This is a genomic window from Pseudaminobacter soli (ex Li et al. 2025) (assembly GCF_003012705.1).
Lineage (GTDB): Bacteria > Pseudomonadota > Alphaproteobacteria > Rhizobiales > Rhizobiaceae > Pseudaminobacter > Pseudaminobacter soli.
Genome location: NZ_PXYL01000012.1, coordinates 56,067 through 111,144, shown reverse-complemented (window position 1 = coordinate 111,144; position 55,078 = coordinate 56,067). Strand labels below are relative to the sequence as shown.

Below are 55,078 nucleotides of genomic sequence, written 5' to 3'. Positions count from 1 at the left end.
AACGGCCGAGCTGACCCGGCCGTTTTGCGTTCGAGCGAGGCGTGCCCGCTTATTCGTGGCCGGTCTGCTTCAACTCGTCCAGCGTGGGCATCGAGACGATGTGGTAGCCGGAATCCACATAGTGGATCTCGCCGGTCACGCCCGAGGACAGGTCCGAAAGCAGGTAAAGCGCCGAGCCGCCGACTTCGTCGAGGGTCACGGTACGGCGCAGCGGCGAATTGCGCTGCTGGTAGGAGAACATGAAGCGCGCATCGGAGATGCCCGCGCCAGCCAGCGTGCGTACCGGGCCGGCCGAGATCGCGTTGACGCGGATGCCGCGCGGGCCGTAGTCGTCGGCCAGATAGCGGACGCTGGCTTCCAGGCCCGCCTTGGCAACGCCCATGACGTTGTAGTTCGGCATGACGCGGGTGGACCCCGCATAGGTCAGCGTCAGCATCGAGCCGCCATCCTTCATCAGGCCTGCCGCGTTGCGCGCGACTTCCGTGAAGGAGTAGCAGGAGATCACCATCGTGCGGATGAAGTTTTCGCGTGTGGTGTTGGCGTAGAGGCCCTTAAGCTCGTTCTTGTCCGAGAAGCCGATGGCGTGGACGACGAAGTCCAGACCGCCCCATTCGTTGCCCAGCGTCTCGAACACCGAGGTGACAGACGCGCTGTCTTCCACGTCGCAGGGCAGGATCAGCGAAGCGTTGACCTGGTCGGCAAGCGGCTTGACGCGACGGCCGAAAGCCTCGCCCTGATAGGTGAAGGCCATTTCGGCCCCGTGCGCGTGAAGCTGCTTGGCAATGCCCCAGGCAATAGAATGGTCGTTGGCGACGCCCATGACGAGGCCGCGCTTGCCTTTCATCAAACCTTCCATTGGAAGTATATCCTCAGCCGTTGTAGCGCTGGAACACCAGCGTGGCGTTGGTGCCGCCGAACCCGAAGGAGTTCGAGAGAACCGTGTCGATCTTGGCGTTGTCGATGCGCTTGCGCACTATCGGCATGCCTTCGAATTCGGGGTCGAGCTCCTCGATGTGAGCGCTCTCGCCGATGAAGCCGCCCTGCATCATCAGGATCGAATAGATCGATTCCTGCACGCCGGCAGCGCCCAGCGAATGGCCGGTCAGCGACTTGGTCGAGGTGATGTTCGGCATCTTGTCGCCGAACACTTCGCGGATCGCACCCATCTCCTTCGAATCGCCGACGGGCGTCGAGGTGCCGTGCGTGTTGATGTAGTCGACCGGCTGCGAGACGGTCGAAAGCGCCTGCTTCATGCAGCGGATGGCGCCTTCGCCCGAGGGCGCGACCATGTCGTAGCCGTCCGAGGTCGCGCCATAGCCGACCACTTCGGCGTAGATCTTGGCGCCGCGCGCCTTGGCATGCTCCAGCTCTTCCAGAACCAGCACACCCGCGCCGCCGGCGATGACGAAACCGTCGCGGTTGACGTCATAGGCGCGCGAGGCGACCGGAGCACGATCGTTGTACTTGGAGGACATCGCGCCCATGGCGTCGAAGAGGTCCGACATCGTCCAGTCGAGATCCTCGTGGCCGCCGGCAAAGACCATGTCCTGCTTGCCCCACTGGATCAGCTCATAGGCGTTGCCGATGCAGTGCGCCGAGGTCGAGCAGGCCGACGAGATCGAGTAGTTGACGCCGTGGATCTTGAACCAGGTGGCGAGCGTGGCCGAAGCGGTGGACGACATCGCCTTCGGCACCGCGAACGGTCCGATGCGCTTGGGGCTGTTGTTCTTCAGCGTCGTCTCGGCCGCCTCGACGATGGTGCGGGTCGACGGACCGCCCGAACCCATCACGATGCCGGTGCGCTCATTGGTGATGTCGCCCTGCTCGAGGCCGGCATCGGCGATAGCCTGGTCCATCGCGACATGGTTCCAGGCGCCGCCCTTGGAGAGGAACCGCATGGCGCGGCGGTCGACAAGCTCGGTCGGGTCCAGCGTGGGCGCGCCCCACACCTGGCAGCGGAAGCCGTGCTCGGCAAAGGATTCCGAGAAGCTGATGCCCGATTTGGCGTCCCGCAGCGATGCGGTAACCTCATCGGCATTGTTTCCGATGGACGATACGATACCGAGGCCCGTGACAACGACACGTCTCATGTGTGCTCCTTCGTGCTGCGTGGCCTGAATCAGGCCGCTGCTGCTTCCTTGAACAGGCCGACGCGCAGGTCAGTGGCCTTGTAGATGGTTTCGCCGTCGGCCTTTAGCCAGCCGTCGCCGATGCCGAGCACCAGGCGTCCGCGCATCACGCGCTTGAAGTCGACGCCGTACTCGACCTTCTTGTTGGCAGGGGTGACCATGCCGGTGAACTTGACTTCGCCGGTCGACAGCGCGCGGCCCTTGCCGGGCTCGCCGAGCCAGCCGAGGAAGAAGCCGGAAAGCTGCCACAGAGCATCGAGGCCGAGGCAACCGGGCATGACCGGATCGTTGATGAAATGGCAGGGGAAGAACCAGAGGTCGCGGCTGATCTCGAGCTCGGCGCGCACGAAGCCCTTGCCGAACTCGCCACCGGTCTCGCTGATCTCTGTGATCCGGTTGAACATCAGCATCGGCGGGTAGGGAAGTTGCGCATTGCCGGGGCCGAACAGTTCGCCGCGGGCGCAGGCAAGCAATTCCTCATACTCGTAGCTGGATTTCGAAACCGCCATGAATTCCTTCCCCGTCTGGCTTCCGGGCGCCATCCGCGCCGCTTCGTTCAGTAACACAGTCTGTTTCCGCACGGAAACCGCACTTTGCGATTAGCCTGCCGGTCTGCCTGGGTCAATGTGCGCCTATTGATCGCATCCCTTTGACGGAATATATGTCAGGGGAAACTTGGTTTTTGACCAATTTTGCTCTGGGTGCGAAAACCTTCCGATATAGAAACGGAACCGGCGGACTGATGGAATTGACCGTCCCCAATGAGATGGCAATTGAGAGGCGCGTGCGCGAGGCGGGCTTGCGCCCGACGCGTCAACGCGTCGCGCTCGCAAGTCTGCTGTTCGCGAAGGGCGACCGTCATCTCTCGGCGGAAGAGCTGCACGAGGAAGCGGTGTCGGCCGGTGTGCCGGTATCGCTGGCCACCGTCTACAATTCGCTCCACCAGTTCACCGAGGCGGGGCTGCTGCGCATTCTCGCGGTGGAAGGGTCGAAGACCTATTTCGACACCAACACCTCCGATCACCATCACTTCTTCATCGAAGGCGAGAACAAGGTGTTCGACATCGACCCCGGTTCGGTCAAGGTTCTCAACCTGCCGGAGCCGCCGGAAGGCCTCGAGATCGCCAATGTCGATATCGTGGTGAGGCTGCGTCCCAAGCGGGTGCCCTGAACGGCCCATGCGGCCAGTCGATCTCATCGTCAGGCTTGAATGGTTGGCCGTCTTCCTCGGGGCGATCGTCTTTTACGTGTTTGCCGGTGGCGGATGGCTGTTGTTCGTTCTGCTGATTCTGGCGCCCGATCTTTCGATGCTCGGCTATCTTGCAGGCCCGCGCGTAGGCGCGTTCACCTACAACATGCTCCATGTCATGTTCTGGCCGCTGCTGCTTCTGGCTGGCGGCGCTTATACCGGCCACGCGCTCGCCTTGCAGGTCGCGGCGATCTGGCTTGCCCATATCGCCATCGACCGTAGCCTCGGCTACGGGCTCAAATACGCGACCGGTTTTCAGGATACGACGCTGGGCCGCATCGGGCGGAGAGCCTGAGGCTTACAGCGCCGCGCGCCCGATCGGGCGGGCAAAGGACGCTGTAACACTTTGAATCTACGCATAATCCTTTCCAAAAATCGATTCCGATTTTGGGGCTATGCGTTAGTCCTTCACCAGTTCGCCCGGATAGGCGCCCCACAGCATCGTCTGCTTGATCCAGCCGGTCACGCCGTCGAAGGTCATCTCGCACCAGTCGCCGTTGCAAGCCTTGATCTTGCCGACGACGCCGGGGTCGAGAATCGCGACGGTGCGCGCTTCCGCGTCCGGTTTGGCTAGGAGATTGAGCTTGGCGTCCTTGCCGCGCTGCCATGGGGCCGCGATTGCGGTGCGCTTGCCCGACAGCAGCGTCTGGTTGACCCAGCCTTCCGCGCCATCGGCGTCGCGCACCCGGCGCCAGTTGTCATATTCCTGGATGATCTCCATCGGCAGGCCGGGCTTGAGATAGAGCCAGTCGACCGGGTAGTTCAGGCCCGGTCCGATGCGGGAGTTCACCTTGCCGGATTTGAGGCTGACGAATCGCGGAAGCGGCAGGCCGCTCGGGCCCAGCGTGACTTCCTGGTTGGGAGCGGGCGCGCCGATCGTGACCGAGGCGCTTGCCGACAAGAATGCGAGGCCAGTCACCGCAGCGACTGCCGCAATGCGAAGCGACACGAAACCAGACACCTTCATTTCCTTGTATATGAAGCGTGACCGCGGCCCGCGGTGCACGCCCCCTTTTTCTTTGTCTTCGGCAGCACCGCTTGTTACACAGGCAGTTGCGCCAAGGCAGGTTTCCAGTTTCGCGCGTCTTGGTTAAAGAGGTCTCAACGGGATCCGGATTCGAGGACACAATGGCCGGCAAAAAGAAGCCTCTCGTGGTGATTACGCGCAAGCTTCCCGATCAGGTCGAGACCCGCATGCGGGAACTGTTCGACGCGCGTCTCAATCTCGAGGACAGGCCGATGAGCCAGCCGGAGCTGGTGGCCGCAGTGAAGGAAGCGGACGTGCTGGTGCCGACCGTGACCGACCGAATCGACGCCGCGCTGATCGAGCAGGCCGGTGACAATCTCAAGCTGATCGCCAATTTCGGCAACGGCGTCGACAAGATTGACGTCGCAGCGGCCGCCAAGCGTGGAATCACCGTCACCAACACGCCGAACGTCCTCACCGAAGACACCGCCGACATGACCATGGCGCTGATGCTGGCGGTGCCGCGCCGCCTGGCCGAAGGCGCCACCCTGCTGGAAAGCGGCGGCAAATGGGCCGGCTGGTCGCCGACATGGATGCTCGGTCGCCGCATCTGGGGTAAGCGCCTCGGCATCGTCGGCATGGGGCGCATCGGCACCGCGGTGGCGCGCCGCGCCAAGGCGTTCGGCCTGTCTATCCACTATCACAACCGCAACCGCGTGCTGCGCAGCGTCGAGGACGAGCTGGAAGCGACCTATTGGGAAAGCCTCGACCAGATGCTGGCCCGCATGGACATCATCTCGGTCAATTGCCCGTCGACGCCGGCGACCTTCCATCTGCTTTCGGCGCGCCGGCTCGCGCTGATGCAGCCCTCGGCCTATCTGGTCAACACGGCGCGCGGCGACATCATCGACGAGGATGCGCTGGTCAAGCTGCTCCAGGAAGGCAAGATCGCCGGCGCCGGGCTTGACGTCTTCGAGCATGAGCCGGCCGTCAATCCCAAGCTGGTCAAGCTCGCCGCCAAGGGCAAGGTTGTCATCCTGCCGCATATGGGCTCGGCCACCATCGAAGGCCGCATCGATATGGGCGAGAAGGTCATCATCAACATCCGCACCTTCATTGACGGGCATCGTCCGCCGGATCGCGTGCTGCCGCTTCGCTTCTGAGCGACTATTAAGCCGGCTAAATCAAAGTTTTGTGCCGACAAGCGGGCGCCAGACTGGCGCCCCGCCGAATAGGCTTTGCCTGATTCCGCACGGCATTGGGGCGCGCCGCGATCACGGCGCGTTGCTCATGGCCTGTGCCCAGAGCACCAAGATGTGAGCGATCGTTGTTCGACGCATCGTTCACCAAAACGACCCTACTGTGCTGAATCTCGTTCACATATCTACGATGCATCGGAACGACACGGCAGACGCCCTACGGTTCCGAAATGAGATTTTAGGAGAGTTGAAATGAACAAGACCTTTGTTGCCCTTGCCGCCGTCCTGCTTGCCTCGAGCACGGCTTATGCAAACAACCGCTATGGCGATGCGGCCCCGGTCGTTAACCAGGTAAACAGCGGCGTCATTGCCACGACTGCCCCCGATACCTCCGCCCGCTACGGCGATGCTGCCAAGGCTTCGGTCGTTGTGAACGCGCCGTCGAACGATTTTACCTCGAGCGCCGCTATCGGCACGCCCGTCAATCGTCTCGGCGCGAGCTCGCGTATTCTCTACGGCAGCAACTGAAGGTAACAGGACATCGTAAGGTGAGCCTTATGGGCGGCAGGCTTCGGCCTGGCCGCTCTTGGCTTTTGTGGCAGTTGCCACCGACATTTGCCGGCTCACTTTGCGTTCAGCCGAGCACCCTCCGCATCGTGATCGAGGTCGGGCGGTCGAAGCCCTCATGGACGGTGCGCGCCGTTTCGACAAAGCCCATTCTGCCGAACGCCTTTTGGTTGTCGATCAGCTCGATGCGTGTTTGCAGTTCGAGAATCGGCTTGCCACTCTCACGAGCAAACTGTTCGACGGCGCCGAGCAGGCGTTTGCCAACGCCGGCTCCTTGCGCTGTCGGTGCTACCGCGAGCTTGCCGACATAAAAGTGGTCGTGGCTCTCGGCGACGAAAACGCAGCCCACCAACGCCTTGCCGACAGTGGCCAGAAAGACGGTCTCCGTGCCTGCCTTGGCAGCAAGATTCTCCGGCGTCAGCCGATGAGCGGAGGAGGGTGGGTCGATGACGCCGTCCATATAGGCGAAGGCGTCGAGGATCAGCCCCAAAAGTTCGTTCCAGCGATTGAACTCCGCCGGCAGCCTGGCGACGCCAACCTGGTCCGGCGCGACCGTCAAGCTCGCCTCCGATAGCGCACCGTATCAAAGCGGGCCGCCAGCGCGTCGTAAAGCAGCAGGCGCCCCACCAGCGGCTCACCGATGCCAGTGATCAGCTTGATTGCCTCCATCGCCTGCAGAGTGCCGATCACACCGGTCAGCGCGCCGACGATGCCAGCTTCCGCGCAGGAGGGCACCAGGCCGGCCGGCGGTGCCTCGGGGAAGAGGTCGCGATAGCTTGGGTTCTGCACGCCGTCGGCGCTGATCTCGAACGGTTTCAGCACGGTGATGGAGCCGTCAAAACGGCCGACGGCGGCATGCACCAGCGGCCGCTTCACTGCCTCGCAGGCGTCGGCTACGGCGTAGCGGGTGGCAAAATTGTCGGAGCCGTCGACCACGAGGTCATATTGCGTCACCAGCGCTTCGGCGTTCTCGGCGGTCAGCCGGAAATCGTGCAGTTCGACGCTGACATGAGGATTGATCCGCAGCAGCGCGGCCTTCGCGCTCTCGAGCTTTGAGATGCCCACCGCATCGGTGTCATGAATCACCTGGCGCTGCAGGTTGGACAGCGAAACAGTGTCGTCGTCGACGATGCCCAATGTGCCGACGCCTGCCGCTGCCAGATATTGCAGCACGGGCGCGCCGAGCCCGCCGGCTCCGATGACCAGCACCCGCGCGCGCTTCAGCTTCTGCTGGCCTGCACCGCCGATTTCCGGCAGCACGATGTGACGCGCATAGCGCTCCAGTTCTTCAGGCGTGAGCGGGGAGGGGGGCTGGTTGATATTCATGGGCCGATCATATCGGCGCGGCCCGGTCTTGTCAGGCGTCTTCGGTGGGGCGAACCGATCCATGATCGACGGTAAGGAACAATGCCTTGCCGTGCAGGCTGGAAAACAGCACCGGCTCGGTGCCGGTCATGAAGGCCTGGCAGCCGAGCTCATCCAGGATGGCAAAAAGGGCGGCGCGGCGGCCGGCGTCGAGATGAGCCGCGATCTCGTCGAGCAGCAGGATCGGCACCGTGCCCGACATCTCGCCGCAGAGCCGCGCATGCGAAACGATGATGCCTACCAGCAGCGCCTTCTGCTCGCCGGTGGAGCACAGTTCGGCCGGCATGGCCTTCGGCCGATGGGTCACGATGAGGTCGCTGCGATGCGGCCCGTCCAATGTGCGGCCGGCGGCGCGGTCGCGATCCCGGCCTTCGGCCAGCGCACGGCGGAAGGATTCCTCGATCTCCACGGCAGGCCGCTGGCTGATCTGGCTTTCGAGCGTGCCGGAAAGCGCGATATCGGCCTGTGGGAAGGGGCCGGAGGCCGGCAGCTTCTCGATCATCGCCGCAAGCAGCCGCACCATTTCGACTCGCGCGGCGGCAATCGCCACGCCGGTCTCGGCCATCTGCGTCTCGATCGCCTCGAACCATTGGCGGTCGCGCGATTCTTCGGCGAGCAGGCGATTGCGGCCGCGCATTGCCTTTTCATAGTCGAGCGCGCGCTGGCCATGGCTGGGGTCGATCGCCAGTACGAGTCGGTCGAGGAAGCGGCGGCGGTCCCCCGCCGACCCGGTGAAAAGCGTGTCCATCGCCGGCGTCAGCCAGAGCACGCGCAGCCATTCCAGCATGTCGTCGGCGGACTTAGCGTTGGCGCCGTTGATGCGCACCCGCCGTCCCGATTCGCCCGGCACATCCGTGCCCGAGGTTCCGGTCCCGATCTCGGCATCGCCGAACTCGCCTTCGACTAGGGCATGGACGGTGAAGCCGCCGACGCTGTCTTCACGTGCGACGTCGCCATAGGGCGCGCGCCTCAGGCCGCGCCCCGGCGTCAGGAAGGAAATGGCCTCCAGGAGATTGGTCTTGCCGGCGCCGTTTTCGCCGGTGAAGACGACGGCGCCGGGCTTCAGATCCAGCGAAAGCGCCGAATAATTGCGGAAATTCGTAAGCGTAAGCCTACTGATGTAAGTCGACGTCACGTCCGCCTACCGCCCATCGACCTGTTCGAAATGCCGTCAGCCTAGACGCGCATCGGCATGAGCACATAAAGCGCGTGCTCATCGGCCGTGTCGTGGATCAGCGTAGGCGAGCCGGCATCCGCCAGCATGAACTTGGCCTCGCTGCCGGAAAGCTGGGCGGCGACATCGAGCAGGTATTTTGCGTTGAAGCCGATCTCGATCGGGTCGGACGAATAGTCGGCCGCGATCTCTTCGGTGGCGCTGCCCGAATCGGGGTTGTTGACGGCAAGCGTCACCTGGCCGTCGGAGATCGACAGCTTCACCGCGCGGCCGCGCTCGGACGAGATCGTCGAGACGCGATCGACGGCGCGCGCAAAGCTCTCGCGGTCGATGATCAGCTGCTTGTCGTTTCCGGTCGGAATGACGCGCTGATAATCCGGGAAGGTGCCGTCGATCAGCTTGGAGGTGAGCACCACGCTGCCGATGGTGAAGCGGATCTTGGTGTCCGACAGTTCGGTGGTGACTGGAACGTCGGGATCGTCGACCAGCTTCTGCAGCTCGCTCACGGTCTTGCGCGGAATGATGATGCCCGGCATGCCCTCGGAGCCAGCCGGCGCATCCATTTCGGCGCGGGCGAGGCGATGGCCGTCGGTCGCGACAGAGCGCAGCTTCAGCTTGCCGCCCACTTCCAGCGTGTGCAGGAAGATGCCGTTGAGATAGTAGCGCGTCTCCTCGGTGGAGATGGCGAACTGGGTCTTTTCGATCAGCGTCTTCACGGCGGCGGACTCGAGCCGGAAGTTGTGCGTGAACTGGCCGGCCGAGAGTTCCGGGAAGTCCGACTGCGGCAGGCACTGCAGGCGGAAGCTCGAGCGCCCGGAAATCACCGACATGGCGTTGCCGTCCTCGTCGGTCTTCAGCATCACTTCGGCGCCGTCCGGCAACTTGCGCACGATGTCGTAGAGCAGATGCGCGGGCACCGTCGTGGCGCCGGCCTGTTCCACATTCGCGGCAGTCGCTTCATTCACCTCAAGGTCGAGGTCGGTGGCTTTCATTTCGAGGCTTGCGCCGTCGGCATGCAAAAGCACGTTCGACAGGATCGGGATCGTGTTGCGCCGCTCCACCACGCGATGAACGTGGTTCAGGGACTTCAGAAGGTTTGAGCGTTCCAGGATAACACGCATGACGAAACAAGCTCGCTTGACAGAAGTAGCGGGGTACCGGGCTCGGCCCCCGCACAAGGTCCAACCATCGTTGGAATTAAGCCAAACTGACAGGAAAAGGCGGGAAAAGGCAAGCCCGCGGTGCCTTTCAAGGGCAAACCCGCGGGCATTTTGGGGATAACCTCGCCGCGACCGCCGGTCGCGTGCCCCGCTATCTCCGTCAGGCCGCTCAGGCCTGGTCGGTGATCAGCCGGCGCAGCAATTCCAGTTCCTGTGCCAGCGTGTTGTCGGCGCCGGAGAGGTCTTCGATCTTGCGCACGGCATGCAGCACCGTGGTGTGGTCGCGGCCGCCGAAACGGCGCCCGATCTCGGGCAGCGAGCGCGGGGTCATCACCTTGGCGAGATACATGGCGATCTGCCGCGGCTTGACGATGGTGCGCGTGCGCCGGTTGGACAGGAGCTCGGTCTTCGACACGTTGTAGTGTCGCGCCACGATGCGCTGGATGTCCTCGATGCGGACGCGCTTCGGCTCGCCGGAGCGGTAGATGTGGCCGAGAATCTCGTCGATGCGCTCGATGTTGAGCTGCGGCTCGAAGGACTGGCGGAACACGAGCTGGTTGAACGCGCCTTCCAACTCGCGGCCGCTGCCGGTCACGGTGCGGGCGACGTGGGAGAGAATCTCCTCGTTGATAGCCAGGGCCGGATCCTCGACCTTGGCGGTTTCCAAGCGCGTCTTCAGCATGCTGAGCCGCATGCCGAAGTCCGGCGTCTGCATTTCCAGCGCCACGCCGCCATTGAGGCGCGAACGCACGCGCGGCTCAAGCGATTCCAGCTCGGACGGCGGCCGGTCGGCGGCAACCACCACCTGCTTAGCGCTGTCCAGCAGCATGTTGATGAGGTGGCAGAACTCGTGCTGGATCGACTTGCCCTGCAGGAACTGCATGTCGTCGATGATCAGGAGGTCGATGTCGCGCAGCTGTTCCTTGAGCGACAGCGCGTTGTTGTCGCGAATGGCGGTCGCAAAGCGCCACATGAAATACTCGGCCGTCAGATACACGACGCGCGAATGCGGGTTCTGCTTCAGCGACTCGGCGGCGATAGCCTGCAGAAGGTGAGTCTTTCCAAGACCGACCGTCGCGTGGATGAAGAGCGGGTTGAAGCGCACTGCGCTTTGGGCCGATTCCGCCACGGCGCGAGCTGCGGCGAAGGCTACCCGGTTGGACGGGCCCTCGACGAAGGATTGGAACGTGTAGCGCGCGTCCAGCGGCGAGCCGAGGACGTTCTGACGGAAATCGCCGCTCGGGGCGCTCTGCAGCGAGGGTGCTGCGCGCTCCAGGGTCGTGTTGGCGGTCGTCCCGGTCGAAAGGGTCGTGTGGGTCTGCCGCGTCGCCTTGCGGCGCTGCTGCACCTTCTCGACATCTTCGGTAGGAGCGGCAAGCCGGGTTGCCGTGCGCACCACGATGTCGACCTTGAGGACTTCCGAGTCCTCTGCCTTCCAAATCTCCGAGATCAGCTCAAGATAATGGCTGTTGATCCACGAGCGCAGAAACGCCGTGGGAACCGAAATCCTCACCAGGCCCTTGGAAGCTTCCGCAAGCTTCATGCGGCCAAACCAGCTCGAATACACCTCGCTGCCGAGACGTGCCTTCAGCTGTGCCTTGACCCGGTCGAATGTCTTCTCCGCGCCGCTGGAGCCCGTCATCTCATTCCCCTCGATGAGGTTCACTGGAAAAAGGAAGTCTGACTTTGCTTCCTTGTCGATGCCATTATGCATTGTAGCAATCCTCGTCGTCCGTACCTGCACCGGGCTGCGTCGGCTGCATAATCTTGCATCCGCCTCGTGGCAGCCCTTCTACTCTCAAACGCGGTTACCGCCGCTTGCGGCAACCGACACTGCTAATTCCAGTCCGCAAGCAAACAGCTGCGGGGTCGCCACAAGACTGCGGCGAACCAACTCATCCGGCGGCACGCGCCAGAGCCTACTCTCCTTTTACAAGTTCGCTTTACCCACGCGCCCTATTCATCGAAAAGGCAAAACCACGCCAGCACGCGGATTATGTCCGCGTCCAACACCCCATTATTTTCTGGCTAGGTCTTGAGGCCGTAGGCCCGTCCCTCTCAATGAAAAGACACTACAAAAAACGCTGTGGACAGGGCAAGGCCACGCACAACCCTTTTTTAATGAATCCGGCCGCCCTAGCTATTGACTCCGCCTTTCGCAAGACCGCGGGAATCGACAAAAGTGTTTCGATTCAACCCCTTTCCGATCCAATGCGAAAACGGGTGCGGCTGAGAAAATCTTTTTAAAAAAAAATCTTGACAGCTACCCGGTTGCTGGCCCTGGTCAGTGAAATGAACAGGCTGTGGATAACGTTTTGCAAGCCAATGAAAAATAAGGGCTTTTACGGATGAGATATGTCCGCCCTGCCCTGCGCGCAGCGGTTGTAGATTCCGTCAGGCGTGAATGCGCCGGCAAATAATCAAAGCTTCAGGAAGATATTCCCTTGCGGAGCTACTTCCGCTCTTTTTCGCATTTTCTTCGGCAAACGAAAAACCCGGCCTTTTGGGCCGGGTTTTCTGTAGTCGGATACTAAATATCTTAAGAATTAGGCAGACAGGGCCTTAACGCGCAGGGTAAGGCGCGAAACCTTGCGGGAAGCCGTGTTCTTGTGCAGGACGCCCTTGGTGGCGGCGCGCATCAGTTCGGGCTGAGCAGCCAGGAGGGCGGCTTCAGCAGCCGACTTGTCGCCTGCGGCCAGGGCTTCTTCGACCTTGCGCACATAGGTGCGGACGCGCGAGCGACGGTTCTTGTTAACCGCAGTGCGGCTGGCGATCTTGCGCGTTGCCTTTTTGGCCGAGGATGTATTGGCCATGATGCCTCTCTTTGCGTTTCAGTGATGGCGCCCGAGATAAGCTTCAGGACGCAAAAATAAATGGGCAGCCAGAGGCCGCCTCGGTTGTTGGGGCTTATAGTTCAGTCTTTCGCGCGCGTCAACGCCGTTTCCGCCGCATTTGCTGAGACCATTGCCGGTGCGCTCAGCGGTTCTTGAAGTTGGGGGCACGCTTCTCCGAAAACGCGGCCATTCCTTCCTTCTGGTCTTCGAGCGCGAACATGGAATGAAACACGCGTCGCTCGAAACGAAGCCCTTCCGAAAGCGTCGTCTCGTAGGAGCGGTTTACCGCCTCCTTGGTCATGATGACCGCTGGCAGCGAGAGGCTTGCGATCTTGGCGGCCGCCTTCAGGGCCTCGTCGAGCAACTCGCCCGCGGGCACCACGCGCGACACCAGGCCGCTGCGTTCGGCCTCTGCCGCGTCCATCATCCGTCCAGTCAGGCACATGTCCATGGCCTTGGACTTTCCGACAAAGCGGGTCAGGCGCTGCGAGCCGCCCATGCCCGGCATGACGCCGAGCGTGATCTCGGGCTGGCCGAACTTGGCCGTGTCCGCGGCAATGATGAAGTCGCACATCATGGCGAGCTCGCAGCCGCCGCCGAGCGCATAGCCCGCGACCGCCCCGATCACCGGCTTGCGCACGCGCGTAAACGCTTCCCAGCCGGAGAAAAAGTCTTCCAGATACATGTCCACATAGGTCTTGGACTGCATCTCCTTGATGTCGGCGCCTGCGGCGAAGGCTTTTTCCGAGCCAGTGAGAACGATCGCGCCGATCTCCGGATCGGCATCGAAGGCCTGGCTGGCGGCCAGCAGCTCCTTCAGAACCTCGGAGTTGAGCGCGTTGAGCGCCTTTGGCCGGTTCAGCGTGATGATGCCAACCTTGCCGTGGGTTTCGACGATGATCGTTTCATAAGCCATCAGGAAGGTCTCCTCTCGCTGGGCCATTGGCGGCCCACGTTCCGGTTAGTCTAGCGCTGGCAGCGCGGGCAGTAGAAAGTCGACCTGCCGCTCTGCACGATGCGCTCGACATGGCCTTTGCAGCCGGGCGTGCGGCAGGGTTGGCCTTCGCGGTCGTAGACCGAGAAGGAATGCTGGAAATAGCCGAGCGAGCCGTCCGCATGCACATAGTCGCGCAGCGACGAGCCGCCCGCTTCTATGGCGTCGGCAATGACAGAACGGATGCTTGATGCCAGGCGCTCGCTTGCCTCCGCGGCCTTCTTGCCCGGCTTGGCTATCGTGCCGGCAATCCTGAGCGGCGACAGGCCGGCGCGCCACAGCGCCTCCGACACGTAGATGTTGCCGAGCCCGGCAATCAGACGCTGGTCCAGCAGCGCGGCCTTGAGGGGGCTGCGGCGGTCGCGGAAGAGTTCGGCAAGCAGCTTGCCGTCGAGCGCATTACCGGTCGGCTCGACGCCGAGCCCGGTCAACATCGGATGCTCGGCGCCATTCTCCGCGAAAAGCATGAAGCCGAAACGGCGCGGATCGTTGAAAACAATGCGCGTCGGCTCGCCTTTCGGCGGTTCGAGATGGAAGACCACGTGGTCGTGCGCGGCTGCCTTCGGTCGTTCGTGATGGAAGTCGCCGGGCGATTGCGCCTGATCGTCTGTTTCGACCCGGAAGGAGCCCGACATGCCGAGATGGCAGATCAGAACCGGCGCGTCCTCGATATGTGCTGTCAGGTATTTCGCCCGCCGACCGAGCGAAATGATCCGGCGCCCTTCGAGCCGTTCCGCAAAGCGCTCGGGAAACGGGAAACGCAAATCCGGCCGGCGCGTCTCCACGCGCATGATGCGCGCGCCTTCCATTGCCGGCTGCAAGCCGCGCCGCACGGTTTCGACTTCGGGCAACTCAGGCATTTTTGGCGATCGCCGGATAGAAAGAGGTGCCGTGGCGCCCGCGCGCCAGGCCAAGATGTTCGGCCACCGTCTCGCCGATGTCGGCGAAGGTCTTGCGCAGGCCGATATCGCCGCCCTGCAGGCCCGGTGCGATGCCGACGACCGGCACGCGCTCGCGCGTGTGGTCGCTTCCCGTCCAGGTCGGGTCGCAGCCATGGTCGGCGGTCAGCAGGAGCAGGTCGCCGGGTTTCAGTTTCGAAACTGCCTCCGGCAGCCGTTTGTCGAAGGCTTCAAGTGCGGCGGCATAGCCGGCAATGTCCCGGCGATGGCCGTAGAGCGTGTCGAAGTCGACGAAATTGGCAAATACCAAGTCGCCGTCGCGTGCATCGTCCATAGCCTGAAGGGTCGCATCGAAAAGCGCCATGTTGCCGGCTGCCTTGCGCACTTCCGAAACGCCTTGATGAGCGAAGATGTCGCCGATCTTGCCCATGCCGATGACCTTGCTCCCACGCGCGGTGAGGCGGTCAAGCAGGGTCGGCTCGGGGGGCGGGACGGCGAAGTCGCGGCGGTTGGCGGTTCGTTCGAAATCCGCCGGGCTCTCGCCAACGAAAGGCCGCGCGATGACCCGCCCGATGTTCAGCGGATCGACCAGCCTGCGCACGATGCGGCAGAGCTCGTAGAGGCGTTCGAGGCCGAAATGGGTCTCGTGGGCGGCGATCTGGTAAACAGAATCCGCCGACGTGTAGCAGATCGGCTTGCCGGTCCGGATATGCTCCCCGCCATATCTCTCGATGATCTCGGTGCCCGAGGCATGGCAGTCGCCGAGAATTCCGGGCAGCTTCGCTTCTGCGACGATCTCGGCGGTCAATCCGGATGGAAACGTCGGGACTGTCTGCGGAAAATAGCCCCAGTCGAAGGGCACCGGCACGGCGGTGATCTCCCAATGGCCAGACGGCGTGTCCTTTCCGCTCGACACCTCTTCGGCAGCGCCGTGGAAGGAGGAGGGCAGGGCGGCTTGGTCCTCGCCGAGCGAAAATCCGGTCGCAGTTGCTGACGCCCGCCCAAGGCCGACCGAGAGCATGTTGGGTACGTTCAGCGGGCCCTTTCGCAGCCCCTCGCGGTCCGCGGCACCCGTGGCGCAAGCTTGCGCGATATGGGCGAAAGTGTTTGCGCCGGCGTCACCGAAGCGGTCTGCATCCGACGCGCCACCGATGCCGAAGGAGTCGAGAACGAACAGGAATGCACGCGCCATCGGAAACTGGGCTCACCTTTGCCGGGACAGTGCCTCACAGATAGGCTGCGCGGCGGTCGTTGGCAATTCGGAAGCGAGCGCGACCGATCTTCCGATGCGGTCGCGATATGCCGTATCAGCAGCCGTCGCAGCTTATGTCAGCGCTCATGCGCGGGCGCAGATAGTACGTTCCGCCCATCGAGATACTGTCAAAGGCCGAGGTCAGGCCTAGCGTCTTCTTTTGCGATGGGGACCAGGTGATGAGCGGCTTGTAGTCGAGGGTGCTCGTGACGCGGACAAGGAAGGTGCCCTTGATCTTGAGCTGGTCGGGTACGGAGGTAGTCGAGTTGACAGCAAATGGCATGCTGTAGACCCCCTTCACGATCTGTCTCGACCAGGCAACCTGCACCTTGGGGGTGGCGTCATTGGTAATCTGGATTCCCGTCACGACGATCGTCGGGATCGAGCGATTGTAGGGCTGGATAACAGCCTGGCCGAGCTGCATGATGGCTTCGAGATCGGCCTTGGCGATCTTTCCTGGCTGCTGGGTCACGAGATCGGCGACCATGCTGCCGATGCGGCTGACTTTCTTGCTGGCCTCCAGGCCAAGCGACAGCTCCATGCTGACGAAATAAAAGCATAGCAACAGCGGCGCGATCAGCGCGAACTCTACTGCCCCGATTCCGCGACGGTCTGCCCGCAGCCGCGACAAGGCGCGCCAAAATCTCGTCAAATCCATTCGTGTCATATGCGCCCCCGCACCAACGACATTTGCCCTATCCCTGACTTTAACCCGGCGAAACGCGTCAGTTCTCGAACGGCTCGTTCTGCCAGATCGCGGTTGCGGCCAGTAGGATCTTGCCGCCCTTGATGTTCGACATGGATGCCCGCATGAAATCTGTAATCACCGGCCACTTGTAGTAGACCCGCAACATGTTCCTGGTCTTCGCAAGGCCCGGGTTGATGCCAAAATCGGAGGTGTCGAGGTCGCGATCGGACCCAGTCCCCGTCAGCTTGGTCTTGATATTGAGCGCATCGGCGAAGGTTGCGAACTGCCGCAGATCAATGAAGAGATTCGGGCAACCCTTTGCAACCATCACCTCCAGGCGGCCGCAGATCATCTCACGAACCTTCGCAGCCACAACGGCTTGATTGTTGGCATCGGGCTTGAGCTGGCCTGTGCGGAACTGCCGGGCGACGTCGTCTGCGGCTCCGGACACTACCTGTTGTGCCGTATAGGAGACGCAACTCTCCAGTATCGCAAAGACGAGCATCGTGAAGGGGATGGCGAGCATCGCGAATTCGATCGCCGTGGCGCCGCTCGCGTCACGTAGGAAAAGGCCAAGCAGGCCTCGCCGTGCGCGTTTGCCAGACTTTCTTGCGCTCAACTCGATGCTCATGGCCGCTTCCTGCCGATACCAAACTGAGTTTCGCGACAAAATTAGCGCAAACTCATTGAAGTCCGGTTTGGAGGGCCGCTAGAATTTTGCCGCCTGCATTTACCGGCCGGTAACTGTCGCCGCAGCGCCCAGGCGCTTTGATAATTAGCGGCTCGTATTCATCTCGGCTTCGGATACCCGTTCAGCCTCGCTCTTGTAGGAGCTTTCGCAATAGGGCGTGCAGGACATCGTCTGCACCTCGGCGCGCCTGTAGATGCGGACGGAAGAAGCGGAATCGCGTGCGACCGTCACTTGCTCGTCGACAATAGGGGAGCCTTCCTTGTCGAGTGCCACGATGTTGGTCACCCCGAAGCCTTTGCCGGTCAGCACAATGGTCGTGGCATCCTGCACGGTCGCGTCGGCGATGAGCGGGTTGCCGACGACGATGGTATCGGCGGGGCGCGCCAGCCGGATGATCTTGGCCTGGTTCATCACCACGTCTATTCCAGCTCCGGCGATGGCGGGGGACGCAGGAACTGCAGCCGCGGCAAGGCCGGCCGCTAGCGTGGCAAGGCAAGTGGAGAAATTCAGCCTGGTCATGCGGCGCTCCGCCCGGAATAGGTCTTAAACGGACTATGAACATCATTGGTGAACCAAGCGTTAAGCGCGGTCTGCGCCATAGGGTACAAAAAGAAGAAGAAATCCGAGCTTCGGAAAGTTCGATTTTGCCGAGCACTTTTACCGCCCGGTTAACCACAAGTTTTGGCTGCAAGTAGAAAGCTTTTGGTAAGGCTGTTCGTTAAGCCGATCGAAAGAGCTGTTCACTAGGTTGGAGCCATCCGATCAATGCACCAGAAGATTGACGGAAGTGCTGTTAACACGTGGAGCAAGGAGCTCTGAAATGGCCAATATCTTCGCACGTTTTGTGAAAGACGAATCCGGCGCGACCGCTATCGAATACGGTCTGATCGCCGCCCTCATCGCGCTTGCCATCATCACCGGCGCGACCGCTCTCGGCAACAAGTTGAACTCTCAGTTCAACGCCATCGCCAACAAGATGGTCACCCCGAGCTAATAGTCGGAAATCGATCGCCGACGATCTCGTTGGTACCTAGAACAAGGAGTTCTGAAATGGCCAATATCTTCTCGCGTTTCGCGAAGGATGAGTCCGGTGCGACTGCCATTGAATACGGTCTGATCGCCGCCCTCATCGCGCTTGCCATCATCACCGGCGCGACGACTCTCGGCAACAAGCTGAATGACCAATTCAATGCCATCGCGAGCAAGCTGACCACCCCATCGTAATGGTCTGACATCGATGGCCGCGCCTGTTCAGGCGTGGGCCGAAATGAAAAAGGGGTCGCTTTCGGCGGCCCCTTTTTCGTTTCTGGGATGTGGAAGTTCAACTGAAGGCCAGCCGCACATTGAGGCGGACTCATCAATCCTTAACACGAGGCTTCCATACTTCAGGTCTTCAACATCCGGACATTCGTGACGCCATGCTTGTTGCGCTGATCTTTGTGGTCTTTCCGTTCTGCATGCTTTTCGCAGCGATATCCGATTTGCTGTCCATGACGATCGCAAACCGGGTTTCCCTGTTGCTACTCGGCACCTTCGCGGTCGTGGCGCCTTTGACGGGCATGGATTGGTCCGCTTATGGGCTGCACTTCGCCGGTGGCGCAGTGGTGCTTGCCGTTACGTTCATACTATTTGCCCTGGGAGGCATGGGCGGGGGCGATGCGAAGCTCCTGGCGGCGACCGCAGTTTGGATGGGTTTCGGTACTCATCTGCTCGAATATCTGGTGGTCTCGGCTTTCCTCGGTGGCGTCTTGACCCTCGGCATACTGAGCTACCGCGGTTCAGCTATCGCCATGTTTACCGGCAGGAACATGTTCTTGCGCAATTTTGCCGACAAGACTGTCGGCGTTCCCTACGGGATCGCGCTCGGTATTGGCGGGCTGATCGCCTATCCGGAATCACCGCTTATGGTCTGGGCAATCGAGCAGCTCGCAGCGAAATAGCGACTAAGAGTTGCTTGGATTTACTATGCAGCTTTGCTGGCAAAGCGTTGATTGATCTCGGTCAGCCATTTCCCTTGCTCTCGGAAAAATTTTGAGGCGTGGGCACGTTTTACGCCCAAAGACGCAAGGCTGCGCCGCCGTCAAATCTAAACTCTAAATTAATCACGACCGTAAGGGCTTCGTTAACCATAAGTTGACGATTGGGTCTGCATTGTCTGCCTCGGCTGAAAGGGTTGCGAAGGCGAGGTTCAGGCAAATGGCAGCATCCCGTTTGATTATTCTGAGCGTGGCTGTTGCTGCGGCTGGCGGCGCGGGTTACGTCGCCAAGAACATGGCGACCGGCGCGCCGGAGACTGTTGCCCTGGCCGGCCCCCAGGAGCCGGCAATTCGGCTTTCCGACGTTCTGGTTCTAACCGGCGATGTGCCCATGGGCGCTTCCGTGGATGGCCATATCGGCTGGCAGTCATGGCCGTCCGATGCGGTCAACGCCAATTTCATAACGCGCTCGGCCGAGCCGGATGCGCTCGACAAGGTGAAGACGTCGATCGCCCGCGTCGCGATGTATTCCGGCGAACCATTGCGCCGTTCCAAGCTCGTTGGCGACGGGCAAAGCTTCATGTCCTCCATCCTGCCGAGCGGCAAACGTGCCATCGCAACGCGCATCGCGGCCGACACCTCGGCCGGCGGCTTCATCCTGCCGAACGACTACGTCGACGTGATCATGACGCGGCGCGTCAACAGCGAAGTCGCCAGCAGCGATTACATCACCGATACCGTCCTCAAGAACATCAAGGTTCTGGCCATCGACCAGGCCATCCAGGAGGATGAAGAGGGGCGCCGCGTCAAGGTCGGCGAAACGGCGACGCTCGAACTGACGCCGCAACAGGCGGAAATCATCACCGTTGCGCAGCAGATGGCCGACCGTTTGTCGCTTTCCCTCCGTTCGGTCGCCGATGCGCAGGAAAATGCAACGGACGAGGCCGATTACCTCGTCTCCGGCAACGGGCGGCGCGGCATCGTGCGCCTGATCAAGTCGGGCGAGGTGACGGAAGTGGGGGCGAAGAAATGAGGCTGAGCATGAGAAAGCCGGTTACCGGAGTGGCCGCCGGCCGCAGCCTCGCCAGGATGGTTACCGTCTTCGCGACCAGCGTAGCCATGCTCTTTGCCGGAGCCGGCCCGAATGCCAGCTTCGTCGCTGGGGCGGAGGCCGGTACGGCCCATATCGGCTCTTCGACGAGTGGCGGCCAGCGCATCAAGCTCGGCCTCAACAAGTCGATCGTCATCGACCTGCCGGCCGACGCCTACGACATTCTAGTCGCCAATCCGGCGGTTGCGGATGCAGTCACGCGCACGGCCCGGCGCATTTATCTGTTCGGCAAGTCGGTCGGGCAGACCAACATTTTTGTCTTCGGGCCGAACGGCGAGCAGATCGTCAGCCTCGACCTCGCCGTCGAGCGCGACGTCGCGGGGCTGGAAGACTATATCAAGCGCTTCATCCCCACCTCCAACGTCAAGGTTGAGCTGATCAACGACAACGTCGTCCTGAATGGAACGGTGGAGACGCCGCTCGACGCCAAGCGCGCTGTCGACCTGGCCAATGTCTTCGTCAGCGGCGGCGAGGCAACGACGGGCCAATATTCGCAGACCGCGGCGGGCGGCTCCGCTAATGGCGGTGTCGACATCAACAATCCCGATTTTGAGCGGCGCGTCAGCAAGATCGTCAACCTGCTGCAGATCATCGGCGAAGACCAGGTGACCCTGAAGGTCACGGTCGCCGAAGTCAGCCGCAACGTCATGAAGCAGCTCGGCGTCAATATGTTCGCGGCGGGCAATTCGGACGGCATCACTTGGGGCGGCATCGTCGAAAACTCGTTTGGCTTGGGCAAGCCGCTTTCGGCGTCGGGACTGACCATCAATTCCTCGACGCTGAACGCCTATATCAATGCCATGGAACAGGCCGGCGTCATGAAGACGCTTGCCGAGCCGACGTTGACCGCCGTTTCCGGTGAAAAGGCGACGTTCAAGGTCGGTGGCGAATTCAATCTCGTCACCGGGCGTTCGAACACGGTCTCGGACGAAAACAAGACCGGCGAGACGACCTACCAGCTCGATAGGGTCGAATATGGCATCGGCCTCGAATTTCAACCGGTGGTCCTGTCCCCCGGCCGCATCAGCCTGAAGGTGCGCACCTCGGTTTCGGAACCGACCAATGAAGGCTCGGCTCAGCTCGAGGGTTTGGTTGGCAACAAGAACAGGACCGGCTTCCTGGGCACCAACATCATCTCCATCCGCAAGCGCCTGGCCGACACGACCGTGGAACTGCCGTCGGGCGGCTCGATGATGATCGCCGGCCTTGTCCGCGACGACGTCAGGCAGGTGATGAACGGCCTGCCGGGTCTCGCCAAGATCCCTGTGCTGGGCACGCTCTTCCGCAGCCGCGATTTCGTCCGCAACGAAACCGAGCTGGTCGTGATCATCACGCCCTATCTGGCAAAGCCTGTCGCCCGCAACGAACTGGCGAAGCCGGACGACAATTTCAATGCCGCGAGCGACGGGGCCGGAATGTTCCTCGGCAGGATCAATCGCGTCTACGGGACGATGCAGACCAACCTGCCGAACGGCCGGTATCACGGTGTCGTCGGCTACATCTACAAGTGATCGAGGAACCTGACATGTCTCAGGCAAGGTTTGGCTTCAAAGTCGTATCGCCCGTAGCCGCAGCCCTGGCGGTCGCTCTGCTCGCAGGCTGTGCGCAACACGACAGCATCACCGTCGGCGCGATCCCGGACGACTATCGGACCAATCATCCGATTGTCATCGGCGAGAGGGAGCAGGTGATCGATCTGCCCGTCGCGATCAGCGACCGCGGCATGACCCAGATCCAGCGCGTGGCGCTGAAGGGCTTCCTTGCGGACTACGATCGCAGCGCTGTCCCGCCACTCACCATCCTCATTCCCGCCGGCGCCCCGAATTCGATTGCCGCGGCAGAGGCGGGCCGCGAATTCGCCGCTCTCGCAAGGGCGAGCGGTGTTCCGGCTGGCAGGATCATCATTGCGCCCTACCAGCCGCCGGTCGTGAACGTGCCCGCGCCGATACGCGTGAGCTACCCCAAGATGCGGGCCTATACCGACCGGTGCGGTCGGTGGCCGGAGGACCTGGGGGACACCACACAGAACAAGCACTACAGCAATTTCGGCTGTTCCTATCAGAACAATCTAGCGGCCCAGGTTGCCAATCCCGCAGATCTTCTCGGTCCGCGTCAGCCGTCCGAGATCGATGCCCAGCGGCGTGAGGCGGTCATAGACGGCTACCGCAAGGTGCCATTCTACAGTCCCGTGCCGCAGCGCGAAGTCGAATATACCGCACAGGGTCGGTAAACATGGAAAACCTGGCATACGACCCCGATCTGGAAAACGCCCCGACGCCGCAGGATGTGGCTGCCATGGGCGCGTTGCGGCCCGTTCCGCGCATCTCGATCCAGGCCTTTTGCGAAACCGACGGTGTCGCAGGCCCCATCGAGCGTGCCGGCGAGGATCGCCGCATGGCCAAGGTGCATCTCAAGGTGCATATGGGAGGCGTGCCCACCGCGATCGAGTTCTATCACTCGGCGCCGACCCCCAATCTCATCATCCTGGAATCGCGCAGCGAACCCAAGGCGCTGCTCGAGTCGCTGCGCGAGCTCTCCGAGGTCTGCGATCCCAGCACCAAGGTGGTGATCATCGGCCATTACAATGATGTCGGCCTCTATCGTGAACTCATCCGTTCCGGCATCTCGGAATATGTCGTGGCGCCGATCTCGATGGTGGACGTCGTCAGCGTCATTTCCTCCATCTTCGTCGACCCGGATGCCGAGCCGATCGGCCGCTCGATTGCCTTCATTGGCGCCAAGGGCGGCGTGGGCTCCTCGACCATTGCCCATAACGTCGCCTGGAGCATGTCGACGCTGTTCAGCTCGGAGGTGATGGTTGCCGATCTCGATCTTGCCTTCGGCACCGCGAATATCAATTTCGACCAGGATCCGGCGCAGGGCATCGCCGAAGCCGTGTTTTCGCCCGAGCGCGTCGATGAAGTGTACCTCGACCGGCTTCTTGCCCAGTGCGCTGAGCGCCTGTCGCTGCTGGCAGCCCCGTCGACGCTGGACCGCGTCTATGATTTCGACTCGGAAGCCTTCACGCAGCTCATCGATACCGCGCAGCGCAGCGCTCCGCTTCTGGTGCTCGACGTTCCGCATATCTGGAGCGGCTGGTCGAAGAACACTCTGATGAAGGCGGACGAGGTCGTCATCACCGCCACGCCGGAATTGGCCAACCTGCGCAACACCAAGAATCTCATCGACATGCTTGCGAAGCTGCGCCCGAACGATGCGCCGCCCAGGTTGATCCTCAACCAGGTCGGCGTGCCCAAGCGACCGGAGATTTCGGCCGCGGATTTCGCCGAGCCGCTTGGGGTGACGCCGATGGCTGTGATTCCCTTCGAGCCGCAGCTGTTCGGCAATGCGTCCAACAACGGCCGCATGCTGGGCGAGATGGACGCCAAGAATCCGATCGTGCAGACCATCAACGAGATCTCGCACGTGCTGACTGGCCGCAGCGAGCTCAAGAGCAAGAAGAAGGCTGGTTTCGGTAGTCTGCTCGACAGGCTGAAGCTGAAGAAGTGATCGCGGGTCTAAAGGACGGGTAGTCGAACATGTTTGGTCGAAGAGGTACCGGTGACGGAAGCAGGGCGCAGCCCGAATTCCGCGCGCCCGCTCCGGCAGCGACGGTTCAGCCCGTTGTAGAAACACGTATCGCGGCGGAGGCTTCCACTCCTCGTCGGGCAGTGGAGGCCCCGTCGCTGGCGCCGGAGCCGCGCAAGCCGGCGGTGCAGCGCGAGCGCAGCGAAACCTACTACGACACCAAGTCCCAGGTCTTCTCCGCGCTGATCGACACGATCGACCTGTCGCAACTCGCAAAGCTCGATCCCGAGAGCGCGCGCGAGGAAATCCGCGACATCGTCAACGACATTATCGCGATCAAGAACTTCGCGATGTCGATTTCCGAGCAGGAAGAGCTGCTCGAGGACATCTGCAACGATGTGCTTGGCTATGGTCCGCTCGAGCCGCTGCTCGCCCGAGACGACATCGCCGACATCATGGTCAACGGCGCCAAGCAGGTCTTCATCGAAGTCAACGGCAAGGTCGAGCAGACAGGCATCCGATTCCGCGACAACCAGCAGCTGCTGAACATTTGCCAGCGCATTGTCAGCCAGGTCGGCCGCCGCGTCGACGAATCCTCGCCGATCTGCGACGCGCGCCTGCCAGACGGCAGCCGCGTCAACGTCATCGCCCCACCGCTAGCGATTGACGGCACCGCACTCACCATCCGAAAGTTCAAGAAGGACAAGCTGACGCTCGATCAGCTCGTCCGCTTCGGCGCGATTTCGCCCGAGGGCGCGGAGGTGCTGAAGATCATCGGTCGGGTCCGCTGCAACGTCATCATTTCCGGCGGTACCGGCTCGGGCAAGACCACATTGCTCAACTGCCTGACCAACTATGTCGACCGCGATGAGCGCGTCATCACCTGCGAAGACTCGGCCGAACTCCAGCTGCAGCAGCCGCACGTGGTGCGTCTCGAAACCCGTCCGCCCAACCTCGAAGGCGAGGGCGAGGTGACCATGCGCGATCTGGTCAAGAACTGTCTGCGCATGCGTCCCGAACGCATCATCGTCGGCGAGGTGCGCGGACCAGAGGTCTTCGACCTCCTGCAGGCCATGAATACCGGTCACGACGGCTCGATGGGCACCATCCACTCGAACAGCCCACGCGAGTGTCTGAACCGCGTGGAATCCATGATCGCCATGGGCGGCTATTCGCTGCCGCAGCGCACGGTGCGCGAGATCATCGTCGGCTCGGTGGATGTCATCATCCAGGCCGCGCGCCTGCGCGACGGCTCGCGCCGCATCACCCACATCACCGAGGTGATCGGCATGGAAGGCGACGTCATCATCACGCAGGACCTCGTTCTCTACAACATCAAGGGCGAGGACGCTTCCGGGCGATTGGTCGGCGAGCATGTCTCGACCGGGATCGGGCGCCCGAATTTCTGGGATCGTGCACGCTATTTCGGCGAGGAGCAGCGCCTGGCCGCCGCGCTGGAGGCCATGGAAAAGCGGGCGGAGTGAGAGACCGGGTAAGATGTTCGGTATCGACCTGACAATATTGGCTTTCATCGCTCTGGCCGGCTTGAGCGCCGGGGCGGTGGCCTATGCCTTCCTGTTCAAGTCCCTCGAAAACGAGAAGAAGGCGGATCGCCGCCTTCAGGCCGTGAAGGCTGCGGAGACCGATCGCTCGGTAGTGAAGGCCGCGCGCGAGCGGGCCAATGAAATCAGCAAGCGCCGCAAATCCATCCAGGACACGCTGAAGGATCACGACGAAAAGCAGAAGGCAAAGGATCGGGTCACCAAGAAGCCGCCATTGCGGATACAGATCCGGCAGGCGGGCATGCAGGTGTCGGTCGAGCGCTTCTACATGTATTCGGTGATCTGCGGCCTGGTCGTCACCTTCCTGGTGTTCCTGGCCGGCGCGCCGCTGTTGATCCTGCCGGGCGCATTGGTGGCCGGCACCATTGGCCTGCCGCGCTGGTTCGTCTCCTTCAAGCGCGCGCGCCGCGTAAAGGCATTCCTTAACGAATTTCCCAACGCGCTCGACATCATCGTTCGTGCAGTGAAGTCGGGCCTGCCGCTGAACGATGGCGTGAGGCTGATTGCCAATGAAGCGCCCGAGCCGGTGCGGACCGAATTCCGTCGCATCGTCGAAGCCCAGCAGCTTGGCCTTTCGATCCCGGAAGCAGCCATGAGGATGGGAGAAACCATGCCTTGTCCCGAGGCGAATTTCTTCGGGATCGTCATCCAGATCCAAAGCCAGGCGGGCGGCAACCTGTCGGAGGCCTTAGGCAATCTCTCGCGGGTGCTGCGCGACCGCAAGAAGATGAAGGCCAAGGTCCAGGCTCTCTCCATGGAAGCCAAGGCGTCGGCGGCGATCATCGGGGCGTTGCCCTTCATTGTCGCCCTCCTCGTCTATATCTCCAGCCCCACCTATATCATGCCGCTCTTCACGACGAGCACGGGCCATCTCATTCTCGGCGTTTCCGCCGTCTGGATGTCGATCGGCATCTTCGTCATGCGCCAGATGATCAACTTCGAGGTTTAGTGACATGACCGACCAAGTCGTGAAGGCCGTCATGGACCCCTCGTTCCTGATCGCCTTGCTCGTGGGCATTGCTGTCTTCGCTACGATCTTCACCGCACTGCCGGCGCTGGGCGGCAATACGCTCAAATCGCGGATGAAGGCGGTGGCGCTGGAACGCGAGGAGTTGCGCGCCAAGCAGCGCGCGCGGCTCGCTGCCGAGGCGGATCGGCGGCGAAAAGGCCTGCGCGAAGAGAAGTCGGCCGGCATGCACAGCATCGTCGAGCGTCTGGATCTCAGGCGCGCACTCGTCGACGAGGGCACGCTGAACAAGCTCAAGGTGGCCGGCTTTCGCGGTCAGAACCCGCTGACCAAGTTCCTGTTCTTCCGTCTGGTGCTGCCTATCGTCGGCTTCGCTCTGGCCGGCGTCTATATCCTTGTCCTGGGCGGCCTGCCTGAGCAGCCGCCCGTCATGAAGATATGCGTCTGCTTTTTTGCGGCATATGCCGGCTTTTATTTGCCGGTTCTCTACGTCAACAACCGCGCCTCCAAGCGCAAGCAATCGATCCAGCAGGCCTGGCCGGATGCGCTCGACCTGATGCTGATCTGCGTGGAGTCGGGCATGTCGATCGAGGCGGCGGTGCGCCGGGTCGCCGACGAAATCGGCACCCAGTCGGTGGAACTCGCCGAAGAGCTGATCCTGACCAATGCCGAGCTTTCCTATCTGCAGGAGCGCCGGCAGGCCTATGAAAATCTGTCCACGCGTACCGGGCTGGAATCGGTAAAGGCGGTGTCGCAGGCGCTGATCCAGGCCGAGCGCTACGGTACGCCGATCGCGCATGCCCTGCGCGTTCTGTCCAATGAAAGCCGCGAAATGCGCATGAATGCCGCCGAGAAGAAGGCCGCCGCGCTGCCGCCGAAGCTCACCGTCCCGATGATCCTGTTCTTCCTGCCGGTCCTATTCGGCGTCATTCTCGGCCCGGCCGGCATCCAGGTCAGCCAGAACGGGATTTTCGGGGGAGGCTAACCCGCGAAACGTCGCCAGCCCAAAGTTACAAACGGCAAAAAAAGCCGCGTGATGGGATCACGCGGCTTTTTGCTGTTGTTCGTTTTTCGGCCTGAAACGCCTAGTTGGTGTTCGAGGCCACCTTCTTGTCCTGGCCCTTCAGCTGGCTCCAGGCGTTCTGCTGGGAAAGCATGCCGCGCAGGTAGGCGACGTTGGCCTGGGCCTGATCGGGCGAAAGCTCCGCCCGGGCAATCTGCTCGGCTTCGTCGAAACGGCCCTGAAGGCCGACCACCAGGGCCAGATTCTGCCGTACGCGGCTGTCGGCGCCGGGGGCGGCGGCCGCCTGCCGCATATAGGTTTCGGCCGCTCGGAGGTCGCCTTCGAGTACGTAGGACATGCCGAGATTCGACAGGATCGATGGTTCGTTCGGCTTGATGTCCAGCGCCTTGCGATAAAGCTGCCGCGCCTCTTGCGCCTTGCCGAGCTGGTCGAGGATCGCGCCTTCGGCCGAAGCCAGGCGCCAGTCGGGATATTCCGGTGTCTGGGCGCGGCGTACAGCATCAAGCGCCGGTTCCAACTGGCCGTCCGCGGCGAGTGCCTTGCCATAAGCGGCCAGCACTTCGCGGTCCTTGGGCAGGCCGATGGCCAGCTTGCGCATCACCGCCAGCGACTGATCGGACTGACCGTTCATCTGCAGCACGCTTGCGTAGCGCAGGGCGACGGACTTGTCGGTGGGGGTTCGGGCATAGGCCATGCCGAGCGAGTTGGCGGCGCTTGCCAGTTCGCTGGACGACATGCTTTCCAGCGGCTTGTTCGACACGCGCGAAATCGAGCCGGTCGACATCTTGTCGGTGGTGGCGCAGCCGGCGACGCCTACCGCCAGTGCCAGCAGAAGCGCCGCTGCCGTCATCCGCTTTCCCGTCGCCCTGGTTGCGTGAGTGAACAGCATCGGCCCCTGATCTCCATCCTGCCGGCCCGTCGGCCAGCTTTCCTGATGGAGAAATATTCCGTTAACCCTAACGACAAGTTAACGAAGCTGTCCGGCGCGGCCCTCTCGGCACCTCTTTCTTGCGCGGTCATCGTTGTGCCGAAGCGCTGCCGCTTTCGCGCCACTTCCTTCTCTCAACCAGAACATAATTGCCCGGCATAGGCGTCGATCAAGAGCGCCCGGGATGTCGCGCTTGACGTCAAGCAGTCATAACAAGGAGAAGTCTGAAATGATCAACAGACGCCAAATGCTTGTTGGCTCCGTCGTCGGCGCCGCAGGCCTCATGCTTTCCGAAGGGCTGGCGCTCGCGAGCCAGGTTTCCAAGGGAGCTCTGTCCGATCCCGAAATCCCCGCTCTTGGCAATCCCAAGGGCAATGTCACCATCGTCGAGTTCTTCGACTATCAATGCATCTACTGCAAGTGGAGCTATCCGGACATCATGAAGGTGGTGGAGCGGGATGGAAATGTGCGTCTGGTCATGAAGGACTGGCCGGTCTTCGGTCCGGCTTCGGTTCGGGCCGCGAGCATGGTGCTCGCCGCCAAGGAAAGCGGTCAGTACAAGCAGGCCATGCGGGCGCTGATGAGCACCAGGTCGCGGCTTCAGGACAGCAGCATCGACAGCGCCCTGGCCAATGCGGGCCTTGATCCGGCGGCTCTCCAGGCCACCGTCCAGAAGCGCTCGGACCACATCGGGCGCATCCTTAACCGCAACATCGCCCAGGCGCGCTCCTATGGACTGCGCGGCACGCCCTCATTCATCGTTGGTGGCAAGGTCTATGGCGGCTTCCAGAGCGAGGGGGCGCTCGAAAAGGCCATTCAGGCGGCGCGAGGCGCTTGAGCCCCTCATTCCGGCGCGCTGGCTGCTTTGCATAGGCGCGCCTCAAGGGTAGAAAAGGCGACTATGCCGGCGGCGTCGGGCGAATGCGCCCGCGCCGTAAATCTTTGCCCGATCAGCCAAGGAACCCTTGCATGCCACTCGCCCTTACCGACAAGAAGCCGAAACAGTCCCGCCCGATCCATCCGGTAGCCAAGGGCGGGCTGGATGGAGCCGGGCTCGATCTTTCGGCATTGGCCTGGGCGCAGCAGAACGGCTTTTCGGGCGAGGCCGGCCGCACGTTGGTGCTGCCCGGTTCGGACGGTGCCGTATCCGGCGCGCTGTTCGGACTCGGCAATGGCGGGGAGGGGAACGGCTCACTCGCCCTCGGCGCATTGGCCCGCAGCCTGCCGGAGGGCGACTGGCATTTTGCCGAGACGCCGGCCAATCCCGCGCTCGCCGCTCTGAGCCTCGTGCTCGGCGGCTATGTCTTCACACGTTATGGCAAGAAACCCGGCAAGGACCTGCGCCTTTCGCTGCCCACGGGCGCCGACCGCGCCGAGATCGAACGCGTCGCCAACGCCGTCTTCATGGTGCGCGACCTGGTCAACACGCCCACCAACGACATGGGCCCCGACGTTCTGGAAGCGGCGGTTCGCCGGCTTGCCAAGCAGCACAAGGCCAAGGTCGAGGTGACCGAGGGCGACGAGCTCCTAAAACGCAACTTCCCGATGATCCACGCCGTCGGTCGCGCCTCGGCCACCGCTCCGCGCCTCATCGACATGGTCTGGGGCAAGAAGGACGCGCCCAAGGTCACGCTGGTGGGCAAGGGCGTCTGCTTCGACACCGGCGGCCTCGACATCAAGCCGGCCAGCGGCATGCTGCTCATGAAGAAGGACATGGGCGGCGCGGCAAATGTGCTCGGCCTGGCCTCGATGATCATGGCGGCTGATCTGCCGGTGCGCCTGCGCGTGCTGATCCCGGCGGTGGAGAACTCCATCGCAGGCAACGCCTTCCGCCCCGGCGACGTGCTGCCGAGCCGCAAGGGGCTGACCGTCGAGATCGGCAACACCGATGCCGAAGGCCGACTGATCCTTGCCGATGCACTGGCGCTAGCCGACGAGGAAGCGCCTGAACTGCTCATCGACATGGCGACCCTGACGGGTGCCGCCCGCGTCGCGCTGGGCCCGGACCTGCCGCCCTTCTACACCGGCGACGACGCACTGGCCGCCGAGCTCGCAACGGCGGCGGTCGAGGTCGAGGACCCGATCTGGCGCATGCCGCTGTGGAAGCCCTATGACGCCAAGCTTTCGTCCAAGGTGGCCGACATCAACAACGTCACCACCGACAGCTTCGCCGGCTCGATCACGGCTGCGCTGTTCCTGCAGCGTTTCGTCGAGAAGGCGAAGAGCTGGGCGCATTTCGACATCTTCGCCTGGAACCCCAATGACCGCCCCTACGGCCCGGTCGGCGGCGAGGCCCAGGCCATCCGCGCGCTGGAGCGGGTGATCGCGGCCCGCTTCGGATGACCACGCATTGCCTGTACTGAAACGGAACCGAAACGTTTTCAGCGCATTCTCGGGCGCATGGCAGTCCATTTGCGTCCGAGCCAGGCTTTGCGACTTTGGCAGCAGGTTTCCCTGGCCGAAGTGCGCGACGATGCCCACGACCTGACGGTCCGGCAGATGGCGATCTTGCTCACCATCTATCTCGATCCGCCGCCGCACACGGTGCGGGGGCTCGCCGCAAAACTCGACGTCACCAAGCCGGTGATCACGCGCGCGCTCGACACTATGGGCGCGCTGAAGCTGGTTTCGCGCCACCGCGACGAGCTCGACAAGCGCAACGTGCTCATCAAGCGCACCGTGGCAGGCGCGCTCTATGTCGAACGATTTGGGGATGCTATCATCGCCAAAGCAATGGAGTTGCCGATTTGACTGCCCACGACCGCCGCCTGCATGCCTTCCGTGCAGACCTCGCCGATGCCCGCCTGAAGGGCCAAGTTTCCGCCGAACGTTTTGTCACTGGCCGCCCGGCGCGGATCACCGCTTCGGTGGCCGACGTCAAGAAGGAGCCGCGCGCCGATTCCGGCATCGACACCCAGCTTATCCATGGCGACGACGTGCTCGTCTTCGACGAGACGCCGGGCTGGGTGTGGATGCAGTCCGAGCGCGACGGCTATGTCGGCTATGTCGCGGAAGCCGATATCGGCCCGCGCGAACACGCGCCGACACACCGGGTGATCGCGCCGCGCAGTTTTGTCTACCCGGGCGCCGACCTGCGCTTTGCCCGCGCGGGCGAGCTGTCCATGGGCTCGCTCGTCACCGTGGTCGGCCATGCCGAAACGCGCGGCACGCGCTATGCGCTGCTGCCTTCCGGCGAGGCCGTCATCGCAGCGCATCTCGCGCCGCTGGATCATGCAGCCGACGATTTCGTGGCGGTGGCCGAGAAGCTCATCAACACGCCCTATCTTTGGGGCGGCGTTTCCGGCTTCGGCATCGACTGCTCGGGCCTTGCGCAGCTTTCCCTGCTGATGGCCGGGCGCAAGGTACTGCGTGATTCCGACATGCAGGCAGCGACCATTGGCGAGCCCGTGGCGACGGGCGCGGATTATTCCGGCCTGCAGCGCGGCGACCTCGTCTTCTGGTCGGGCCATGTCGCTATCATGGTCGATGCGGAAAACATCATTCACGCCAGCGGCAACACCATGATGGTCACCCGCGAGCCGCTGAAGGACGCGATCGAGCGCATCCGCTCGCAATACGGCGCCCCGTCGGTGTTCCGGCGGCTGTAGCGCTGCTCTCCCTCCCCCTTGAGGGGGGAGGAGTGGTCGCCGCAGGCCACGAAAATCCAACGATTTGGCTTTTCGAACGACGAACGCCCGGAGTCATAGCGGAGGGCAAGTCCGCGCCCTTCATCCCGCCCTCGTGGTTCGAGGCTCGCCCTGCGGGCTCGCACCTCACCATGAGGGCTACTGCTGCGCCACCTCCCTCTCCTGAGTTGAGGGCTATCTCTGGCGCCAACCTCGCTCATTCTGAGGTGCTCGCCCGGAGGGCGAGCCTCGAAGAACGCACCTAAGCACACCTATTCATTGCCACGCCCGCTTTCGCGTCTGGCTGTTGTCAAAGAACCTAGGAAGACGGGCGGTCGTCGGACACGCTCGTTTTGGTAAATCTTGCGGCCCTTCGACCGCCCGTTCGATGCGCTTGCCTGGGTTTGTTCGCCTCCGTATTCGCGCGGCCAGCCACACCCTGGGCCCGGACTTGGGGGTTCATCACCCAGCAGCGTTACCGTCACGCCACCAGCCTGGACATCGTCGCCCTCCACGCTCATCCGGTTCATGACCCGTGTTCCCGGTGAGGCCGATGCGGACATTATGCGGGAGGCGGAAAGATGGGGGATGAAAGACGTTGCGATTTTCTTTCGGCGCGAATAATTTCAATTGGTTACCTTTAAACGGCTCTGCAATTCGTCCTCCAATGACGTGACGAATTGCGGGCGGCTCTGTCTGCGCCGCCGCGGCAATTTCGGCCGACCGGCATGGATCCTCGCGTCAAGCCCGAGGATGACGAAGATGGATCCTGCCCCCCGCGCCAAGCAAAATTCGTCCCAAAGATGGAACGGCAGCGATCTTCAAATGAAGATGGCGCTCGTGTACGAAGTCTTCCGGAGAGCTCTCGCCAGTTTCTAACAGGATGAAATCATGAAGAAATTCCGCTTCGCCCTTGCGGCGTCGGCGATCGTGTTGGCCGCGTCCGTGCCAGCGAAGGCCGAGGACTTGGTGTTTTCGCTCAAGAACGGTACTTCGTCCGTTCTCACGCGATTCTACACTTCTCCCGTTGGTGTCAACGAGTGGGAAGACGATGTGTTCGGCCGGGACGTGCTCAACCCCGGTGAGAGCATCGAGATCACCATCGCCGATGGTCGGTCCGTCTGCAGCTATGACATGAAGTTCGAGTTCGAGGAAGGTTCCAGTCTGGATACCACCACGGACACGCAGAATCTCTGCGAACTGGGATCCTATACGATCCACGAATGATCTTGGGGCGGGGGGCTGCTCAACCGCTCCCCACCGCAACCCCTGGCTCGGTTTGCTTCGGGTTGCCAACTCTGGCGTCGTTCATCGCGATGCAAGCCTCGTGGAAGGCCTGTGAAACCGCCGCGAGTTTGACCGCCTGCCAGTAACGATAGTCTCGAACGAGTTGGGGCGAGATCCAGCATTCGCCCCTGTTGCTGCGGTTGGCCCAGCCGATGAGGCCGGCTTCCCGCGCTATCCCGAACAGGCGCGCCGCATGTGTTCTGGATATGCGGTATTTCTGCGAGAACGCGTTCGGCGATACCTTTCCGATCCAGATGGGTGACGTCATCTCCGCGGATAGCGGCGGTACGCCGATGACCAGTTCGTGCAGGATGCTGCTGCCGGAGGCAGAGCGATCGAATTTGGCAATGGTTTGCGGAGGTCGATACCAGTCTCGCAATGCCAGAAGAAGACGTGCGAAGCGGGGTTGTGCCCACTGCAGGATATCCGGATGCCGACAGGACAACGCGTAGCGCTGGCCGTTGTCGATTGTGTCGAGAGCCCGCAGGTGAATGTCGAAATAGCGCCGGATAAGCAGTTCGCTCATCTCTGTGGCTTGAGCAGCCTGCAGGCGTAGGTCTTCGCTCGCCAAGGGAGTGATGAACCGGTAGCGCTTCATTTCCATCAGGAAGGTATGGACCGTATTGCGGCTTGCGACCTTCGTGTCCTTGATTGCGCGGAGCAAGTTGCTGGGTGAGATAGGCGGGCAAGCCGGATCGAGCCGATGCTCGAAGTGCAGGGCGATTGTCACTTGGCTCAGGATCCATCGTTGCAGGTCCGCGACGTAGTGAACCTCCTGCGGCAAGGCGAGATGCGTGTCCAGAAGCTCCCGCGCGCCAGAGGCGACACCTTTCGTGAACAGCTCCATGCGAACGAGAGAATCTGCCGAATAGGCAGGCGGTGGCGAAGCAAATTTCGGCATTGAAAAGGCACTAGATACTGGCCGCGTTGCGCAAATCCCCCGCCACCCGCAAGGCGGGAGCGAGGGACCAAAGTGCTGTAACGGGATGCTGCCTCAGTAACCGGCTGCGCGGTTGACGACGTATTCCAGCTTCTCGCCGCGTTCGAAGGCGTCCATCTGCTTGAGCATCGGCGGAGCGAGGTGCTCGGGGTCGGAGCTGGCGGCCGCATGCGGGGTCACGAACACCTTCGGATGCGACCACATCGGGCTCGTCTTGGGCAGCGGCTCGACCTCGAACACGTCGAGGCTCGCCTCCTTCAGCGTGCCGTCGTCAAGCGCGCGCAGGATGTCGGCGTCCTTCTGCAGCTTGCCGCGGCCGGCGTTGATCAGCACCGCGCCGTCGAGCCCGTTGCGGCGCCGCAGATGGCGCAGGAGGTCGTAGTTGATGATGCCTTCGGTTGCGGGCGTATGCGGCAGCAGCACCACCAGAATATCGGTGGCGTTGAGGAAGGGAACGAGCCCTTCGTCGCCATGATAGGTCGTCACGCCTTCCATCGGCCGGTCGGTGCGGCCCCAGCCATTGACCCGGAAGCCGAGCCCTAGCAGCGCTTCGGCGGCGGCCCGACCGAGCTGGCCGAGGCCCATGATGCCGACGGCAATGTCCTCGGCGGGCCGCTGCGACGGCTCCTGCCAGAGCTTGTTCTGCTGCTGGGCGCGGTAGAGCGCGCCCTGGCGGTGATGGTCGAGCACGCGCCAGACGACATATTCGGTCATGTGGCGGGTGAGGTTTTCGGCCACCACGCGCACGATTGGCACATCCGGCAGGCCCGGATCGTTGAAGAGATGGTCGACGCCGGCGCCGATCGAGAAGATGGCGCGCAGGTTGGGCAGCTTGGCGAGGATGTTCGGCGGCTGCTTCCAGACCACGGCATAGGTGATCGTGGGGTCGGTCGCACTGTCCGGCTTCAAAACGACTTCGCGCTGCTCCGAGAGCAGCTCGTACCAGTGCTGCGGGTTGAACCCGGTGACCGACAGCAAGATACGGCCCTTGTCCATGTGAACGTCCCTCTTCATTCCCAATGTTCTGCTTTTTACTCGCTCACGACTCCGGCCGGCGCCGTTTCGATCCTGAACGCGGCTGATATCAATGCACGCGTATAGTCGGTCTGCGGCCTTTCGAAAATCTGCCGCGAGGGACCTGCCTCGACGATCCTGCCGTTGCGCATGACGATGACGTCATTGGCCAGCGCCCGCACCACCTTGAGATCGTGGCTGATGAAAAGATAGGCGAGGTCGTGCTTGGCCTGTAGCCCGCGCAGCAGGTCGACGACCTGCGCCTGCACGCTCATGTCGAGCGCCGATGTGGGCTCGTCGAGCATGACGAAGCGAGGTTTCAGCACCATGGCGCGGGCGATCGCGACGCGCTGGCGCTGGCCGCCGGAGAATTCGTGCGGGTAGCGGAAGCGTGTCGACGGATCGAGCCCCACCTCGTTCAGCACCTCGACCACCTGGGTGTCGCGCTCGACCTCCGAGAGCTTTGGCTCGTGGATCTTCAGCCCTTCCTCGATGATCTCGGCCACCGACATGCGGGGGCTAAGGGAACCGAACGGATCCTGGAACACGATCTGCAGGTCGCTGCGCAGCGGCCGCATCTCGTTGAAGGTCAGCTTGTTGATGTCGCGACCGTCGAACTGGATCTGGCCGGTGGAGGAGATCATGCGCGCGAGCGCAAGGCCAAGCGTGGTCTTGCCCGAGCCCGATTCGCCCACCACGCCGAGCGTCTGGCCGGCGCGCACGGTGAGGTCGATGCCGTCGACGGCCTTCACGTGGTCGACAACCTTGCGGAAGAAGCCCTGCTTGATGGGGAACCACACCTTGACGTCCTTGCCGGACATCACGGCCTTGGCGCCCTCATTGGCTACCGGCGGCTTGCCCTTGGGCTCGGCGGCGAGCAGGTGGCGGGTGTATTCGTGCTGCGGGTTTGAGAATATCGCCTCGGTCGGGCCGGCCTCGACGATCTTGCCCTTGGTCATGACGCAGACGCGGTCGGCGATGCGCCGCACGATGCCGAGATCGTGGGTGATGAACAGCATCGACATGCCGCTGCGCTGCTTGAGCTCGTCCAGCAGCTGGAGAATCTGCGCCTGCACGGTGACGTCGAGCGCGGTCGTCGGCTCGTCGGCGATGAGCAGTTCGGGCTTGTTGGCGATCGCCATGGCGATCATCACGCGCTGGCGCTGGCCGCCGGAAAGCTGGTGCGGATAGGCGTCGAGCCGCTTTTCCGGCTCGCGGATGCCGACATCGGTGAGCAGCTGCAGCGTACGTGCCTGCGCTTCCTTCAGGCTGATCGGTTGGTGCAGGCGCAGCATCTCGACGATCTGCTGCGAGATCGTGTGCAGCGGGTTGAGCGAGGTCATCGGCTCCTGGAAGATCATGGAGATCTTGCCGCCGCGCACCTGGCGCAGTTCCTTTTCGCTCAGCGCGAGCAGGTTTTTGCCGTGGAACTGGATTTCGCCCGACGGGTGGCTAGCCGCCGGGTAGGGCAGGAGTTTCAGCACCGACAGGGCCGACACCGACTTGCCCGAGCCCGACTCGCCGACGAGCGCCACCGTCTCGCCCCGGCCGATGTCGAAGGAGATGCGATCGACGGACGCCTGCGTCCTGCCGCCGTTGGAGAAGGCAACCGAGAGATCGCGAACGGAAAGCAGCGTACTCAAAGGGCAGCCTCGATATCGGTCCTGCGGAAGTCGTCGCCTTTGAAGAGGAGCTTTTCGCTTCGCGCCTTGGCAAGCGCGTAGGCGAAGCAGTCTCCGAGGTTTAGGCGCGCTTCATGATTGCCCTTGCCGAATTTGCGATAGGCTTCGCGGGCAATCTGGGCCTGGGTGCGTGTGATCTGCGCGAGTTTTATCGCTCCTACCCTCATGATTTCGTCAAGCGCCTCGCCGGTCTCGGGGCCTTTCTTGTCCGCCTTTATCGCGGCCTCCACGAAATTGATCGGCGAGATGAAGATATCGTCGAGCTCATCGGCGATCGCGCGGCTATATGAGTCGCCGTCCTCTTCTCCGAGGACAATGGCCAGCAGGGCGGAAGCGTCGACAATCATGCCGGAAGCCCATCGTCGTCATAGAGATCGGAATGATCGCTCGTCATGCCGGGCGGTGTCGGTGGAAGGCTCGAGACGATCTCCCTGATCCGCTGATATCGCCACTCGCGTTCCTTGTGGCGTGCGAGCCTCTCCAGCCTGTCTTCCAGCGCGCGCTCGATGGCCGTGGTCAGGGTCTCGCCGGTTTCCCGGGCGAGGTCCCGTGCCAGCCTCTCGACCCGCTCGTTCTTGATGTTCATGCCCATGCCGGTCTCCATGGTAGAAATCCGACAGAATTATACCATCCTAGGCCGTTCATCGGAACGTCTTCCTCGGGTCGAAGGCGTCGCGGGTGGCCTCGCCGATGAAGATCAGCAGCGACAGCATGATCGAGATCACCAGGAAGCCGGAGAAGCCGAGCCAGGGGGCGTTCAGGTTGCGCTGGCCTTGCTTCAGGAGTTCGCCGAGCGAGGGCGAGCCGGGCGGCAGGCCGAAGCCCAGGAAGTCGAGCGAGGTCAGCGTCGAGATCGAGCCGTTCAGGATGAAGGGCAGGAAGGTCAGCGTCGCCACCATGGCGTTGGGCAACAGGTGGCGCAGCATGATGGTGCGGTTGGGCACGCCGAGCGCGCGGGCCGCATTCACATACTCGAAGTTGCGTGCGCGCAAAAACTCGGCGCGGACCACGCCGACGAAGGCCACCCAGGAGAACAGGAGCATGATGCCGAGCAGGATGAAGAAGCCCGGCGGCAGAATGGCCGAGATGATCAGCAGCAGATAGAGCACGGGAATCGCCGACCAGATCTCGATGAAGCGCTGGAAGAGAAGGTCGGTCCAGCCGCCGAAATAGCCCTGGACGGCGCCGGCGCTGACGCCGACCAGCGCTGAGCCCGCGGTGAGGATCAGGCCGAACAGCACCGAGATGCGGAAGCCGTAGATGACGCGCGCCAGCACGTCGCGGGCCTGGTCGTCTGTGCCGAGCCAGTTCCAGTTACCGACGGTGCAGCCGGGGTCGTTGACGCCCTGCGGATAGCGCTGGCAGCGCACCTCCTTGGAATAGAGCCAGGAGGGCTTTGCGGGTGCTGCCTCGGGAATCTCGTTGTTGACGGTGCGATAGCTGTAGCGGATCGGCGGCCAGATCAGCCAGCCATGGGCCTTGATCTCGTCGCTGATCACCGGGTCGCGGTAGTCGGTGACGGCATAGAAGCCGCCGAATTTCTCTTCCGGATAGTCGATCAGAACCGGAAGCAGGATCTCGCCCTTGTAGGAGGCGATCAGCGGCCGGTCGTTGGCGATGAACTCGGCCCCTAGCGACAGCACGAACAGGACCAAAAAGATCCAGAGCGACCAGTAGCCACGACGGTTGGCCTTGAAGCTGGCCCAACGCCGCTGATTGAGCGGCGACAGCCGGGGGCGGGGCGCTTGGCGGGTGACTGCTTCGACGGTTGCCATCACACGTCCCTCCGCTCGAAGTCGATGCGGGGATCGACCCATGTGTACATGAGGTCGGAGAGCAGGCTGACGAACAGGCCGATCAGCGAGAAGATGTAGAGATTGGCGAACACCACCGGATAGTCGCGGTCGAGGATGGATTTGTAGCCGAGCAGCCCCAGCCCATCGAGCGAGAAGATGTTCTCGATCAGCAGCGAGCCGGTGAAGAAGGCCGAAATGAAGGCGCCGGGGAAGCCGGCAATCACGATCAGCATCGCGTTGCGGAAGACATGGCCGTAGAGCACTCGCCGCTCCGACAGGCCCTTGGCGCGGGCGGTGACCACATATTGCTTGCGGATCTCGTCCAGGAAGGAGTTCTTGGTCAAAAGCGTGGTGGTGGCGAAGGCCGACAGCACCAGCGCCGCCAGCGGCAGCGTGATGTGCCAGAAATAGTCGAGGATGCGGGCCGGCCACGACAACTCATGCCAATTGTCGGAGGTGAGGCCGCGCAGCGGGAACCAGTCGAAGAACGAGCCGCCGGCAAACAGCACCATCAAGAGGATGGCAAACAGGAAGCCGGGGATGGCGTAGCCGATGATGACGACAGCACTTGTCCAGGTGTCGAAGGAGGAACCGTCCTTCACAGCCTTGCGGATGCCGAGCGGAATCGAGATCAGGTAGGACAGCAGCGTTACCCACAGGCCGATCGAGATCGACACCGGCATCTTCTCGAGGATCAGGTCGAGCACGCTGATGTCGCGGAAGTAGCTCTTGCCGAAGTCGAAGCGGGCATAGTTCCAAAGCATCATGAAGAAGCGCTCGAGCGGCGGCTTGTCGAAGCCGAACTGCTTTTCGAGCTTGGCGATGAACTCGGGGTCGAGCCCCTGCGCCCCGCGGTATTTCGAAGACGAGATGGCGGCCGCATCGAAATTGGTCATGCCGCCTTCGCCACCGCCGCCGGAAATGCGCTCGGTCGAGTCGCCGCCCTGGCCGGTCAGCTTGGAGATGACCTGCTCTACCGGTCCGCCCGGCGCGAACTGCACGACGGCAAAGGAAATCGCCATGACGCCGAACAGGGTCGGGATCATCAGGAGAATGCGGCGCAGGATATAGGCGCCCATCAGACAAGCCTCATTAATGACAGGGCAGGCCGTGCTCTTTCGCGCCCCCCTCTGGCCTGCCGGCCATCTCCCCCACAAGTGGGGAGATTAGCGGTTGCGGCGTCGGCACTTTCTCCGCAACGTTCAAGAGTGGCGAAAGCTTTGATGAAGGCCGATCTCCCCCCTTGTGGGGGAGATGCCCGGAAGGGCAGAGGGGGGCAGCGTAGAGCGCTGTCCCTTCCCGAAGCTACAAATCTACGCCTTGCCAATAGCCGTCGCCTTGTCCTTGTCGAACCACCACATGGCTTCGACCGGAAAGCCGAAGTCGGGTTTGGGTTCCTTGTAGCCGAACATATCCCAGAACGCCGCCCGGTGATTCGGAAGATACCAGTTTGGAATCCAGTCGAGACGCGCGCGCAAGACCCGATCCAGCGCCCTGAGCGCGATGGTCAGCTCCTGCCGGCTCTGCGCCTTTCCGGCGGCTTCCACCAGCGCATCGATGGCCGGATCGGCGGTGCCCGGGAAGTTCCTCGAGCCCGGCAGCGTGGCCGCGCGCGAATGGAACAGGTTTTCGATGTCGTCCCGGCTCGGCGTGGCCGTGAAGGACAGCGCCATGGAGATGAGGTCGAAGTCGAAATCGACCTGGCGGGCCGTGTACTGCGCCGAGTCGACCACGCGGATCGAGGCGTCGATGCCGATGGCCTTCATGTTCTCCGTCCAGGGTGAGTGTATGCGGATCCAGTCGTCGTCATCGACGAGCAGTTCCACGGTGAGCGGCTCGCCCTTGGCGTTCTGGACGAACTGGCCGTTGCGCTTCCAGCCGGCCTCGGCCAGCAGCTTTGCCGCCGCGCCGAGCAGCTTGCGGTCCCGGCCCGAACCGTCGGAGACGGGCTGGATGATGGCTTCGCCGAAGGCTTCGTCGGGGATCTTGCCGCGCAGCGGTTCGAGCAGCGCCAGTTCCTCGGGCGAGGGCTTGCCTTCGGCGCGATAATCCGAGCGTTCGAAACAGGACTGCGAGCGCTCGTAGGAATTGTAGAAGATGTTGCGCTTCGTCCATTCGAAATCGAAGCAGAGCGCCATCGCCCTGCGCACGCGCGGGTCGCGAAAACGCTCGCGCCGCTGGTTGATCGCGGTGGCCTGCATCGAGGGGCGCCGTTCGGCGGGGAACTCGCGCTTGACGACCTTGCCTTCCTTGAGCGCGGGAAAGTCGTAGCCGGTCACCCAGACGCGGGCGGTAAACTCCTGCCGGAAAAGCACGTTGCCCTTCTTGAAGGCCTCGAAGCCGGCCTGCCGGTCGCGGTAGAACTCGATGCGGATGCGGTCGAAATTGTAGAGGCCGCGATTGACCGGCAGGTCGCGCGCCCAATAGTCCTCGACCCGGTCATATTCGATGGTCTGGCCCGCCACGATGCGGCCCACTCTGTAGGGGCCGGAGCCGAGCGGCGCCTTCATGCCAACGCTGGTGAAGGGGTTGGCCTCGAAATAGGCCTTCGACGCGATGGGGAAGCCCGCGACGTTGAGGATGGTGCGGGGCGACTGCTTGCCCGAAAAGCTCAGGCGGAAGGTATGCGCGTCGACCGCCACCGCCTCGATCATCTGGCTGAGCGGCAAGAGCAGGTCCGGGTGGCCGTCCTGCTTGTAGAGCTGGAAGGAATGGGCGACGTCCTCCGCCGTCAGCGGCGTGCCGTCGTGGAAGCGGGCTTCCGATCTTAGCGAGAACTCGAAAGTGTTGCGGTCGTCCGAGATGGTCACGCCTTCGGCAACCAAGCCGTAGAGCGCGTCGGGCTCGTCTAGCGCACTCGCCATCAGCGTGTCGAAGCACATTTCCATGCGCGGCGGGGCATCGCCCTTGGCCACGAAAGTGTTCAGCGTGTTGAAGGTCAGCGGGCTCTGGTTGAAGACCCAGTTGGGCGGCGAGAAGATGAAGGTCCCGCCCTTCGGCGCATCGGCATTGACGTAGTCGAACTGCTTGAAATCGGCCGGATATTTCAGGTCGCCGAAGGCCGAAAGGCCGTGCAGTTTCGTGCCGGTCGGCGCGGCGGCGAAGGCGACACCCGGCAGCAGCGCCGCGGCCGAGCCTAGCGCGAGGAAGTCGCGGCGGGAGAGCAGGGGGCCGCCCATCAATCGCTGCCTCTGTACTTCGCGGCCAGAGCCTTTTCCTTCTCGGGATCGATCCACCAGGAGTCGGTATCGGCGCCGATGTATGCCGGCTGCTTCTCGGGCATGCCGAACTTGTTCCAGTAGGCGATCCACTGCTTGCCGCGGTGCCACTGCGGGATGACGTAGTAGTTCCACAACAGCACGCGGTCGAGCGCGTGGGTGGCGGCCACCAGGTCGTCGCGGTCGGTGGCGTAGATGATGCGGTCGACCAGCGCGTCGACGACCGGGCTCTTGATGCCCATCAGGTTGCGCGAGCCGGGCGTGTCGGCGGCCTTGGAGCTCCAGAAGTCCCGCTGCTCATTGCCGGGCGAGTTGGACTGGTTGAGGATCGTGGTCGCCGCGTCGAAGTCGAAATTGTTGAGCCGGTTGATGTACTGCGCGGTGTCGATGACCCGCAGCGAGGCATCGATGCCGATCTTGCGCAGCGTGTTGATGAAGGAAGAGGTGATCACTTCGTCGGTCGGGCCGCTGCCGAGGAACTCGATCTTGAACTGCTCGCCCTTGTCGTTGACCATCTTGCCGTTGGCGATCTTCCAGCCGGCTTCGGCAAACAGGCCGACCGCCTGGCGCAGATATTGCCGTTCGGATTGCGGGTTGTCGTAGACCGGCAACTTGAATTCCTGCGTGAACAGTTCCGGCGGCAGCTTGTCCTTGTAGGCCTCGAGGATCTCGAGTTCCTTGCCCTTGGGCAGCCCGCTTGATGCGAGATCGCTTCCCACGAAGAAGCTGCTGGTGCGGGTGTTCTGTCCGAAGAACACCGTGCGGTTCATCGATTCGAAGTCGAAGGCCAGCGTCAGCGCCTCGCGCACGCGACGGTCCTGGAACTGCGGCCGGCGCAAATTGAGCGCAAAGCCCTGCATGAAGGTGCTGGCGGTGCTGGGGAATTCCTTCTTCAGCACGTCGCCGGCCTTGATGGCGGGGAAGTTGTACTCCGTCATCCAGCGCCGCGAGCTGTTTTCCGGCCGTATGTCCTGGTATCCGCCCTTGGTGAAGGCCTGCCAGGCGGCGTTGTCGTCCGTGATATAGGTGTAGCGCCTGCGGTCGAAATTGTTGCGGCCGACATTGACGCCGAGATTGGCCGACCAGTGGTCGGGCACGCGCGCCCAGATGATTTCCGAACCCGGCCTGAAGCTCTCGATTCTGTAGGCGCCCGAGCCCAGCGGGGCCTCCAGCGTGGGCCGGGTGATGTCGCGCTTCTTGCCGTTCTTGTCGGTGCCTTCCCACCAGTGCTTGGGCAGCACGACGAGGTCGCCCATGATCTTGGGCAGTTCGCGGTTACCCTTCTGGTCGAAGCGGAACTCGACTTCGCGGTCGCCCACGGCCACCGCCTCGGTGACATTGGCGTAGTAGCGGTTGTAGCGCGGGCTGTTGGCCTTCAGCGTGTTGAACGACCAGATGACGTCGTCGACGGTGATCGGCGTGCCGTCATGCCATTTGGCGCGCGGGTCGAGGCGATAAGTCGCCGAGGAGAAGTCGTCGGGAAACTTGAAGGCCTCCGCGATCATAGGATGGCTGACGCTCGGCTCGTCGAGCGACTGTTCCATCAGCGTCTCGTAGAGCAGGCCGCCGCCGAATTCGCCAAAACCCGCAGCCGGCGCGCCCTGCACGATATAGGGATTGAAGCTGTCATAGGTGCCGGTGGCGACCGAATTCAGCGTGCCGCCCTTGGGCGCGTTCGGATTGACGTAGTCGTACTGCTTGAAATCCTTGCCGTATTTCGATTCGGCGCCGAGCGTGGACGAGGTGCGCCATTCGTCGGCCGACGCAGTGAACAGACTTGCCGCAAGGATGGCCGGCACAAGGCCGAGTTTGCCGATCATTTGCGTCAGCCCTGCACGCATCTTCGACCTCGCAATTTGTTGTCCGATTTGTTGCCCAATCTAACGCCCGATGCGGGTTCGGAAACCCGCCCGGTCGCGACTATCCGCCAGCCCTAGCGGAAATCCTAATAAAAAAGCCGGGCTGAACCCGGCTTTTTCATGGTCATACGATGAATTATTTCGTTACTGCGCCGGCGCCGGCTGGGCGTTGCCCTCGGCGGGAGCGGCCGGAGCAGCCGCGCCTTCTGCCGGGGCCGCGGGAGCAGCACCTGCCTCAGGCAGCGGCTTCGGGCTATCCGACAGCGTGCGCAGATAGGCGATCAGGTTGGCGCGTTCCTCGTCGTTCTTGATGCCGGCGAAGCCCATCGCCGTACCCTTCACGAAGCCCTTGGGCGAGGTGAGGAAGTGGTTGAGGTTGTCGAAGGTCCAGTGGGTGCCACCGTTCTGCGAGAATTCCTTCATGCCGGCCGAATAGGAGAAGCCTTCATGCTCGGCGACCGGACGGTCGACAACGTCCCACAGATCCGGACCGACCTTGTTCGGGCCGCCCTTTTCGCCGGAATGGCAAGCCTGGCACTTCTTGAAGACGCCTTCGCCAGCCTTCGCATCGGCATGCGCGAGCAGCTCGGCGATCGGCTTGGCCTGCTCGGCAGGGGCGCCGCCGGCGGCCGGCGCTTCGGCTTCCGCCGCAGCGATCGTGAAACCCGGCTTTTCCGGAGCCGGCGAAGCGAAGATGCCGTCAGAAATCAGCGAAATGGAGTAGAGCACGAAGACGGTGCCCAACAGTCCGCCGAGAATCTTGTTAAATTCGAATGAGTCCATTCGCCCCTGGCTCCTTGATCGGCCGGTTTTGGAAACCCTCTTCCCGCACGGCCGATAGCATTATCCCTTTGCCGACCGGGGGCCGGCAGAATTCGGCGGAAACTAGGTCTTTTGCTCGCCCGTTGCAACACCTATAAGGACGCACCCAGTGAGACGTTTTGCCACTTTCCACCGTTGCTTTTTTCGGACCTTGTGAAACTCCCATGTCGCAGCTCATCCTGATTCCCGCGCGCCTGCGCGCCACGCGTCTGCCAGGCAAGCCGCTGGCCGACATTTGCGGCCGTCCCATGATCGTGCATGTCGCCGACCGCGCGCAGAAGAGCGGGCTCGGCCGCGTGGTGGTGGCCACCGACGCAGCCGAGATTGCCGAGGCGGTGCGCGCCCATGGCCATGAGGCGGTGATGACGCGGGCCGACCACGAATCGGGTTCGGACCGCATCTTCGAGGCGCTGACCGCGCTCGACCCGAAAGGCGACGTCGAAACCATCATCAATGTGCAGGGCGACCTGCCGACCATCGATCCCGAAACCATCGCGGCGGCGCTTAGGCCCTTCGAGGACCCGGCTGTCGATATCGCAACTCTCGGCGTCGAGATCGCGCGCGAGGAAGAAAAGACCAATCCCAACGTGGTGAAGATCGTCGGCTCGCCGCGCTCGGAAAGCCGGCTGCGCGCGCTTTACTTTACCCGCGCCACCGCGCCGTGGGGCGAGGGGCCGCTGTTCCATCACATCGGGCTCTACGCCTATCGCCGCGCCGCACTTGAGCGCTTCGTCAAGCTCAAGCCCTCGCCGCTCGAAAAGCGCGAAAAGCTGGAGCAGCTGCGCGCCCTTGAAGCGGGCATGCGCATCGACGCCGAAATCGTCGCGACCGTGCCGCTCGGCGTCGACACGGCGGAGGATCTGGAGCGCGCCCGCGAAATTCTTTCCAAGCAAGACAGGGCCTGATCATGGCTGAGAAGACCAACCGCATTTCCTTCCAGGGCGAGCCGGGTGCGAACTCCGACACCGCCTGCCGCAACGTCTATCCGACCATGGAGCCGTTGCCGTGCCCGACCTTTGAGGATGCGTTCAATGCGGTGGAGACCGGCAAGGCCGATCTCGCCATGATCCCGATCGAGAACACGATCGCCGGCCGCGTCGCCGACATCCATCACCTGCTGCCCGAATCGAAGCTGCACATCGTCGGAGAGTATTTCCTGCCGATCCATTTCCAGCTGATGGTGCTGCCGGGCGTGCAGCGCTCGGAGATCAAGACGGTGCACAGCCACATCCACGCGCTGGGCCAGTGCCGCAAATATATCCGCAAGAACGGCTGGAAGCCGGTGGTGGCGGGCGACACGGCGGGCGCCGCCAAGCTGGTGTCCGAGACGCAGAATCGCTCTATGGCCGCCCTTGCGCCGCGGCTTGCGGCCGATCTCTACGGGCTCGACATGCTGGAAGAGAATGTCGAGGACACCGACAACAACGTCACCCGTTTCGTGGTGCTGTCCAAGACCAAGCAGTGGGCCGAGCGCCAGCAGGGCGTGCCGATGGTCACCACCTTCGTCTTCCGCGTGCGGAACGTGCCGGCAGCGCTCTACAAGGCCATGGGCGGCTTTGCCACCAACGGCGTGAACATGACCAAGCTGGAGAGCTACCAGCTCGGCGCCTTCACCGCGACGCAGTTTTATGCCGATGTCGAAGGCCATCCGGACGACCAGAGCGTAAAGAACGCGCTCGAAGAGCTGCGCTTTTTCTCGCGCGAAGTGCGCATCCTCGGCGTCTACCCGGCCAACGAGTTCCGCGCCACGCAGGACGCCGACGCCTGAAGGCAGATGGCCCTGCCGGGCCTCTCTCAGACCTGATCGAAGCGCCTACAGGCGCTTCGAGAACCAGTGGTCGGCGTAGGGATTGTCGTTGAAGCGCTCGATTTCGGTGTAGCCCTCGCGGCGGTAGAGCGACTGCGCCTCCTTGAGCGCGCGGTTGGTGTCGAGGCATACCGTTTCGGCGCCGAAATCGCGGGCGATGGCTTCGAGCCTGCGCAGCATGCGGCTGGCGACGCCGAGCCCGCGCGCGGACGGCGAGACCCACATGCGCTTTATCTCGGCGGTCGTGGCATCCATCATGCGCAGGGCCGCGCAACCGACGGGGATTCCGTCGAGCCGCGCGATCACGAACGTGCCGCGAGGCGGGATGAACTCGTCCTCGGTGGTCGTGTTTCCCTTGCCTTGGTCGAAACCTTCCTCGAAACGCTGCGCGAGCTCATCGAAGTAGCGCGCCAGGCATTGCCGCGCTTCCGCGCTGTCCGCTGGTTCCTCATCGAGCGTGATCGAGGCCGCCCCCAGCAGGCGCTCGACATCCGCCATCGCGGCGACGAGCCGGTCGCGCCCGGTTTCCGAAAGCGGTTCGAGAATGGAATTTGCCAGTTCGTCCGACAGGGCGTCATAGGCGGCGTGTTCCACGCGGCCCTTGTCGGTCAGCGTGGCGTAGCGGCTGCGAGCGTCACCGTCGAGCTTGTCGACCGAGACGAGCCCCTGTGCCTCTAGTGAGCGCAGGATGCGGCTGAGATAGCCCGAATCGAGCCCGAGTTTTGAACGGAGCGCGCCGAGCGCAGCACCTTCCGGACCGATCTCGAACAACAGCCGCGCCTCACCGAGCGGGCGGCCGCGACTGAGATAGCTTTCCTCCAGCGCGCCGATCCTGCGGGTGACGGCGCGGTTGAAACTGCGGATCTGGGTGATGCGCGAGTTGTCCATTACCTGACTTTAGTCAGGTAATACGCGACTGGCAAGAGATATCTGACTTTGGTCAGGCAATCAGGCCGTATCGGCCCATTCCCGGATCAGATGGTGGGCGATGGCGCCGGGAGGCGGCACGCCAAGTCCGTCGGGGTGGGTGCCGGCCAGCATGGCGCGCACCTCGTCCGGCAGGAACCAGCGGCAGTCTTCCAGCTCGTTGAAATCGGCATGGATCTCTTCGGTCAGCGCCTCGCCGAAGCAGCCGATCATCAGCGTGTGCGGGAAGGGCCAGGGCTGGCTGGCGTGATAGATGACGCGGCCGAGCCGGATGCCGGCCTCCTCGAAGGTTTCGCGCCGCACCGCCGCCTCGATGGTCTCGCCGGGCTCGATGAAGCCGGCCAGCGCCGAATACATGCCGGGCGCAAAATGCCGCCCGCGGCCGAGCAGGCATTTGTAGGGCGTGACCGTCAGCATGATCGCCACCGGGTCGGTGCGCGGAAAATGCTCGGCATTGCAGTTGAGGCAGACGCGCTTGTAGCCGCCGAGCCGGCTTTCGGTGTTGTGGCCGCAGCGGCCACAGAAGCGGTGCGAAGCGTGCCAGGCAAGCAGCGAGGCGCCCTGCGCCATGGCGCCGAGTGCTGCCGGATCGATGAGGCCCTGCACATAGATCGAGCGGTAGTCGATGGCCTTGATCGTTTCGGGCAGCCGTTCGGCCGCCAGCCCGGCAGGTGCTGCCAGCACCGGCCCCGATTCGGTAAAGCCGAGAAGCACTATCTGGTCCAGGCGCGCGCCGAGCGTGTCGGCTTCGGTGAGGCTGAAATAGGCGTCAAAAGCCCCGTCGGCGAGCTTCATGTGCAGCCGCCCGTCGCGCATCAGCAGAAGGCGCGCATTCGGATTCGCCAGCGCCTTGCCGATGGAGCGGTCGTCGCGATTCTCGGCCTGGCGGTCGATGCTGTTGCCGGCGAAGCCGACGAACTGGCTGGCTTCGCGCTCAGGCGCACCGAACAGGCGAAACGTCGTCCGAAGATCGGCTGAATCGAGCATGGGGCTATCGCAGCGCAGAGCGGAGTTTTTCGCAGAAGCCGTGCAGGTCGGGCCGCGCATAGGGCTCGCGCATGCCGTGACCCCAGACCGGACCAGGCCAGCCCGGATCGCCCTCGTTGCGGGCGATGACGTGGACGTGCAGCTGGCGCACGATGTTGCCCAGCGCGCCGGTGTTGATCTTGGTGCAGCCGGTCGCATGCTTCAGCGCCTGCGCCACCGTGTTGCATTCGAAGGTCAGCATCGCCTGGTCGAGGGGCGTCATGTCGTGGATTTCCTCCACACCCGGCCGCTGCGGCACCAGAAGCAGCCATGGCCAGCGCTTGTCGTTCATGATCCGCAATTCGCAGAGACCGAGCCACATCAGAGGCTCGCTGTCGGCCTCCAGCTTGGCGTCGAGCTCGAATCCGGCCTTGAGGCCAGGCACCATCGGCGTTTCCCTTCTTCTTTTAATGAAAAGCTAGAGTGCGGACCGGCGGCCTGCAAGCGAATCATGCGGGAGAATGATTGTTTCGGTTCTAATTCATTGCTCTGCTCATGGCTCTTGCATTTGATTGCACAATTGCCGATATGGGGGTCGGGAGGTTGGTGGTGGACGATCCACTCGCCAACCGGGTCAGGTCCGGAAGGAAGCAGCCCTAACGAGCCCCGGAACGGGTCACTGTTCCAGCCTCCCACCTCTTCGCCGATTGTCCGCCCGGCTCACCGCAGATTGACGGCCATTGGCTGTGCGGAGACACTGCAGGATCGGCCGATCTCCCGAAGCGGCCCATGGAGCACCTGAAGAGCGGATGAGCGACGCCGGAAACGACCAGCAGACGAAGGCCGCCGGCGCCTACCGCGTGCTAGCGCGCAAATACCGCCCCACCGATTTCAACGCGCTGATCGGCCAGGAGCCGATGGTGCGGACGCTGACCAACGCGTTCTCCTCCGGCCGCATCGCGCAGGCCTGGATGCTGACGGGCGTACGCGGCGTGGGCAAGACCACCACCGCCCGCATCCTGGCGCGCGCGCTCAACTACAAGACGGCGGAGATCAACCAGCCGTCCGTCGATCTCACCATTCCCGGCGAGCACTGCCAGGCGATCATGGAAGGCCGCCATCCCGACGTGATCGAGATGGACGCCGCCTCGCACACCGGCATCGACGATATCCGCGACATCATCGAGCAGGTGCGCTACGCGCCCGTTTCGGCGCGCTACAAGGTCTACATCATCGACGAGGTGCACATGCTCTCCACGCAGGCCTTCAACGGCCTGCTGAAGACGCTGGAAGAACCGCCGCCGCATGTGAAGTTCATCTTCGCCACCACCGAGATTCGGAAGGTTCCGATCACGGTTCTGTCGCGCTGCCAGCGCTTCGACCTGCGCCGCATCGACGCCGGCATGCTGGTCGGCCACCTGCGCAACATCGCAGGCCAGGAAGGCATCGATGTCGAGGACACTGCGCTCGCCATGATCGCGCGGGCCGCCGAAGGCTCGGCGCGCGATTCGCTGTCGATCTTCGACCAGGCGATCGCCCATGGCGCCGGCAGCGTCACCGCCGAAGCGGTGCGCGCCATGCTGGGCCTGGCCGACCGGGCGCGAATCGTCGACCTGTTCGAGCATGTGATGAAGGGCGATGCTGCGTCTGCTCTGATGGGCTTGCGCGCGCTCTATGACGTCGGCGCCGACCCAGTGGCAGTGCTGACCGACCTTGCCGAGTTCAATCATCTGGTCACCCGCATGCGCTTCGTGCCCTCGGCCGCCGAGGACGCCTCGCTGAGCGAGGATGAGCGCGTGCGCGGGCTGGAGTTCTCGCAGAATCTGTCGATTCGCGTTTTGTCGCGCGCCTGGCAGATGTTGCTCAAGGGCATTCCCGAGGTGCAGCAGTCCAACCGGCCGATCAGTGCAGCCGAGATGGTGCTGATCCGTCTCGCGCATGCCGCCGACCTGCCGACGCTGGACGAGGCGCTGAAGTCGCTGGGCGACGGCGTGCCGTTGTCCAACGGTGCCGCGCCGCGCCCGTCGGGCTCGCCGATGTCATCCGGCGGTCCCGGCAATGGCGCCAGCGCCGTCTCGCAGACGGTGATTCAGACGACCAATGGCGGCGGCCAGACCATGCGCCTGGTGGCGAACGAGCCTGCGCCCGTCGCCTATGCGCCGCCGGCGGTCGAGGAACCGGCTGCCGTGCCGATCAAGTCGCTTGCCGATCTCGTCAACCTCGCCGATGCCCACCGCGATATGGCGCTGAAGGTGCTGGTCAAGCGCTGCGTGCGGCTGGTCAGGGTCGAGCCGGGCCGGCTGGACGTGAACCTGACCGACGAGGCGCCCAAGACGCTGCTCAACGACCTGACGGTGAAGTTGAAGGCCTGGACCGGCCGCCACTGGATGGTGGCGTTGTCGCGCGAGGCGGGCGGCCAGACGATCGCCGAAAAGGAAAACGAGCGGCGCGAGAACGCTCTGCTCGATGCCAAGGCGGACCCGACGGTGGCGGCCATCCTCGCCAAGTTTCCGGGCGCCAAGATCATCGACATTCGCATCCCCGATGCGCCGGAGGCCGCCGAGGGCGATGCCGACATGCCGGCCGAGCCGCCGGTCGAAGACGACGACGAGAACTGACCAACACAAGGACTACCGATCATGAAGGATCTTCTCGGCCTGATGGGCAAGGCGAAGGAAATGCAGGCCAAGTTCCAGGCCATGCAGGAAGAGATCGCCACGATTGAGGCGACCGGCCAGGCCGGCGGCGGGCTGGTGCAGGTGACCATTTCCGGCAAGTTCGAGATGAAGGCGCTGAAGATCGACCCGTCCCTGCTCAAGGAGGACGAGGGCGAGATCCTCGAGGACCTGATCATCGCCGCGCACAACGACGCCAAGGCCAAGGTCGAAGTCACGATGCAGGAAAAGACCAAGGCGCTGACCGCCGGCCTGCCGATCCCGCCCGGCATGAAGCTGCCGTTCTAAGTCGGGGCGCAAATTCCGTCAGGGCCGCCCGCCGATATGGTTTTCTGGCTGGATAGCCCGTCTCAAATCCCATCTCTGCTGACAAAGCCGCACGAAAATTCGTGCGGCTTTGTCGCTGTCTGCGCTAAATAATAGGCATGTCCAAGAGAATCGCCGGCCCCGAAATCGAACGCCTGATCCAGCTCCTCGCCAAGGTGCCGGGGCTGGGGCCGCGCTCGGCGCGCCGCGCCGCACTGCACCTGATCAAGAAGAAGGAGCAGCTGATGGAGCCGCTGGCCTCGGCCATGGGGGAGGCGGCGGAGAAGGTGCGCGTCTGCTCCACTTGCGGCAATGTCGACACGGTCGATCCCTGCACGGTCTGCACCGATCCGCGCCGCGATCCGACGACGGTGATCGTGGTGGAGGAGGTGGCCGATCTCTGGGCGCTGGAACGCGCCGGGGCCATGAATGCGCTCTACCACGTGCTCGGCGGCACGCTCTCGCCGCTCGACGGCATCGGCCCCGACCAGCTCAACATCAAGCAGCTGGTGCAGCGCGTTTCCGAAGGCGCGATCAAGGAAGTCATCATCGCCGTCAACGCCACCGTCGAGGGGCAGACCACGGCGCATTACCTGACCGACCAGCTCGGCGGCTTCGAGGTGAAGGTGACGCGGCTGGCGCATGGCGTGCCGGTTGGTGGCGAGCTCGACTATCTGGACGAGGGAACGCTTGCGGCGGCGCTGAGATCGCGGACCGCTTTCTGACGCATTTTGTTGACAAGGGGGGAAGATGAAGCCTGAAACCGTGGTTCTTTCCTCTGCCTCGTCCGGTCTGGCGCGCATGCTACTCGGTCTGCCGCTGATCCTGTGCCTTGTGCTCGCAGCATTCCAGCTTGTGGCCCGCCCGGCCGCCGCCGCTGAGATCGACGATCAGTTCCGCGCCTGGCTGCAGAACGACCTCTGGCCCGAGGCGAAGCAGCGCGGCATCTCGCAAAAAACCTTCGACGCCGCCTTCGCCGGGATAAAGCCCAATCTGAAGCTGCCGGATCTCGTAATGCCGGGCACCAAGCCGACGACGCCGCAGAAGCAGCATCAGGCCGAATTCGGCTCGCCGGGCAATTATTTCGCGCCGCTCGCCACCGTCACCGCCGGCGCGCGTGCCCGCGCCACCCAGAACGCCAAGACGCTTTCGGCGATCGAAAAGCGCTTTGGCGTGCCGAGCCCGGTGCTGCTGGCGATCTGGGGTCGGGAATCGGGCTTCGGCACGGTGAAAATCCCCTACAATGCCTTCGAGGTGCTGGGCACCAAGGCCTTCATGTCCACCCGCAAGGAGATGTTCCGCACCGAGGTGCTGGCAGCACTTGAGATCGTCGAGCGGGGGCAGGCGGATGTGAAGTCGATGAAGTCGTCCTGGGCCGGCGCGCTCGGCCAGCCGCAATTCATGCCGTCCAAATATCTCCAGCATGCCATCGATTTCGACGGCAACGGCCATCCCGACATCTGGAACTCGACGCCGGATACGCTGGCTTCCATCGCCAACTATCTCGTCCATTACGGCTGGGTGAAGGGCCGCGACTGGGGTTTTGAAGTCACCGTGCCGGCAAGCGTATCCTGCGCGCTCGAAGGGCCGGACAAGGGCAAGAAGATTGCTGACTGGGCGGCGATGGGCATCAAGCGCGTGGGCGGCAAGCCGTTCCCGGCGAGCGAGATGCGCGAGCAAGGCTTCCTGCTGATGCCGGCCGGCCGCAACGGTCCGGCCTTCATCGTCACGCCTAACTTTTACGTGCTCAAGGAGTATAATCAGAGCGACCTCTACGCGCTGTTCATCGCCCATGGCGCCGACCGCATCGCCAATGGCGACAAGCCGTTCGTCGGCGAGTGGGGCAAGGTGGACGAGCTTTATCGCTCCGACATCGCCGCCATGCAGCGCGGGCTTGAGAAGGCAGGCTACGACGTCGGCAGCGCCGACGGCCTGCCTGGCTTCAAGACGCGCCGCTCGATCGGCGACTGGCAGGCCAGGAACGGCCGTGCCGCCACCTGTTTCCCGGACAAGGGGCTGGTCGAGGCGATGAAATGACTCGGGATGAAATAACTCGGACGAGGTAGCGCGAAGGGCGTAGACGGTCGCCAATTACGGTTGTGGCGGAAGTGGCGCGGCATTTGCCATAACACTGTCACAATTGCGTTGGCCTGACTCCGAATGCGGCCCGAACCGAGCGAGCGACCATGAACTTCCGCCGTCCTGCCATCGGAAGCAAAACGCTGACGCTTCTGGTTGCGGCCTACGTGCTGTTCCTTTGCAACCACACCTTCTGGAGCAAGCTGTCGGGGCAGTTCGCGGGCGATCCGGTCCATCTGGTCCTGCTCGGTGGCGTATTGCTCATCCTATACGCCGTCTTTCTGCTCATCTTTTCAGCGCCCTATGTGATCAAGCCGGTGTTCATCGCGGTGGTGCTGGTCGCCGCCGGCATATCCTATTTCACCGACACGTTCGGCACGGTCATCGACCGCGACATGATCGAGAGCCTGCCGCAAATGACGGGGCAGGATTCTGCGCATCTGATCAGCAAGCCCTTCCTGCTGCATATGCTGCTCTACGGCGTCGTTCCCAGCCTGCTGATTGCCTGGGTGCGGCCAATCCGTCGGCCGTTCGGGCAAACGGTCAGGATCAACAGCGTGATCGGCTTCGGTCTGTTGGCCTTGGCGGGGCTGGTGATCGTCGCCAACCTTGGCACCTACGGGCCGTTCTGGGAACGCAACCAGGATGTGACGATGGCCTATCTCAACCCGGCCACGGCGCTGGTCAGCACGGTGGACTACGGGCTGCGGCAGTTCCGCTACGCCACCATCGTCGCCAGGCCCTATGGCCAGGACGCCCGCATCGGGCCGCGCGTCGCCGGCGCCAGGAAGAAGATGCTGACGGTGCTGGTCGTGGGCGACTCGGCGCGGGCGCAGAATTTTACCCTCAACGGCTATGAGCGCGACACCAACCCCAAGCTCGCCGCGCGTAACGTCATCGCCTTTACCAATGTGACGAGCTGCGGCACGTCGATCACCGTTTCGGTGCTCTGCATGTTCTCGCATCTCGACCGCGAGGATTTTACGAGGCGGGAGGCGCTCGGCTGGGAAAACCTTGTCGACGTCCTGAAGCACGCCGGGCTGACGGTGGAATGGTGGGACAACAACACCGGCTCGCAAAACGTGGCCGACCGCATTCCGACCATTGAGCTCAGTGAGGACGAAACGACCGATCCGGACCTCTGCAACGCGGGCAAGTGCTTCGACCAGGTGCTGGTCGACAAGCTGCGCGCGCGGCTGAACGACTTGCAGGACAGCGCCGTGCTGGTGCTCCACACCATGGGCAGCCGCGGTCCGGCATACTATCAGCGCTATCCTGAGGAGTTCGAACGTTTCCGGCCGGCCTGCCATAGAGCGGAGGTGACGGAATGCTCAATGGACGAGCTGGTGAACGCCTACGACAACTCCATCCTCTACACCGACCACATCCTGGCTTCGATCATCGATGTGCTCAAGGAGCACGACGACGAGTTCGCCTCGGCCATGTACTACATGTCCGACCATGGCGAGTCGCTCGGCGAAAACAAGCTGTACCTGCATGATGCGCCCTATTTCCTGGCGCCGGACATGCAAAAGCACATTCCCTTCATCGTCTGGTTCTCGGAGGATTTCGCCAAGACCATCGGGCTCGACCTGTCATGCGTGCGAAGCAAGATCGGCGACAGCTTCTCGCACGACAACATGTTCGACACGATTCTCGGCATGATGAACGTCAAGACCAAGGTCTACGACGTTCTGCCCGATTCCTTCGCACCATGCCGTGGCTCCAACCCTGCAGGTCAGGGCACCGACCCTATCATCCTGCAATAGCCGGCGGGCAGTTTAGAGCGAGACGAATTTTCGTTGAATCG

At 62.9% G+C, this 55,078-nt stretch carries 56 protein-coding genes and 1 other RNA gene; 27 read left to right on the top strand and 30 right to left on the bottom strand.

The window, feature by feature from the left end; translation table 11 throughout:
• Nucleotides 1–49: 49 nt before the first annotated feature.
• From fabI to fabA, 3 genes are read right to left on the bottom strand one after another with little or no spacing between them, the layout of a single operon-like run.
• Complete coding sequence (fabI, locus tag C7I85_RS21330; protein ID WP_106726043.1) at nt 50–856, bottom strand: enoyl-ACP reductase FabI; 807 nt, start codon at nt 854–856, stop codon at nt 50–52.
• Between the two features lie 13 nt (nt 857–869).
• Nucleotides 870–2,090, bottom strand: a complete 1,221-nt coding sequence (gene fabB / locus C7I85_RS21325) for a beta-ketoacyl-ACP synthase I (RefSeq protein WP_106726042.1) — start codon at nt 2,088–2,090, stop codon at nt 870–872.
• Between the two features lie 29 nt (nt 2,091–2,119).
• Complete coding sequence (fabA, locus tag C7I85_RS21320) at nt 2,120–2,638, bottom strand: 3-hydroxyacyl-[acyl-carrier-protein] dehydratase FabA (protein ID WP_106726093.1); 519 nt, start codon at nt 2,636–2,638, stop codon at nt 2,120–2,122.
• 233 nt (nt 2,639–2,871) lie between these two features.
• Here fabA and irrA point away from each other — a divergent pair, with 233 nt between their 5' ends.
• Both irrA and C7I85_RS21310 read left to right on the top strand, forming a co-directional pair.
• Nucleotides 2,872–3,300, top strand: a complete 429-nt coding sequence (irrA, locus tag C7I85_RS21315; RefSeq protein WP_106726041.1) for an iron response transcriptional regulator IrrA — start codon at nt 2,872–2,874, stop codon at nt 3,298–3,300.
• Nucleotides 3,301–3,307: 7 nt separating this feature from the next.
• A complete protein-coding gene (locus C7I85_RS21310) occupies nt 3,308–3,673 on the top strand; it encodes a DUF4260 domain-containing protein (RefSeq protein WP_106726040.1) in 366 nt (121 codons plus the stop codon).
• A 105-nt stretch (nt 3,674–3,778) separates the two neighbouring features.
• Here the strand turns inward: C7I85_RS21310 and C7I85_RS21300 are convergent, their stop codons facing one another.
• Entirely contained in the window at nt 3,779–4,339 is a 561-nt protein-coding gene (locus C7I85_RS21300) for an SH3 domain-containing protein (protein ID WP_181257246.1), read from the bottom strand.
• A 167-nt stretch (nt 4,340–4,506) separates the two neighbouring features.
• Between C7I85_RS21300 and C7I85_RS21295 the strand changes: the two genes are divergently transcribed.
• Nucleotides 4,507–5,508: a 2-hydroxyacid dehydrogenase gene (locus tag C7I85_RS21295; RefSeq protein WP_106726038.1), complete on the top strand. Its 1,002-nt coding sequence runs from the start codon at nt 4,507–4,509 to the stop codon at nt 5,506–5,508.
• Between the two features lie 288 nt (nt 5,509–5,796).
• Nucleotides 5,797–6,072: a hypothetical protein gene (locus C7I85_RS21290; RefSeq protein ID WP_106726037.1), complete on the top strand. Its 276-nt coding sequence runs from the start codon at nt 5,797–5,799 to the stop codon at nt 6,070–6,072.
• A 106-nt stretch (nt 6,073–6,178) separates the two neighbouring features.
• Here the strand turns inward: C7I85_RS21290 and C7I85_RS21285 are convergent, their stop codons facing one another.
• The 12 genes from C7I85_RS21285 to C7I85_RS21230 form a co-directional block, all read right to left on the bottom strand.
• Entirely contained in the window at nt 6,179–6,670 is a 492-nt protein-coding gene (locus tag C7I85_RS21285) for a GNAT family N-acetyltransferase (RefSeq protein ID WP_245445034.1), read from the bottom strand.
• Nucleotides 6,667–7,437: a molybdopterin-synthase adenylyltransferase MoeB gene (locus C7I85_RS21280; protein ID WP_106726090.1), complete on the bottom strand. Its 771-nt coding sequence runs from the start codon at nt 7,435–7,437 to the stop codon at nt 6,667–6,669. Before C7I85_RS21280 ends, C7I85_RS21285 begins: the two co-directional genes overlap by 4 nt.
• A gap of 31 nt (nt 7,438–7,468) precedes the next feature.
• A complete protein-coding gene (gene recF, locus C7I85_RS21275) occupies nt 7,469–8,611 on the bottom strand; it encodes a DNA replication/repair protein RecF (RefSeq protein ID WP_106726036.1) in 1,143 nt (380 codons plus the stop codon).
• A 41-nt stretch (nt 8,612–8,652) separates the two neighbouring features.
• Complete coding sequence (gene dnaN, locus C7I85_RS21270) at nt 8,653–9,771, bottom strand: DNA polymerase III subunit beta (RefSeq protein WP_106726035.1); 1,119 nt, start codon at nt 9,769–9,771, stop codon at nt 8,653–8,655.
• Between the two features lie 208 nt (nt 9,772–9,979).
• The gene (gene dnaA, locus C7I85_RS21265) at nt 9,980–11,524 is read right to left on the bottom strand and encodes a chromosomal replication initiator protein DnaA (RefSeq protein ID WP_106726034.1); all 1,545 of its coding nucleotides are present in this window, start codon (nt 11,522–11,524) and stop codon (nt 9,980–9,982) included.
• An 832-nt stretch (nt 11,525–12,356) separates the two neighbouring features.
• Nucleotides 12,357–12,623: a 30S ribosomal protein S20 gene (gene rpsT / locus C7I85_RS21260; protein ID WP_106726033.1), complete on the bottom strand. Its 267-nt coding sequence runs from the start codon at nt 12,621–12,623 to the stop codon at nt 12,357–12,359.
• 163 nt (nt 12,624–12,786) lie between these two features.
• Entirely contained in the window at nt 12,787–13,560 is a 774-nt protein-coding gene (locus tag C7I85_RS21255) for an enoyl-CoA hydratase (RefSeq protein ID WP_106726089.1), read from the bottom strand.
• 50 nt (nt 13,561–13,610) lie between these two features.
• Complete coding sequence (gene mutM / locus C7I85_RS21250; RefSeq protein ID WP_106726032.1) at nt 13,611–14,498, bottom strand: bifunctional DNA-formamidopyrimidine glycosylase/DNA-(apurinic or apyrimidinic site) lyase; 888 nt, start codon at nt 14,496–14,498, stop codon at nt 13,611–13,613.
• The gene (locus tag C7I85_RS21245) at nt 14,491–15,729 is read right to left on the bottom strand and encodes a phosphopentomutase (RefSeq protein ID WP_106726031.1); all 1,239 of its coding nucleotides are present in this window, start codon (nt 15,727–15,729) and stop codon (nt 14,491–14,493) included. The genes mutM and C7I85_RS21245 overlap by 8 nt, the downstream gene beginning before the upstream one ends.
• 115 nt (nt 15,730–15,844) lie before the next feature.
• A complete protein-coding gene (locus C7I85_RS21240; protein WP_106726030.1) occupies nt 15,845–16,456 on the bottom strand; it encodes a TadE/TadG family type IV pilus assembly protein in 612 nt (203 codons plus the stop codon).
• A gap of 58 nt (nt 16,457–16,514) precedes the next feature.
• The gene (locus C7I85_RS21235) at nt 16,515–17,108 is read right to left on the bottom strand and encodes a TadE/TadG family type IV pilus assembly protein (protein ID WP_106726029.1); all 594 of its coding nucleotides are present in this window, start codon (nt 17,106–17,108) and stop codon (nt 16,515–16,517) included.
• 144 nt (nt 17,109–17,252) lie between these two features.
• Nucleotides 17,253–17,687 carry a pilus assembly protein N-terminal domain-containing protein gene (locus tag C7I85_RS21230; RefSeq protein WP_106726028.1) on the bottom strand — a complete coding sequence of 145 codons (435 nt, stop codon included), beginning with the start codon at nt 17,685–17,687 and terminating at the stop codon, nt 17,253–17,255.
• A 301-nt stretch (nt 17,688–17,988) separates the two neighbouring features.
• On the opposite strand from C7I85_RS21230, the gene C7I85_RS21225 reads away from it, so the two are divergent.
• The 10 genes from C7I85_RS21225 (at nt 17,989) to C7I85_RS21180 (ending at nt 27,297) form a co-directional block, all read left to right on the top strand.
• The gene (locus tag C7I85_RS21225) at nt 17,989–18,162 is read left to right on the top strand and encodes a Flp family type IVb pilin (protein ID WP_106726027.1); all 174 of its coding nucleotides are present in this window, start codon (nt 17,989–17,991) and stop codon (nt 18,160–18,162) included.
• Nucleotides 18,163–18,218: 56 nt separating this feature from the next.
• Entirely contained in the window at nt 18,219–18,392 is a 174-nt protein-coding gene (locus C7I85_RS21220; protein WP_106726026.1) for a Flp family type IVb pilin, read from the top strand.
• 194 nt (nt 18,393–18,586) lie between these two features.
• The gene (locus C7I85_RS21215) at nt 18,587–19,108 is read left to right on the top strand and encodes an A24 family peptidase (RefSeq protein WP_106726025.1); all 522 of its coding nucleotides are present in this window, start codon (nt 18,587–18,589) and stop codon (nt 19,106–19,108) included.
• Nucleotides 19,109–19,364: 256 nt separating this feature from the next.
• Nucleotides 19,365–20,177, top strand: coding sequence for a Flp pilus assembly protein CpaB (gene cpaB / locus C7I85_RS21210; protein WP_106726024.1), 813 nt, complete (start codon nt 19,365–19,367; stop codon nt 20,175–20,177).
• Between the two features lie 8 nt (nt 20,178–20,185).
• The gene (locus C7I85_RS21205) at nt 20,186–21,766 is read left to right on the top strand and encodes a type II and III secretion system protein family protein (RefSeq protein WP_245445032.1); all 1,581 of its coding nucleotides are present in this window, start codon (nt 20,186–20,188) and stop codon (nt 21,764–21,766) included.
• A 14-nt stretch (nt 21,767–21,780) separates the two neighbouring features.
• On the top strand, nt 21,781–22,485 hold the full coding sequence (locus tag C7I85_RS21200; RefSeq protein ID WP_106726023.1) for a CpaD family pilus assembly protein: 705 nt from the start codon (nt 21,781–21,783) through the stop codon (nt 22,483–22,485).
• Nucleotides 22,486–22,487: 2 nt separating this feature from the next.
• Nucleotides 22,488–23,765, top strand: a complete 1,278-nt coding sequence (locus C7I85_RS21195; protein WP_106726022.1) for an AAA family ATPase — start codon at nt 22,488–22,490, stop codon at nt 23,763–23,765.
• Nucleotides 23,766–23,794: 29 nt separating this feature from the next.
• Nucleotides 23,795–25,267, top strand: a complete 1,473-nt coding sequence (locus C7I85_RS21190; protein WP_106726021.1) for a CpaF family protein — start codon at nt 23,795–23,797, stop codon at nt 25,265–25,267.
• 13 nt (nt 25,268–25,280) lie between these two features.
• Nucleotides 25,281–26,294, top strand: a complete 1,014-nt coding sequence (locus tag C7I85_RS21185) for a type II secretion system F family protein (protein WP_106726020.1) — start codon at nt 25,281–25,283, stop codon at nt 26,292–26,294.
• A gap of 4 nt (nt 26,295–26,298) precedes the next feature.
• Nucleotides 26,299–27,297 carry a type II secretion system F family protein gene (locus C7I85_RS21180; RefSeq protein WP_106726019.1) on the top strand — a complete coding sequence of 333 codons (999 nt, stop codon included), beginning with the start codon at nt 26,299–26,301 and terminating at the stop codon, nt 27,295–27,297.
• A gap of 100 nt (nt 27,298–27,397) precedes the next feature.
• Here C7I85_RS21180 and C7I85_RS21175 read toward each other — a convergent pair whose 3' ends face one another.
• Nucleotides 27,398–28,186, bottom strand: coding sequence for a tetratricopeptide repeat protein (locus C7I85_RS21175; protein WP_245445031.1), 789 nt, complete (start codon nt 28,184–28,186; stop codon nt 27,398–27,400).
• Nucleotides 28,187–28,493: 307 nt separating this feature from the next.
• Between C7I85_RS21175 and C7I85_RS21170 the strand changes: the two genes are divergently transcribed.
• From C7I85_RS21170 to C7I85_RS21150, 5 genes are all read left to right on the top strand, one after another.
• Nucleotides 28,494–29,102 (top strand): DsbA family protein, encoded by a 609-nt coding sequence (locus tag C7I85_RS21170; RefSeq protein ID WP_106726017.1) that lies wholly within the window; start codon nt 28,494–28,496, stop codon nt 29,100–29,102.
• A gap of 131 nt (nt 29,103–29,233) precedes the next feature.
• On the top strand, nt 29,234–30,607 hold the full coding sequence (locus C7I85_RS21165) for a leucyl aminopeptidase family protein (protein WP_106726016.1): 1,374 nt from the start codon (nt 29,234–29,236) through the stop codon (nt 30,605–30,607).
• Between the two features lie 57 nt (nt 30,608–30,664).
• Nucleotides 30,665–31,015 (top strand): MarR family winged helix-turn-helix transcriptional regulator, encoded by a 351-nt coding sequence (locus C7I85_RS21160; protein ID WP_106726015.1) that lies wholly within the window; start codon nt 30,665–30,667, stop codon nt 31,013–31,015.
• Nucleotides 31,012–31,872 carry an NlpC/P60 family protein gene (locus C7I85_RS21155; RefSeq protein WP_106726014.1) on the top strand — a complete coding sequence of 287 codons (861 nt, stop codon included), beginning with the start codon at nt 31,012–31,014 and terminating at the stop codon, nt 31,870–31,872. Before C7I85_RS21160 ends, C7I85_RS21155 begins: the two co-directional genes overlap by 4 nt.
• A gap of 909 nt (nt 31,873–32,781) precedes the next feature.
• On the top strand, nt 32,782–33,117 hold the full coding sequence (locus C7I85_RS21150; RefSeq protein ID WP_106726013.1) for a hypothetical protein: 336 nt from the start codon (nt 32,782–32,784) through the stop codon (nt 33,115–33,117).
• A gap of 19 nt (nt 33,118–33,136) precedes the next feature.
• Here C7I85_RS21150 and C7I85_RS21145 read toward each other — a convergent pair whose 3' ends face one another.
• The 10 genes from C7I85_RS21145 to C7I85_RS21095 all read right to left on the bottom strand — a co-directional run bounded on the left by C7I85_RS21145 (nt 33,137) and on the right by C7I85_RS21095 (nt 44,469).
• Nucleotides 33,137–34,024: a hypothetical protein gene (locus C7I85_RS21145; protein WP_106726012.1), complete on the bottom strand. Its 888-nt coding sequence runs from the start codon at nt 34,022–34,024 to the stop codon at nt 33,137–33,139.
• A gap of 147 nt (nt 34,025–34,171) precedes the next feature.
• Nucleotides 34,172–35,113 carry a 2-hydroxyacid dehydrogenase gene (locus tag C7I85_RS21140; RefSeq protein WP_106726011.1) on the bottom strand — a complete coding sequence of 314 codons (942 nt, stop codon included), beginning with the start codon at nt 35,111–35,113 and terminating at the stop codon, nt 34,172–34,174.
• 35 nt (nt 35,114–35,148) lie between these two features.
• Nucleotides 35,149–36,774 carry an ABC transporter ATP-binding protein gene (locus C7I85_RS21135; protein WP_106726010.1) on the bottom strand — a complete coding sequence of 542 codons (1,626 nt, stop codon included), beginning with the start codon at nt 36,772–36,774 and terminating at the stop codon, nt 35,149–35,151.
• Nucleotides 36,771–37,160, bottom strand: coding sequence for a type II toxin-antitoxin system VapC family toxin (locus tag C7I85_RS21130; protein ID WP_106726009.1), 390 nt, complete (start codon nt 37,158–37,160; stop codon nt 36,771–36,773). The genes C7I85_RS21135 and C7I85_RS21130 overlap by 4 nt, the downstream gene beginning before the upstream one ends.
• Nucleotides 37,157–37,405: a type II toxin-antitoxin system VapB family antitoxin gene (locus C7I85_RS21125; protein WP_106726008.1), complete on the bottom strand. Its 249-nt coding sequence runs from the start codon at nt 37,403–37,405 to the stop codon at nt 37,157–37,159. Before C7I85_RS21125 ends, C7I85_RS21130 begins: the two co-directional genes overlap by 4 nt.
• 49 nt (nt 37,406–37,454) lie before the next feature.
• Nucleotides 37,455–38,588, bottom strand: coding sequence for an ABC transporter permease (locus C7I85_RS21120; RefSeq protein WP_106726007.1), 1,134 nt, complete (start codon nt 38,586–38,588; stop codon nt 37,455–37,457).
• Complete coding sequence (locus tag C7I85_RS21115; protein WP_106726006.1) at nt 38,588–39,688, bottom strand: microcin C ABC transporter permease YejB; 1,101 nt, start codon at nt 39,686–39,688, stop codon at nt 38,588–38,590. Before C7I85_RS21115 ends, C7I85_RS21120 begins: the two co-directional genes overlap by 1 nt.
• Before the next feature lie 234 nt (nt 39,689–39,922).
• A complete protein-coding gene (locus tag C7I85_RS21105; protein WP_106726005.1) occupies nt 39,923–41,788 on the bottom strand; it encodes an extracellular solute-binding protein in 1,866 nt (621 codons plus the stop codon).
• Nucleotides 41,788–43,668, bottom strand: coding sequence for an extracellular solute-binding protein (locus C7I85_RS21100; protein ID WP_106726004.1), 1,881 nt, complete (start codon nt 43,666–43,668; stop codon nt 41,788–41,790). The genes C7I85_RS21105 and C7I85_RS21100 overlap by 1 nt, the downstream gene beginning before the upstream one ends.
• A 162-nt stretch (nt 43,669–43,830) precedes the next feature.
• Nucleotides 43,831–44,469: a c-type cytochrome gene (locus C7I85_RS21095; RefSeq protein WP_106726003.1), complete on the bottom strand. Its 639-nt coding sequence runs from the start codon at nt 44,467–44,469 to the stop codon at nt 43,831–43,833.
• Between the two features lie 203 nt (nt 44,470–44,672).
• Between C7I85_RS21095 and C7I85_RS21090 the strand changes: the two genes are divergently transcribed.
• Both C7I85_RS21090 and C7I85_RS21085 read left to right on the top strand, forming a co-directional pair.
• A complete protein-coding gene (locus C7I85_RS21090; protein WP_106726002.1) occupies nt 44,673–45,413 on the top strand; it encodes a 3-deoxy-manno-octulosonate cytidylyltransferase in 741 nt (246 codons plus the stop codon).
• Between the two features lie 2 nt (nt 45,414–45,415).
• Entirely contained in the window at nt 45,416–46,276 is an 861-nt protein-coding gene (locus tag C7I85_RS21085; protein WP_106726001.1) for a prephenate dehydratase, read from the top strand.
• A gap of 45 nt (nt 46,277–46,321) precedes the next feature.
• Here C7I85_RS21085 and C7I85_RS21080 read toward each other — a convergent pair whose 3' ends face one another.
• Genes C7I85_RS21080 through C7I85_RS21070 form a run of 3 tightly spaced genes read right to left on the bottom strand, consistent with a single transcriptional unit; the run spans nt 46,322 to nt 48,656 of the window.
• Nucleotides 46,322–47,203 carry a bifunctional helix-turn-helix transcriptional regulator/GNAT family N-acetyltransferase gene (locus C7I85_RS21080; RefSeq protein ID WP_106726000.1) on the bottom strand — a complete coding sequence of 294 codons (882 nt, stop codon included), beginning with the start codon at nt 47,201–47,203 and terminating at the stop codon, nt 46,322–46,324.
• 60 nt (nt 47,204–47,263) lie between these two features.
• The gene (gene nudC / locus C7I85_RS21075) at nt 47,264–48,229 is read right to left on the bottom strand and encodes an NAD(+) diphosphatase (RefSeq protein ID WP_106725999.1); all 966 of its coding nucleotides are present in this window, start codon (nt 48,227–48,229) and stop codon (nt 47,264–47,266) included.
• 4 nt (nt 48,230–48,233) lie between these two features.
• On the bottom strand, nt 48,234–48,656 hold the full coding sequence (locus C7I85_RS21070) for an HIT family protein (protein WP_106725998.1): 423 nt from the start codon (nt 48,654–48,656) through the stop codon (nt 48,234–48,236).
• A gap of 150 nt (nt 48,657–48,806) precedes the next feature.
• On the opposite strand from C7I85_RS21070, the gene ffs reads away from it, so the two are divergent.
• The 6 genes from ffs to C7I85_RS21040 all read left to right on the top strand — a co-directional run bounded on the left by ffs (nt 48,807) and on the right by C7I85_RS21040 (nt 55,037).
• An RNA gene (gene ffs / locus C7I85_RS21065) (signal recognition particle sRNA small type) lies at nt 48,807–48,904 on the top strand.
• A 113-nt stretch (nt 48,905–49,017) separates the two neighbouring features.
• Nucleotides 49,018–50,826 (top strand): DNA polymerase III subunit gamma/tau, encoded by a 1,809-nt coding sequence (locus C7I85_RS21060; protein ID WP_106725997.1) that lies wholly within the window; start codon nt 49,018–49,020, stop codon nt 50,824–50,826.
• Between the two features lie 21 nt (nt 50,827–50,847).
• Complete coding sequence (locus C7I85_RS21055) at nt 50,848–51,171, top strand: YbaB/EbfC family nucleoid-associated protein (RefSeq protein ID WP_106725996.1); 324 nt, start codon at nt 50,848–50,850, stop codon at nt 51,169–51,171.
• Nucleotides 51,172–51,308: 137 nt separating this feature from the next.
• On the top strand, nt 51,309–51,914 hold the full coding sequence (gene recR / locus C7I85_RS21050) for a recombination mediator RecR (protein ID WP_106725995.1): 606 nt from the start codon (nt 51,309–51,311) through the stop codon (nt 51,912–51,914).
• Between the two features lie 76 nt (nt 51,915–51,990).
• Nucleotides 51,991–53,226 carry a lytic murein transglycosylase gene (locus C7I85_RS21045; protein ID WP_181257248.1) on the top strand — a complete coding sequence of 412 codons (1,236 nt, stop codon included), beginning with the start codon at nt 51,991–51,993 and terminating at the stop codon, nt 53,224–53,226.
• Between the two features lie 149 nt (nt 53,227–53,375).
• The gene (locus C7I85_RS21040) at nt 53,376–55,037 is read left to right on the top strand and encodes a phosphoethanolamine transferase (RefSeq protein WP_106725993.1); all 1,662 of its coding nucleotides are present in this window, start codon (nt 53,376–53,378) and stop codon (nt 55,035–55,037) included.
• Nucleotides 55,038–55,078: the final 41 nt, after the last annotated feature.

What these genes read in the sequence shown, in the direction of transcription:
- fabI (WP_106726043.1), bottom strand. Translation starts at nt 856, where the DNA reads ATGGAAGGTTTGATGAAAGGCAAGCGCGGCCTCGTCATGGGCGTCGCC.
- fabB (WP_106726042.1), bottom strand. Translation starts at nt 2,090, where the DNA reads ATGAGACGTGTCGTTGTCACGGGCCTCGGTATCGTATCGTCCATCGGA.
- fabA (WP_106726093.1), bottom strand. Translation starts at nt 2,638, where the DNA reads ATGGCGGTTTCGAAATCCAGCTACGAGTATGAGGAATTGCTTGCCTGC.
- irrA (WP_106726041.1), top strand. Translation starts at nt 2,872, where the DNA reads ATGGAATTGACCGTCCCCAATGAGATGGCAATTGAGAGGCGCGTGCGC.
- C7I85_RS21310 (WP_106726040.1), top strand. Translation starts at nt 3,308, where the DNA reads ATGCGGCCAGTCGATCTCATCGTCAGGCTTGAATGGTTGGCCGTCTTC.
- C7I85_RS21295 (WP_106726038.1), top strand. Translation starts at nt 4,507, where the DNA reads ATGGCCGGCAAAAAGAAGCCTCTCGTGGTGATTACGCGCAAGCTTCCC.
- C7I85_RS21290 (WP_106726037.1), top strand. Translation starts at nt 5,797, where the DNA reads ATGAACAAGACCTTTGTTGCCCTTGCCGCCGTCCTGCTTGCCTCGAGC.
- C7I85_RS21280 (WP_106726090.1), bottom strand. Translation starts at nt 7,437, where the DNA reads ATGAATATCAACCAGCCCCCCTCCCCGCTCACGCCTGAAGAACTGGAG.
- dnaN (WP_106726035.1), bottom strand. Translation starts at nt 9,771, where the DNA reads ATGCGTGTTATCCTGGAACGCTCAAACCTTCTGAAGTCCCTGAACCAC.
- dnaA (WP_106726034.1), bottom strand. Translation starts at nt 11,524, where the DNA reads ATGCATAATGGCATCGACAAGGAAGCAAAGTCAGACTTCCTTTTTCCA.
- rpsT (WP_106726033.1), bottom strand. Translation starts at nt 12,623, where the DNA reads ATGGCCAATACATCCTCGGCCAAAAAGGCAACGCGCAAGATCGCCAGC.
- C7I85_RS21255 (WP_106726089.1), bottom strand. Translation starts at nt 13,560, where the DNA reads ATGGCTTATGAAACGATCATCGTCGAAACCCACGGCAAGGTTGGCATC.
- mutM (WP_106726032.1), bottom strand. Translation starts at nt 14,498, where the DNA reads ATGCCTGAGTTGCCCGAAGTCGAAACCGTGCGGCGCGGCTTGCAGCCG.
- C7I85_RS21245 (WP_106726031.1), bottom strand. Translation starts at nt 15,729, where the DNA reads ATGGCGCGTGCATTCCTGTTCGTTCTCGACTCCTTCGGCATCGGTGGC.
- C7I85_RS21240 (WP_106726030.1), bottom strand. Translation starts at nt 16,456, where the DNA reads ATGACACGAATGGATTTGACGAGATTTTGGCGCGCCTTGTCGCGGCTG.
- C7I85_RS21235 (WP_106726029.1), bottom strand. Translation starts at nt 17,108, where the DNA reads ATGAGCATCGAGTTGAGCGCAAGAAAGTCTGGCAAACGCGCACGGCGA.
- C7I85_RS21230 (WP_106726028.1), bottom strand. Translation starts at nt 17,687, where the DNA reads ATGACCAGGCTGAATTTCTCCACTTGCCTTGCCACGCTAGCGGCCGGC.
- C7I85_RS21225 (WP_106726027.1), top strand. Translation starts at nt 17,989, where the DNA reads ATGGCCAATATCTTCGCACGTTTTGTGAAAGACGAATCCGGCGCGACC.
- C7I85_RS21220 (WP_106726026.1), top strand. Translation starts at nt 18,219, where the DNA reads ATGGCCAATATCTTCTCGCGTTTCGCGAAGGATGAGTCCGGTGCGACT.
- C7I85_RS21215 (WP_106726025.1), top strand. Translation starts at nt 18,587, where the DNA reads ATGCTTGTTGCGCTGATCTTTGTGGTCTTTCCGTTCTGCATGCTTTTC.
- cpaB (WP_106726024.1), top strand. Translation starts at nt 19,365, where the DNA reads ATGGCAGCATCCCGTTTGATTATTCTGAGCGTGGCTGTTGCTGCGGCT.
- C7I85_RS21205 (WP_245445032.1), top strand. Translation starts at nt 20,186, where the DNA reads ATGAGAAAGCCGGTTACCGGAGTGGCCGCCGGCCGCAGCCTCGCCAGG.
- C7I85_RS21200 (WP_106726023.1), top strand. Translation starts at nt 21,781, where the DNA reads ATGTCTCAGGCAAGGTTTGGCTTCAAAGTCGTATCGCCCGTAGCCGCA.
- C7I85_RS21195 (WP_106726022.1), top strand. Translation starts at nt 22,488, where the DNA reads ATGGAAAACCTGGCATACGACCCCGATCTGGAAAACGCCCCGACGCCG.
- C7I85_RS21190 (WP_106726021.1), top strand. Translation starts at nt 23,795, where the DNA reads ATGTTTGGTCGAAGAGGTACCGGTGACGGAAGCAGGGCGCAGCCCGAA.
- C7I85_RS21185 (WP_106726020.1), top strand. Translation starts at nt 25,281, where the DNA reads ATGTTCGGTATCGACCTGACAATATTGGCTTTCATCGCTCTGGCCGGC.
- C7I85_RS21180 (WP_106726019.1), top strand. Translation starts at nt 26,299, where the DNA reads ATGACCGACCAAGTCGTGAAGGCCGTCATGGACCCCTCGTTCCTGATC.
- C7I85_RS21175 (WP_245445031.1), bottom strand. Translation starts at nt 28,186, where the DNA reads ATGACGGCAGCGGCGCTTCTGCTGGCACTGGCGGTAGGCGTCGCCGGC.
- C7I85_RS21170 (WP_106726017.1), top strand. Translation starts at nt 28,494, where the DNA reads ATGATCAACAGACGCCAAATGCTTGTTGGCTCCGTCGTCGGCGCCGCA.
- C7I85_RS21165 (WP_106726016.1), top strand. Translation starts at nt 29,234, where the DNA reads ATGCCACTCGCCCTTACCGACAAGAAGCCGAAACAGTCCCGCCCGATC.
- C7I85_RS21160 (WP_106726015.1), top strand. Translation starts at nt 30,665, where the DNA reads ATGGCAGTCCATTTGCGTCCGAGCCAGGCTTTGCGACTTTGGCAGCAG.
- C7I85_RS21150 (WP_106726013.1), top strand. Translation starts at nt 32,782, where the DNA reads ATGAAGAAATTCCGCTTCGCCCTTGCGGCGTCGGCGATCGTGTTGGCC.
- C7I85_RS21145 (WP_106726012.1), bottom strand. Translation starts at nt 34,024, where the DNA reads ATGGAGCTGTTCACGAAAGGTGTCGCCTCTGGCGCGCGGGAGCTTCTG.
- C7I85_RS21140 (WP_106726011.1), bottom strand. Translation starts at nt 35,113, where the DNA reads ATGGACAAGGGCCGTATCTTGCTGTCGGTCACCGGGTTCAACCCGCAG.
- C7I85_RS21130 (WP_106726009.1), bottom strand. Translation starts at nt 37,160, where the DNA reads ATGATTGTCGACGCTTCCGCCCTGCTGGCCATTGTCCTCGGAGAAGAG.
- C7I85_RS21125 (WP_106726008.1), bottom strand. Translation starts at nt 37,405, where the DNA reads ATGGGCATGAACATCAAGAACGAGCGGGTCGAGAGGCTGGCACGGGAC.
- C7I85_RS21120 (WP_106726007.1), bottom strand. Translation starts at nt 38,588, where the DNA reads ATGGCAACCGTCGAAGCAGTCACCCGCCAAGCGCCCCGCCCCCGGCTG.
- C7I85_RS21115 (WP_106726006.1), bottom strand. Translation starts at nt 39,688, where the DNA reads ATGGGCGCCTATATCCTGCGCCGCATTCTCCTGATGATCCCGACCCTG.
- C7I85_RS21105 (WP_106726005.1), bottom strand. Translation starts at nt 41,788, where the DNA reads ATGGGCGGCCCCCTGCTCTCCCGCCGCGACTTCCTCGCGCTAGGCTCG.
- C7I85_RS21100 (WP_106726004.1), bottom strand. Translation starts at nt 43,668, where the DNA reads ATGCGTGCAGGGCTGACGCAAATGATCGGCAAACTCGGCCTTGTGCCG.
- C7I85_RS21095 (WP_106726003.1), bottom strand. Translation starts at nt 44,469, where the DNA reads ATGGACTCATTCGAATTTAACAAGATTCTCGGCGGACTGTTGGGCACC.
- C7I85_RS21090 (WP_106726002.1), top strand. Translation starts at nt 44,673, where the DNA reads ATGTCGCAGCTCATCCTGATTCCCGCGCGCCTGCGCGCCACGCGTCTG.
- C7I85_RS21085 (WP_106726001.1), top strand. Translation starts at nt 45,416, where the DNA reads ATGGCTGAGAAGACCAACCGCATTTCCTTCCAGGGCGAGCCGGGTGCG.
- C7I85_RS21080 (WP_106726000.1), bottom strand. Translation starts at nt 47,203, where the DNA reads ATGGACAACTCGCGCATCACCCAGATCCGCAGTTTCAACCGCGCCGTC.
- nudC (WP_106725999.1), bottom strand. Translation starts at nt 48,229, where the DNA reads ATGCTCGATTCAGCCGATCTTCGGACGACGTTTCGCCTGTTCGGTGCG.
- C7I85_RS21070 (WP_106725998.1), bottom strand. Translation starts at nt 48,656, where the DNA reads ATGGTGCCTGGCCTCAAGGCCGGATTCGAGCTCGACGCCAAGCTGGAG.
- C7I85_RS21060 (WP_106725997.1), top strand. Translation starts at nt 49,018, where the DNA reads ATGAGCGACGCCGGAAACGACCAGCAGACGAAGGCCGCCGGCGCCTAC.
- C7I85_RS21055 (WP_106725996.1), top strand. Translation starts at nt 50,848, where the DNA reads ATGAAGGATCTTCTCGGCCTGATGGGCAAGGCGAAGGAAATGCAGGCC.
- recR (WP_106725995.1), top strand. Translation starts at nt 51,309, where the DNA reads ATGTCCAAGAGAATCGCCGGCCCCGAAATCGAACGCCTGATCCAGCTC.
- C7I85_RS21045 (WP_181257248.1), top strand. Translation starts at nt 51,991, where the DNA reads ATGCTACTCGGTCTGCCGCTGATCCTGTGCCTTGTGCTCGCAGCATTC.
- C7I85_RS21040 (WP_106725993.1), top strand. Translation starts at nt 53,376, where the DNA reads ATGAACTTCCGCCGTCCTGCCATCGGAAGCAAAACGCTGACGCTTCTG.